Source organism: Staphylococcus sp. MSU001, assembly GCF_052976705.1.
On record NZ_JBRIKK010000007.1, the window covers coordinates 1 to 57,671 of the forward strand.

Sequence of the window (57,671 nt, forward strand, 5' to 3'; positions counted from 1 at the left end):
TTTAACACTTACAATACACTATTGTAACAAATAGAATTTATTAAGTCAAGAATTAATTTATATTTTATTCCTTGTCGATTCTTAATTAATTCAACAAATAACATTTTATAATGTATTGATTTTAATTTCAATAGTCAAAATTACACTTTGTTAACTAAATTTTAAAGTTCTTAACTTTTTCTTTTCAATTAATTAAACTGCTTTTGACGACTTTTATATAGTATCAAGATATAAACGTAACGTCAATATTTATTGTTGATTTTTTAAGTTAAAATTTACTTAATGAGTGAATATATATCTACATATAGTACATTATAATTATATAGTGTAAATACTTTCGTTTTGTACATATGCAATACGAAGTCTTATGTAAAAAAAAGAGGCTGTACAAATTATTACAGCCCCTACTACTTATATACGATTAATTATATGAAATTGCTAAACAGTCATACTATTTCATCATTATTTTATCTCAATAAAACTTCACAAAAGTATCAATAATGACTAAATTTTTATTTTGCTTCTATGAACTTACTTTCATCAATTTTCTTCTTCTTTGCAATCTTTACATACTCCATATATTTCCATCCGATGATGAGTAACATCAAAATCTGTTACATGTTGAGCTAATTGCTCTACTTCATCCAATTGTGGATAATGGAAGTCAACGATTTTACCACATTTTTCACATATAATGTGGTAGTGATTATGTGTATTAAAATCAAACCTACTAGATGAATCACCATATGTTAACTCTTTGACTATACCAATATCTTTAAATACTCTTAGATTATTATAGATAGTAGCAACACTTATATTAGGAAATTTAGGTGAAAGTGCTTGATATATTTCATCTGCTGTTGGATGTGAATGTGAAGATATAAGATAGCGCATAATTGCTTGTCTTTGGGGTGTAATACGAACGCCCGCTTGTCTTAATGACGCAATGGACTCTTCAAGTTCATGATCAATAGATTCAAGTTCCGCACTCACTTTTTTCACCATCTTTCTAAATAATAATTATTATTACTTAATATTAATATAACTGTTGCTATAAATAAATGTCAATAAATACTTGCTATTTTCAATTAGTAACCATAATCTAAGTCTACTTTATTCTCAATTACATCATAATTATTGAGAAAATGCTCAAGATTCTTTTTGAAAATATCCGTAGCTTCTCTATTATTATTAGAATCATTACCTGTAATATGAGCAGTTATAGTCACATTGTCTAAATCATATAAAGGATTATCCTTACTAAGTGGTTCTTTTTCAAAAACATCCAAATAAGCATGTCTGATTAATCGATCCTTGAGTACATTGATGAGCATTTCCTCATCAACAATTGTTCCCCTTCCTACATTTATAAATAAAACATTATTGTTGATTTGTATGAAATGTTTTCTTTTTAATAAGTGAATTGTTTCTTCAGTTTCAGGTAATGCATTAACAATAATATTCGCCTTTTCAATAACATTATCTAACTCTTCAATTGTATATACTTCATCAAATTGTTCAACATTTTTTCCTGACTTACTAACCCCTATCACTTTCATTCCAAAAGCTTTGGCTAAATAAGCAGCCCTTTGTGCAATCGCACCTGTTCCCAATAACAATAAAGTCTCTTCGTTTAATCTTTTACCAGTAATTCTGGAGTCATAATTTTTTTCAATTTGATTTCTATAGGAAGTTTTCATTTTTTTATAATCATCCAAAATGAATGTCATTATATATTCAGAAACTTGTTTAGCTTGTATACCTTTACCATTTGTTAGAATGATATCTCGCTCTTTAATATAATTTAACGGTAAATTATTTACACCTGTTGCAAACCATGCAATCCATTTAAGGTTGATACAATGTTCGATAAAGTGACGATCTATTTTGCCATCATAACCTATTAAAATGTCCATAGTTTTTCTATCATTGATTGGGATATTTATAGCTTTGTCATAAAATTTAAATTCTTCGTTTGGAAATTGTTTTCTTAATTCGTTTTCTATTTCATTTAATCTATTTAAGCTAACAATTTTCAAAATTAACCCTCCAGAATATTTTTTATTGTTTCAATTTGCGTTTTTACCTTTACATTTTCAATCACATCAATAATGTTACCATTTTCATCGAGAATAAATGTTGTTCTTACAATCCCCATATTCTCCTTGCCAAATGATTTTTTCAATTGGTAAACCCCTACTTTATTAGCAAGTAGATAATCTTTATCTACAAGTAAGTCAAAATTCAATTGATGTTTTTTTATAAAATTTTGATGTTTCTTTTTAGAGTCTGCACTTATTCCATATATATCTACATCAAGTTGATTAAAATCTTCAATGTGATCTCTAAATTCACAAGCTTCAGTAGTACACGTTGGTGTATTATCTCTTGGATAAAAATAAAGAATTGTTTTACGACCTTTAATTGTTTCATTTGAAATAAAATTACCATCTTGATTTTCTAAAGAAAAAGAAGGAAATTGTTCACCTTTACTAATCATATACTCACCTATTTCTTAATTGTGTTGATTTTATGATACGATATTAATTGAAAATATTAAATAAAAAGAGGTTGATAGATATGAAATTTACTGAAAGCGAACGTCTTCAGCAACTTTCTAATGAATATATTTTAGGAGGTGTGAATTCACCTTCACGGTCATATAAAGCAGTAGGTGGTGGGGCACCAGTAGTAATGAAAGAAGGTCATGGTGCTTACCTATATGATGTAGATGGTAATAAATATATCGACTATCTACAAGCTTATGGACCAATAATAACTGGTCATGCACATCCACATATCACCGAAGCTATCCAAGATCAAGCAGCAAAAGGTGTACTTTATGGTACACCTACTGAATTAGAAATAAAATTCTCAAAAAAACTTAGAGAAGCAGTTCCTTCTTTAGAAAAGATCCGTTTCGTAAACTCTGGTACTGAAGCAGTTATGACAACAATTAGAGTTGCTCGTGCTTATACTAAAAGAAACAAAATTATTAAGTTTGCAGGTTCTTATCATGGTCATTCTGATTTAGTTTTAGTGGCAGCTGGAAGTGGACCTTCTCAACTTGGTTCTCCGGATTCTGCTGGTGTCCCCCAAAGTGTTGCACAAGAGGTTATTACAGTACCGTTTAATGATATAGAATCATATAGAGAAGCTATTGATTATTGGAAAGACGATATTGCAGCAGTATTAGTAGAGCCGATTGTGGGTAATTTTGGGATGGTTATGCCACAACCAGGCTTCTTAGAAGAAGTAAATAAAATTTCTCATGACAATGGAACATTAGTTATCTATGATGAAGTTATCACTGCTTTTCGTTTCCATTATGGTGCAGCTCAAGATTTGTTAAATGTTAAACCAGATCTCACAGCTTTTGGTAAGATTGTTGGCGGTGGTTTACCAATTGGAGGCTATGGTGGTCGACAAGATATTATGGAGCACGTTGCACCACTAGGTCCAGCCTATCAAGCGGGAACAATGGCCGGTAACCCGTTATCAATGAGAGCAGGTATTGCTTTATTAGAGGTACTTGAACAAGAAGGTGTTTATGATAAACTTAATCAATTAGGACGTCGTCTTGAAGAAGGGTTACAAAAATTAATAGATAAGCATCAAATTACAGCAACAATAAATAGAATCTATGGCTCACTGACATTGTATTTCACAAATGAAAAAGTTACGCATTATGAACAAGTTGAAAACTCTGATGGAGATGCATTCGCTCAATTCTTTAAATTAATGTTGAACCAAGGCATTAATCTCGCACCTTCTAAATTTGAAGCATGGTTCTTAACTACAGAACATACTGAAGAAGATATCGATCGCACACTAGAAGCAGCTGATTATGCATTTAGTAAAATGAAATAACCTACAGTATGAGAACTTGACACTTTAAGTATGTGTTCAAGTTCTTTTTATGTTCAATTATGGATTAACTGTTGAAAATTTAATTGAAATTTACGTTTTCACTTTTCCTGAGCAAAATTTATGATAGTTCATAAAATTTAATAGTTTTTAAAGTACAAAATAAAACTATTGGCTTAATTTCTTAACTTTTTGCATCTAAAAACCAAATTGCATATAGATAAACTTGATTATTTAAGTTCAGGGGTGTATAACAATAATGAATAAGAGTATTATTTTTACTCAAAATAATTAAAAGGAGCATTTAATTTGAGACTTGGAGCTCGGATTTTCAAAACTGGTATAGCCATTATCTTAGCTATGTCTATCGCTTCTTTACTTCCTGATAATATTGGTCTAAAAACGTTAGCGGGTGTCAGTGCAGTAGTTGCCATGCAACCGAGTGTTTATCGCTCAATCAAAACTGTTTCTGAACAAGCTATTGGTAATGTGATTGGTGCACTACTTGCAGTAACAATGGTAACGATATTCAGTAATAATTTCATTATCATGGGTGTTACCGTTATTTTACTCATTGCAATTTTGTTCCAATTTAATCTAGCTCATGTAGCAACACTTGCAAGCGTAACTGCTCTTATAATTATGGGGCAACATACTGGTTCTTTCTATGTTGTTGCATTTTTTAGATTTGTACTAGTGATGATTGGTGTATTGAGTTCTTCTATTGTCAATCTAATTTTTTTACCTCCTAAGTTTGAAACAAAAATTTATTATAATTCAATGAATATTTCTTCTGATATATTTGTGTGGTTTAAACTTGTACTCAATGACACATCAGAATTTCATAATATTAAACAGGATGGTGATCAACTAAACTCACGCATCAATAAATTAGAAAAGATTTTCGACTATTACAATGAAGAAAGACCATTAACAAAAAAACATATTTATCAACAAAATAGAAAAAAAATACTATTTAGAGAAGTAGTTAGAACGACTAGACAAGCATATGAAGTGCTAAAACGAATGTCACGATATCAAAATGATTTATATCAACTAAATAATCAATTACTTTTACAAATCAAATTAGAACTTGATTCATTAGTTACTTTACATGAACAAATATTTAAGAGTTTATCAAAAAAAGCTAGATATGATGTCACTCAACTAGATTATGAAGTTGACAATCCTCAGAAGAAAAACTTGATGGATGCTTTTCAGCAAGAATTAATTAAAAACCCACATCAGACGCAATATTCTTATAGTAATATGATGCAAATTATTGCTGAAATTGAAGAATACAGATATCAACTTGAACACTTAGATCGCATCCGTTTAAGTTTCTTTACCTATCACCGTTCTGATACTGATATAGACATTTCAGAGGAGGACTTTGACTTATAATAAAAAGGTAACTCAGAATTTTATTGTATTAATCAGTGAAATTCTTCTAGCTAGCAGTTTTGACTATAGGTAAAATAGTTCTTATTTTTAATAACTGCCAACAGTACAAAAATGCCTGAGACAACAACAGTCTCAGGCATTTTCAATGTTTTATAAATTTTGAATACTATAAAGATGCTCATATGCACCGCGTTTATTAATTAATTGTTGGTGTGTGCCAGTCTCAACAATTCGTCCATTTTCCATTACAACTATCCTATCTGCATGAGTAATTGTCGATAAACGATGTGCAACAATTAATGTTGTTCTATCCTTACTTAAAACATCAAGTGCTTCTTGAATAATTGCTTCACTCTCTAAATCCAATGCACTTGTTGCTTCATCTAATATTAAAACAGGAGGATTATTTAAAAAGATACGTGCAATTGACAACCTTTGTTTTTGTCCACCTGATAATTTAACTCCACGTTCCCCTACTTCAGTATCATATCCATTCGGTAAGTTTGAAATAAAATCATGGGCATTCGCCATTTTTGCAGCTTCTACGACTTCATCATCAGTCGCATCAGGCCTACCCAACAAAATATTCTCCTTAACAGTATCAGAAAAAAGAATATTATCCTGTTGTACTAAGCCTATTTGATTCCTCAAACTACCAGTTAGGAACTCTTTAACATTATGATGATCGATAAGTATTTCACCTTGAGTCACATCATAAAATCTTGGTATAAGATTAATCAAAGTAGATTTTCCACCACCACTCATACCTACAAAAGCTACAGTTTCACCTTTGTTAATTGTTAAATTAATATCGTGTAATACTTCTTTTTCATTTTCATTATATTTGAAACTCACATGTTTTAAATCAATTTGACCCTCACTGATTTTAATTGGCTGTGCTCCAATGCCATTTTTGATGTCGTAATCCTCATCCATTAATTGAAATACTCTGTCCATAGATGCAAAACTTTGTGTAAGTGTAGTAAATGAAGATACTAGTCTTCTAAGTGGTCCAAATAATTGTTCTAGATAACCGACAAATGCTGCTAGAGTTCCGACAGTAATCGACCCGGTAATTGCTAAATATGAACCCACGCCAATCACAATTATTGGACCTAAATCTGTAACAGTATTAATAGCAGCAAAAGAATACGCGTTCCATCTTGTATGTTGGAAGGCTCGTTGTAAAAAGTTTTTGTTATGGTTATCAAAATTTTTCGCTTCATTGTCTTCAATAGCAAAACTTTTAATAACAGACATTCCTTGAACCCGCTCATGTAAGAAGCCTTGTACTTCTGCTAGAGCTTGTGAGCGCACACGTGTAAGTTTACGTAATCTTCCAAAGAAAAAATAAACAGTTAAAATATAAAATGGAAAAATAAAAATAGCAGCAAACGTCAATTTTACATCAAGGAAGAACATAATAGAAAGTGCAATAATAATCGTTATACAGTCAAGCCAGATATTCATCAATCCAGTAAGAATGAAGTCTTTTGTTTGTTCGACGTCATTAATCACTCTTGAAATGACTTGACCGACTTGATTATTTGCATAAAAGCGAGCACTTAGTGCTTGCAAATGATTATACAATTGTTTACGAATATCATATAGTATTTTATTACTTGTCCATTGAGCTAAATATTGTCTAATAAACTCAATCGGCGGACGAACAATTAAGAATATAAATAATGCAATTCCTATTGCTACACCAAGGTGACTAAATTTTTCTTGATTTGTAAGCGAATGATTATTAATCACGCCATCTATAGCATATTTAATCAATAAAGGTATGAGCATGGGAATACCGAATTTAATAATTCCTACTATAATTGTTGCAATAATACGATATCTATAAGGTTTTACAAACTTTAAATATCGTTTTATCATGCGCCTTCCCTCCTAATAATTTGAAAATGAAGAGAGGTTGGCACATTGCATTTGTATACACTTTAAAAATAAAAGATACAAATGTTAATGTCTCAACCTCTAATACACGAAGACACTCTATCAGATATTAAGTTAGAAAGATGAACTAACAAATTATCATTGTTGTTACACTTCATTTATGAATTTTTATAGATTACTTTTACAATATAAATTATTTTAATCTTATTTACATCTATTTTGCTTAATAATCTCTAATTTTTTTATAACGTTCTTTCCATACTTTTATAAAGTCAGGAGCAAAAGGTCCCTTTTTTTGTTCTATCCATTGTTGTAAAATATCAACATTTCTTCTTAAAATAATATCGATATCATGAGGGTAATTCATTTGGTTCATATGTTGCTCGTACTCATCTTCATCAAGTAAATGATATTTTCCGTTCGGATAAACTTTGATATCTAAATCATAGTCAATATATTTTAAAGCTTCTTCGTCACATGCAAAAGGCGAAGATAAATTACAATAATAATAAATACCATCTTCTCTAAACATACAAATAACATTAAACCAATATTCAGAATGAAAGTATACAATTGCTGGTTCTCGAGTAATCCATGTACGCCCGTCACTTTCAGTTACTAAAGTGTGATCATTACCACCAATAATCACATGTTCTGTTCCCTTTAAAATTGTGGTTTCTGACCAGACACGATGAATATTACCATCATGTTTATAACTTTGAATCTTAATATTTTCTCCTTCTTTAGGTATGGATTCCTTTACCATACTCCACACCACCTTTATCGTATTTAACCATTTAGATTATATCATATTTTAATATGCTTGATTAACCTATCATTTATAAGTGGCATATGAGATTGATGTTTATAAATTAACCTTCAATAAACTTATATATTTTATCCATTGGTACGGGAAATGTATACTGATCCCTATCATCTAAATTAAACCACGTCATTTGTTGAGGTAAATCATTCTCCTGTATATTAAGAGGTGCTGTAACATTGTATACTTCAATATCCCATGTAAGATGGGTAAATTGATGTTTTAATTTAAATACTGGTTCGTTAATTGTTTCGATTCTTTTTCCTAAATCATCAGATATCACATCGTTTGCATTTGTTTGTTCTCTCATTGGAAATTGCCACATACCGTTAAGAAGTTTTTCTTTACGCTTTTCAAGTAAATATTGACCATTATCATTACGAATCAGAAAAACTTTTTGCTCAACGTTTTTTTTATTTAAACTTTTAGTTTTCACTGGTAATTCTTGTGCAGTCCCCATATGAAATGCCTCACAGTGTTCTTGAATAGGACAAAACAAACACAATGGTGATTTTGGAGTACATACTAACGCCCCTAGCTCCATCATCGCTTGATTAAATGTTCCCGCATCCTTCAACACATATGGGTGTAATTCTTGTTCGAATGCTTTTCGAGTAGACTGTAACTTTATATCACGATAGTCATTGTTTAATCGTGACCATACTCTAAAAACATTACCATCGACAGTTGCTAAAGGATGGTTGAAAGCTATACTCATGACCGCCGCCTGAGTATATGGACCCACACCTTTTAACTTTTTAAATGTTTCAGGATCGTATGGTACCTCACCATCATAATTATTATTAACTTCTTTTACGGCAGTATGGAAATTACGCGCTCTGCTATAATAGCCTAAACCTTCCCAATACTTCAACACTTCATCTTCACTAGCTTCGCTCAACGACTGAATTGTAGGGAACCTATGTATAAATCTATAGTAGTAATCTATAACAGTGTTTACTTGCGTCTGTTGTAACATCACTTCACTTAGCCAAATATAATAAGGATTAGTCGTTTCTCTCCAAGGCATATCTCTTTGATTTTTATGAAACCAATCTTCAATATCTTTTTTAAAAGAATTTTCTAGATACATAAAACCTTCCCTCTCTATTAGTTTCATAAGAATGTATTATTAAAAGCATTCTTATGTTAACTTTAACATGACTCTATATTACATTACTTAGTATATGTTTATTTAAAGTAAGTTAATTTTGTTATTTCAACTTTTAGATTATAATATATATTAAACAAAGAAGAAAAGAGTGAGCAATTATGGACACAGCCACACATATCGTTATGGGTGTGGGTCTTACAGCTTTAGCAACGCAAGATCCAGTTATGGCAGGATCATTTGCTGCTACTGCGACGACTTTAATCGCAGGTTCTTTAATACCAGACGGTGACACCGTACTGAAACTAAAGGATAATGCGACATATATTTCACATCACAGAGGAATTACACATTCATTACCTTTTACAATATTATGGCCTATATTAATTACATTTTTTATATTTGTAATATTTAGTCACACGAACCCCTTACATGTATGGTTGTGGGCACAACTAGCAGTGTTTTTACATGTCTTTGTAGATATTTTTAATTCTTATGGTACTCAAGCATTGCGTCCCATAACTAACAAATGGATTCAATTAAGCGTGATTAATACCTTTGATCCGATAATATTTATTATTTTAAGTATCGGTGTCTTATTGTGGATATTAGGTATTCATCCATATATTGTTTTCTTTCCAATCATATTAATTCTCATAGGCTATTATATTGTAAGATTTAAGATGCAAGCAGCAATTAGAAAACAAGCACTTCAAAAAATTGAGCAATCGCATACACCAGTAAAAGTATTCGTAGCTCCAACAATGAAATTTCATGTATGGCGGGTCGCAATACAAACAGATAAGCATGATTATGTCGGTGTTTCCAAATGGAAAAATGTAGTTTTCACTGATAAAGTTAAACGCCAGTCTATGACTCCTGATTCGATATTATGGAAAGTTAAAGGTAATAAAGATATTTATACATTTTTAAACTTTTCTTCAATTTATCGTTGGCAAACTACGCCATTAGATGATGGCACAACGGAAATTCGACTTATGGATTTAAGATACTTAAATAAAGGTCGTTATTCTTTTGTAGCTATTGCACATTTAACACATGAAAATGAAATTGATCACTCTTATATTGGGTGGGTATTTAGCGAAGATAAATTACAACGTAAATTATTTTCATAATATATTTGAGTGTTACAAAATTCGTATTAACTACGATGCTAATATTGAAGAAAACTTGATATGAAAGAATTTCAATTTAGCCATCGACTGCCTATAAATTAAGAATGCCTCAGACTTTAATTGATGTCTGAGGCATTCTTAATTTAATAAAATATCGTACACTTTATTGAACTATTTATTTATCTAAATTTACGTTTCAACGTTCCTTTTCTTTATTCTTTTTCTCTTTTGAATAACTCTTTTGGTTAGATTGGCTTTGATATTTATCAAATGCTATGTGACGCACAAGCGCATAATTAATCACACACATGATTCCAATTAAAATAATAATATATAAATGATAAGGTAAATTGCTCATACTGACTGTACCAAATACTATTGCTTGCGAACTACCATTTACGAAATAATACAGAGGATTTAACATCATAATATGATTAATCACATTTAAATTTGTCTTAGGGATGTATGTAATTGGAACCATAAAGAAACTGATAGCACTTACTATAATAAATATCAGTTTTACATGTTTAATTGCATAATTCAGTAAGCCCAACATTATCGAAGTCACACTGATAAAAATGGCTATAATTACTAAATAATATAAAAATGAAAGTATTGATGCTTCAAAATTCACAGGCTTAAGGATAATAATAACTATACCCAGAATAAGTATTGTTATTAAACCTAACATCGCTATAACTATAGTAGGTGTGACAGCAGATATATGAAATGACTTCATGACAACGAAATCTCTGATATAGTACTTATAAGCTATATAAATAGATTGTATAATTATGCTGAATATGATGAGTGATGAAATTCTGAATAACCAACGCACTTGAACAATATCAGTAGTATGGTTAAAATTAAAAAATCCTTCTAATGCTAGAATAATTACTAGTCCTATAATTAGGCTAATTGCAAACCACTTCCATGTTTGCTTAAGCCTTTGAGTACAAAAACTAAAAAGATGTGGTAAGTTTTTAATATATACAATTAAATTATCTATCATTTTCACACCTACAATTCAATATAAATCCATTTTTCTTCTTTCATGTCAGCGATAAAATAACCGCTTCCATTTTTTGTAATCCATACATCCTTCGTGATATTAAATGTTTTTTTCAATTCCGTTTTATTTGTCATTGGAATAACAAATCCAGACAGTTTATCATTATCACCAAATATCATTTTTATAGGTTGTTGCGTGATCGGTACAACATACTGTTTATCTTTATCAGGTCTAAGCGTTTCTGTTACTTTATCATGTTTTTGATGTAAGTGACTGTTAAAGTACTCTACGTAAGTACTATAATTTGATTTTATATAAGGTGATAATTTCTTAAAAGTATGAGATTCGTATAACCCAGCTGGATTGAAATAAAACACTTGATTTTTACTAATACTATATGTCCTTTGATTCAATTCGACGCGGTACCTTTTGTTATTTTCACCCGTAATTGTAATTAAACTATACTTAGGTACTTTTAAATTTTTAGACCCGTTTAAAGTAACTGATCCATCTAATGCTAATCCATATGCAAGTTTTTCTTCGTAAGTATCTTTATTCTGATTCTGTATGGATGCTTGAGTATTAATATTCCCTAGTTTGACCATACCTAAGTTATTAAAGAAAAGTACAGTCATTAAAACAAGCCCCATCAAAAAGCTGACAAATAATGTCCAAAATCTCACTAGAAATTTTGGTGGCTTAGCATGATTATAACGTTCTATTCTTTTGAAATTATAAGTCATTTCAGGAATCCGAGATCGATTCTTCTTCCAATCATAATCAAAGTTCTCAATTTCCATTTCTGATTTTAAACTATTACGATCTTTTTCATGTTCTCTAAAAGTTGGTAACACCTGATTTAGAGAACCTTCCTTGCGTATCTGGCCATGTGATATCCATGTTATGTAGTTGCTTGTTTTACTTATCTTTTCTATATCATTATCGATTAAGACTAGAGTTTTATTTGCTTCAATATAATCTGTTGATAAAATGGAAGCTCTTTCTATAAATGTTTCATCTAAATGTGATAAAACGTGATTTAAGATGATAATATCGTTTTTTGAAGAACGTGCAATACTAAGTAAAAGTTGTGCGTATGATTTTTCGCTTAAATTAGAAACCTTTTCCTCTATGTGATCACCTAAATGTGCCCAATGAATAATTTGTTCAACTTTATGCTCAGTTACTTCATAAGGAAAAAGTTGTACGAGTTCGCTCACATATTGGCTCACAGTTAAATTATTAATCTTTCGATCATCAATATCACCGAAATACAAGTTTTTAGTTCGAACAACCTTACCTTTATCAGGTTTCACTGAACCACTTAAAATTCGACCAATCAAAGTTTTAGAAGATCCAGGTTCACCGATTATACCTAATGCTTCACCTTGATAAATGTGCAAAGAAATATTATTTAGGTTGATGTCCTCGGCATCATAACCCAATGGTCGATACCATTTTTTTGAACTATGATTTCTATAGTAATGTGTTACCTTGAGTAATTTTAAAACTATTGAGCTTCCCATCAATTATACATCCTTCTAAAATTTTAATAATGCTAATGGTAGACCTTCCTCAGGTTCACTACTGTTTATTCTAAACCCCCATGCAAATACACCCTTGAGTCGTTCTACTTTAAAGTACTGTTTACTACCATCATTGAGTTTATAGATTTTTCCAGGTTCAATTTTATTGCGATCCACTAGATAGCTTTCTGCTATAATCACTTTACTTTGATAAACATCATATTCATTCATAATGCCATTCATCTCTGCTTTACGCATTTTTTCTTTAAATAATTGTATTTCATGTCTAAGTTCTTGCTCGGACATTTCACTCATTTTCTTTTTATTCATACGATATACCACTTTCTTCTAATTTAGATTTAATTTTATCATAATTATAGCCTTTTCTCATAAGTGCCTCTATGGTTTTAATAACACTTTTATCACTGTCATATTTTTTACAATTTTTATTATAGACTTTCTCTAAATCACGTTGCAATAAATGGTCTAATGTTTCTTCGTCTTGAGAAAAATCTATTTCATTCATAACTAGTTGAATCGTTTCAAGATTATATCCTTTTTGGAGAAGTGACTGTGTTACTTTTTGCTTTACCTTTGCTTCAGGGCCTTTTTTAGACTTCATCACTTTTTTACCAACTTTAATAACGTCATCTAATGGTTGTTGTTGTTCATATGCTTTGACATATTTTTCAATAATCGTAACTTCAATACCTAATTGGTAGAGTTTTTGTCTATATATTTCTGGCCCTTTATCTGTAGTATGTATCATGGTATTTTTTAAACTTTCTGCGTAATCTTCATGATCAATAAACTTTTCCTTATAGCAATAGTCAATGACATCTTGAATAGCATTACTTTGAATATCGTTTTTTTCTAAATACTGTATAACTTCTCTTTCAGTACGTTTCTTATAAGACAAGTATTGAATTGCGAGATTAACACCTCGACGGTAGTGATCATATTCTTGAATGTTCTGCATATCTGACGGTTCAAGTATTTGATCTTTTTTTAAGTTAAATTTAACTAGTGTATCAATATCTATTCCCATTTCAAATTCTCCATCTAAAAAGAGATTAAAGCGTTCTTTATTCTTTTTTTGTACTTCTATTTTAGTTACCTTTGGCATTTTACTATCCCTACTTCTATATTCAAACGTTTTTTCTTACATATATTATTACACATCATTAGATGTTTCATAAAAGACTTTGAATTTTATATATTTACTTTATGCAATAAAAAAGAAGTAAAACAGATTTCATCCTGTCCTACTCCTTCAAATTTATTTAGCTATCGACTCAAAATGTTTTAAAAGATTGACACAACATCATCATTAAATAGTTAATAAAAGTATTGCTTCTATAAACTAATACCAATATATTTATATCATCTTTATTTGTTTGTCGTTTAATTTCCAAGTTGAGACATAGCTTCTTGATATTGTGATTCACTAATAAAATTTTGTTGTTTCATTTTCTCTAAATTGGTTTTAACTCTATTGATGTAATTATTCGACATATCATTTACGTCATACACACTTGGCGCATTTACTTTGCTTGCTAATATGGCACTTTGTAACACACTAATCTGACTCATATTTGAATTGTTTTTATCTACCGTTACACCAAAATAATGATTTGCAGCACCTTCTACAGTATATTGATTATCACCATAATAAATATTATTCATATAAAAACTTAAAATTTGATTTTTACTGTATTGCTTTTCAACTTTACGCGCTACAAACAATTCTTTGATTTTTCTTGTAAAGGATCGTTCATTATCGTAATAATAATTCTTTACAACTTGTTGCGTAATTGTACTTCCACCTTGCACATCTCTATCGCTAATAGTTGAAAACAATGCCCTTGTCGTTCCTTTTATATCAAAGCCATGATGTTTATAGAAACGCTCATCCTCTATTGAAATAAATGCGCCTTTTACATAGTTAGGCATATTTTCGGTAGCAACAAAATCACTTTTATTTTCTATTGATTTTAAATCATCTACATTTGCTCTTGAAGAAATAAAGTACATGACACCAAAAAATATAATCAATAAAATTAATATAGTGATAATTGCTTTTAAGAAAATTTTTTTACTTTTTTTCTTTTTCGGTGGTTTCCCTATTGGTTGATAATACGTATTGTAATGAGGTCGTTGAGACTCATAACGTTGTTCAATATAATCAGCCGTATATTTATCGCTTCTTTTCATGGGTTTTCTCCTTTTCTCAAACTCACCCTTTTAAAGTGAGTTTACCAATTGTTTAACCGTTTAGCTATAGTTAAGTTAAAAAATCAGTCCCAAGGTGTAGCAATAGTTCTAAGACTTAAGTAAAGTCAAAAGTATAATTTATTCATTTATACTCAAGTTGACATTTCCAAGATATCATTTAGCTGTCAAAATTCAGTTTTTAATCATATATTTAATGCCATAAAAAAGAGACTGTTGAGAAAGTCAAAGACTTTAACAACAGTCTTAATCAATAATTTAAAATCAAAATAATGAGTGCAGATTAGCTCATTATAAATTACGATTTATGCTTCTAATTTTTTTACAATTTCTCTATTGAAGTCATCTAAATCATCAGGTACACGACTTGTTACAATGTTGTTGTCTACCACTACTGATTCATCTACAACATTCGCACCAGCATTTGATAAATCTTTGCGTACGTTAATAACACCCGTAATTGTACGTCCTTTTAAATCGTCAGTATCAACTAATACTAATGGACCGTGACAAATTGCAAATGTTGGAACATCATTTTTAGTGAAATACTTAGCAAAAGTACCATAGCGACCTTCTTCATCACCACGTAAGTGGTCAGGTGAAAATCCACCAGGAATTAATAATGCATCATAGTCTTCTGGTTTGGCATCAGCAATGCTAACATCAACAGTGACTTTCTCACCGTGCTTACCAACAACTTCATGGTTAGCTGTATCACCAATCACTTCTGTTTCAAATCCAGCATTTTCTAATGCTTCTTTAGGACTTGTTAATTCTATATCTTCAAATTCATCTGCTAGAATAATTGCTACTTTTTTTGTCATAATTTGACATCACCTTTCATTTATCTGTTTTTCAATCTAAATATAGTATAGACAAAAAAATAGGGTGTTAAACATCTATTGCTAAATTTTCCAAATTAAAAAAGAGCTAAACTTATTAGTATTATTACATTGTCATTCTCCAACCCCAACTTGCTTTGCTTGTTGAATTTCTCTCTGAAATTCTCTTTGTTGGGACCCCAATACTAAATTATATGGAAAACTTTTATGTTTTAATTATTCAGTGGTTATACGTTAAGAAAGTCTAGGATTGTGATTGATGTCCTAGACTTCCTAAATAATTATTTTGAAACTTGTTTCACTTTTTCTTCCAACTGATCAAGTAAACCAATCCACTCATCAATATCTTCTACACGTACCTCATCCGGATTTACGTGATCAATGTCTTCAATAAATTTGTTTAATCGTGTTTTAATTTGATCAATCGTTTGCTGTTCACTCATTAAATATTGGAACTCCTTTTTACTTGTATTTACTACGATAATATTATCCTAACAGAATTTGACAAAAAGCGATATAATCATAATAATATTCATTGTACATTTTGCACATAATCAAAACAAAGTAGATGGAAATTTTTTAATTTTAGGAGTAATAAATTATGATAATATCAAACAAATCCCCTATTTCTATCAACAATGACCCATGGGAAGCATACAATGATATTTTAGAACATAACCAATTAACATTGAGTAATATAGAATTTACAACTACAAATTTATGTAATATGCGTTGCAGTCATTGTGCAGTTGGTTACACTTTACAAACTAAAGATCCTGATCCTCTTCCAATGGATATCATCTATCGACGTTTGGACGAGATACCTAACTTAAGAACATTGTCTATTACAGGTGGAGAACCCATGTTTTCCAAAAAATCAATCAAAAACGTCGTTAAGCCTCTACTTAAGTATGCCAAACATCGTGGTATTTATGTTCAAATGAATTCAAATTTAACTTTACCTCAAGACCGGTATTTAGATATTGCAGAATACATAGATGTTATGCACATTTCACATAATTGGGGAACCATTCAAGAGTTTACTGATGTTGGCTTTGGTGCAATGAGAAAACAACCTCCTCTAAAAGCCAAGTTGAAATTATATGAGCAAATGCTTGAAAATTCCAGCACTTTATCAGACCAAGGCATGTTCGTTTCGGCAGAAACAATGCTTAATCAAAGCACAGTCCCTTATCTAAATAAAATACATAACGAAGTGGTAAATGACATGAAATGTAGCCGTCATGAGATTCACCCAATGTATCCATCTGATTTTGCCAGTCAATTAAATGTATTATCTCTTAAAGAAATGAAAGAAGCTATTCATCATTTATTAGATATACGTGATGAAAACACATGGATGTTGTTTGGTACTCTACCTATCTATCCTTGTTTAAATGATGAATATGATCAACATTTATTGCAACGTTTAAGAAAATCAAAGAATGTTACAATGAGAAATGACCCTGATGGTCGTAGCCGTTTGAATGTTAATGTATTTACTGGCGATGTTATTGTGACTGACTTTGGTGATGAAAATGGTACAATATCTAATATACAAAAGGATAAATTGACAGATGTATTCAACCAGTGGTTAAACACTGATCTTGCACAATCTTTAAATTGTCATTGTGCAGAATATCACTGTCTTGGTCCAAATGTTTTAGTTAAAAATATGTATTACCCAAATACTGATTTCAAGAAAAAAGAACAAAAAATGCATCAATATCAAATATTTTCGTAACAAATTTTGGTATAAACAAACAGTAACCACTCTATGTTGTTTTTAACAATCATAGGGTGGTTACTGTTTTATTAAAAAAGAAAACTTTATTGTTAAACTTATATTATCTTATCATTTAAATTAATTACTAAATTCTTACTTTTCGATATGTCTAACTCTAGATAAATATTCAATTGTATCTATACTTTCTTTACGACGTTCTTTACGTCTAGCAACACGTTGTGGTGCAGTTTCATGGAACCATTTTTCTACAGATGTTTCAGGTTCAACATCAGGTACTGATGTTGGCTTTCCATCACTATCTAATGCTACAAAAGTTAAAAAACTTAAAGCAGCCAAATGGCGCTCGTTCTTATAAACATCATCAATAACAATTTGAACACATATCTCCATCGAACTTGTTCCAGCATAAGAAACCATTGCTTCATATGATAAAATATCTCCTGTTGTAATAGGTCTTAAAAAGTCAACAGAATCTGTTGATGCAGTAACAACTGGGTTCCCAGCGTGCTTCATAGCAGTAATAGCAGCTATTTCATCTATATTTGCCATTAAAGTTCCACCGAACATTGTGTGATGATGATTGGTATCTTGTGGATATACCTGTCTTGTTTTGACGCATTTAGCATCTGACATTTTTTTGCTTTTTCTATTTGTGTTAGCCATAAATCATAATCTCCCCAATTTATAATATTTAAACAAACTCCCAATTCATTTCAATAAATTGATTGTTTATTCCACTTATACTATTTAGCCCAATTTCCATTTTTAAAAACTAATTCTTTTGTTTCATCTTGCAATATCCCATAAATTGTTAAATCAGGACTACCAATCATGAAATCTTCATGAATATTGGAATCATTAAGTCCATTTGTAATTTTTTCTTCTGTAGTCATTTCAGTACCACCTTTGATATTAAAACTATAAGCTGACCCAATAGCTAGGTGGCATGATGCATTTTCATCAAAAAGAGTGTTATAGAATATTGTGCGTCGGTTTGATATTGGTGAATCGTCGGGCACTAGTGCTACTTCCCCTAATCTACATGCACCTTCATCAGTTGCAATCAAATCTTTAAGTAATTTCTCACCTTTTTCTGCTTTGACATCAACTATCACACCATCTTTAAAAGTCAATGTAAACCCGTCTATAATGTTACCATTAAGATTTAAAGGTAATTTGTTTGTTACATATCCATTAACATTGTTTCTATCTGGAGCTGTAAAAACTTCTTCTGTAGGGATATTAGCAATAAAAGGTTGACCGTCCCCATTTACATAACTTGTTGCATCTTCCCATATGTGTCCTTCAGGTAACCCTACTATTAAATCCGTGCCTTCTGATATGTAATGTAAAGCTTGATAGTTTTTCTCTTGTAATCGTTTAGCGTGAACACTTAAATCTTTAACATGTTTTTCCCAATTTTCAATTGGATTTTGTCCATCTACACGAACAATATCAAATACTTCATCAATGAATTTAATATATGCCGATTCAACATCCAACTCAGGATAGACACGATGTGCCCAATCTCGCGTAGGAAAAGCAGCCACTACCCATGGAAACTGGTTTTTTTGACTTGCTTCCATATATGGTTTAAATCCTTTTGAGTATACAGTTTGATACGCTTTTAACTTATGCGCGTCTATTCCACTTAATAGCTCTGGATCTTCAGCAATGAGTGCCAAGTTCGCTGCACCACGATTAACATAATCAAGACGCTCTTCAATATCATATTGTTTGAGTTCTTGGTTTTCAAAGTGTTCAACTGATTCGTTTTCAAATTTTAATCTTTTTAATCTCGGGTCTGTGTAACTCACTCGAACATCTTCTGCCCCTGCTTTATATGCTTCCTCGACGATTAAATGAGTTAATTCTAAAGCTTCGACAGATGAACGTATAAATACTGGTTGATGTGGCTGTACATTCATTCCCACTCTTACTAATAATTCTGCATATTGTTTTAACTTATTATGATAACTCGTCATATTAATCCTCCATATCTTGTCTAAGTTGTCCTAAATGGTCCGCAATGGCCGTAACCTCACTAGGCGAGAATGAATCTTTAGACATTACGAATTCATATATTTCGCTTATGTCTTGATGAGGTGTTGATTTAAATTTTTCCGGATTAAGTAATGCTTGATTTACAATATTTAATTTTTGTCTAATATTAGAAATCATTTCTTCATTAGATAATGACATTTAATTCACCTCTTTAGTTCAATATTCTATCAAAATATCATATTTTGTTAAACTTTGATAGAATTTGAGGTTAAGTACTTTCTTATTGTTTAGATAGTATATAAAATGGGCATATAAATACATAGTTTGGAGTGAATACTTATGATACATGTAGCATTTGTATGTCTAGGTAATATATGTCGTTCTCCAATGGCTGAAGCTATCATGAGGCAAAGACTACAAGAAAGAGGCATTTCAGATATAAAAGTTCATTCTAGAGGTACAGGACGTTGGAATTTAGGCGAACCTCCACATAATGGAACACAAAAAATTCTACAGAAGTACCATATTCCTTATGATGGTATGGTGAGCGAACTTTTCGAACCTGATGATGATTTTGACTATATTATTGCTATGGACCAAAGTAACGTAGACAATATCAAACAAATCAATCCAAATTTACAAGGACAATTGTTCAAATTGCTAGAATTTAGTAACATGGAAGAGAGTGATGTACCAGATCCATACTACACTAATAATTTTGAAGGTGTTTTCGAGATGGTGCAATCATCTTGTGATAATTTAATTGACTACATCGTAAAAGATGCAAATTTGAAAGAGAGGTAATTCAACTATGGAAAATAAATTAGTACCTGGTATTTTAATTGGTGCCGTAATTGGTGGCGCGGCTGCTCTTGCTGATAAATCTACACGTCATTCTTTAAAACAATCATTCAAAGACATCAAAGAAGGAAATCGTACACGTAAACCTTCAAAAATAAGTAGCATCAAAGATGAAGTAATGTATTGGAAGGATACATTAGAAGAAATACGTCGCAATAATCCTGAATTAGAACGTTCAATTAAAGATGCTAAAGAAACTTTTGTAAATCGTAAAAATCAACGCTTAGGTAAATAAACTTTTAAATACGTAGCATTTTCTGAGAAAGTAGGACTTCAATTGGAAAATGTAGGCATATAAGTTTATGATATTCAATGACTATGAAGTGGAACGGAATTCATTCTAGATGAATTTTGCTCCACTCTTTTTATCTTTGTTGATTATAAACTCTACATTGATTGTTAAACTTTGACTCGCCCTTGTTTAATACTTTAACTCGTGTTTAAAACTATAAATCAATATTCAAAAACTATTGCCTTTCTATTTAATTTAGGCCAAAATAATCATTGAGTGTTAAAAATACATTACTTTTTAAAGGGTATTGGATTTATCATATATAAATAAAACCATTTTTGTTTTACTATACCGCAAATATGGGAATACAAGTTTAAATGTAAAACTTAAAAAGCGAAGGAGATTGTTATGTCAAAAAAAGAGAAAACAACTTCTAAATATCTTAATTCAATAGAAGATAAAGAGTATAAAAAGAATAAAAAAATAGAAGTTGACCGTACATATATAGAACCGCAAGAATTCCAATCGAAGAAACCTAAAAAAAAGAATCAAGTATTTTTTGTTTCTCGGCTGAATAAACCAGCAAAATACACCGAAAACTCTAATTTCTTTTCCTACCTTATTTATAGGATAGGTAAAGATGACGCTGCAGGTTTAGCAGCACAGATGACGTATCATTTTGTATTAGCACTTTTCCCAATGCTAATTTTTTTACTTACGCTACTTGGTCAATTCATCACGATTGATGCTAATCAGATTAATCAAAAAGTAAGTCAATATGTCCCTGATCAAGAAACAGCTAGTATCGTTGGCGGAATTGTTAAAGATATTTCTGACACTGCCAGTGGAGGTATTTTGTCAGTTGGGTTAATTTTAGCTATTTGGTCAGCATCAAATGGAATGTCCGCTATCATTAACTCATTTAATGTTGCTTATGACGTTGAAGATTCTCGAAACGGTATAGTAGTTAAATTATTAAGTATACTATACACACTTGTTTTAGGTGCAGTATTTGTTGTTGCTGTTGTACTTATTACACTAGGTCCAGTCATTAATAAATTTTTATTTGGACCACTAGGTATTGATAATCAAATTGAATGGATTTTTAATTTAGTACGAATTGTTATTCCATTGATTATTATTTTCATCATATTTACTGTACTTTATTCAGTTGCACCTAATGTTAAAACAAAATTACGTTCCGTTATTCCTGGCGCTATTTTCACTTCCATTATTTGGTTACTAGGGTCGTTTGCATTCGGTTACTATATTTCAAACTTTAGTAACTATTCGAAAACATACGGAAGTTTAGCTGGTATTATCATTTTATTCTTATGGTTGTATATCACAAGCTTTATTATTATTATCGGTGCTGAAATCAATGCAATTATTCACCAAAGAAAAGTCATAGCTGGTCACACACCTGAAGAAGCCGCTATTAAACATGATGATAACAATGAAAATCATTATAACGAAAATACGACTTATGAATACTACAAAGATAATAAAGATGTAGATATTTCTAATGAAGATGATACTTATAATATCAATCATCAATCTAAAGAAGAACATCACACAACCGACTGATAATATCGAAAGGCGAAAGTATCGGTAGATGCACCGTTACTTTCGCCTTTAATAATTTATTGAATTAAATTATGCTGAAACGCATAGATTACTGCTTGTGTTCGATCTTGTACTTCTAATTTACTCAGTATGTTACTTACATGAGTTTTTACTGTTTTGATGGTGATATGAGAGGCGCTTGCAATCTCTTGGTTAGAGTATCCTTTAGCTATAAGTAATAAGATCTCCATTTCTCTTTCTGTTAACATTTCATAAAGCTCGGCACGTTTTTTCATACGGTTGCGCATTTTTACTAACACTTCTGGTTCAAATACTGATTCACCTTCATACGTTTTACGCACAGCGTCAGCTATATCACTTGCACTTGTTGTCTTTAAAATATAACTATCTACTCCAGAATCAAGTGCACGATAAACTTCTTTATCTTCTATAAAGCTTGTTAACATGACTACTTTAATTTGAGGTAAATCTTTTTTTATTTCAGTAGTAGCTTCTACACCATCCATATCGTCCATAAGTAAATCCATTAATATTAAATCTGGTTTTAGCTCATGCGCTTTAGTGATAGCCTCCTTACCAGAAGCACCCTCACCTACTACTTCTATATCTTCTTGTGTTGAAAGATAGCTTGAAATACCGATTCTTACCATTTCATGATCATCAACAAATAAAACTTTAATCGCCACTTGAATTCTCCTCCTTATTCAATGGTGCCTTAACTTCAATTCGTGTACCTGAATCAGGTAAAGATACAATATGAAACGTCGCACCAATTTCTAACGCTCGTTCTCGCATATTTTTTAAACCATAACTTTGTTCAAATTTTTCATCTACATTAAATCCTTTTCCATTATCTTGAATTCTTAGTAAAAGATAATCCTCTTGATTAAATAATTCCACAGTTACTTTCGTACCATTTGAATGTCTCAATGTATTTGAAATAGCTTCTTGTGTAATTCTGAACAAATGATCTTCAATACCTTTTGGCACTTCAAAATCTTGAATTTCATGCAAAACTTTCATTGGTACTTTCTTTTGTAAATCGATGACTAAATCTTTAATACCTTCACCTAGAGACTTATCTTTTAAACCTATCGGTCTTAAATGTAACAACAAAGCTCTCATTTCAAGTTGTGAGTCTTGAACCATTTTTTCAAGAATTGGTATCTGTTGATTTAAAGGTGGTTCTAATTTCGACTCTTTTATTGCCGATAGCATCATGCTCGCAGCAAATAATTGTTGGCTAACAGAATCATGCAATTCCCTAGCAAGTCGCTGTCGCTCATCTTCGATAATCTTTTTGACTTTTACATCATTAATATTGTAGTTTTCATTAGTTAAATTCTGAGTCTTCATTCTAAGTCGATGTAATTCTTGATTTAATGGAACTAGTGTATGATAAATATCTATCGTTTCTGTATATAATTCGATATTTTGATCATTGATACCCACTGTTTGTCCTTCTATTGATCTTTCTATTTGGGAAATAATCCAATCATTTTGTTGATTAATTTTATAAGCTAAAACAGATCCAACTATAATACATAAAAAAACTATTAATAAATTTAAAAATAGAAAAACAGGTATTCCAAATATTTGTGTATAAAACATCCCTTGAAAAAAGATAATATTTACAAACACTTTATCAATAAATAAAAAAGCAATAAGCATACTATATACTAATATAAGCATTGAGCCTATAGCTCTTATGTAGTGATTCATCTGTAAATCACCTCTACGTCTCCAATGAATGATGAAACGTAAACATTAACAGTATAATTATCATCTTTCGTTTTTTCTTCAATTTGAACATGGTTATTCTCAATCTTATAAGATTTATCATTCACATAAGCAGTACCGTAGAAGAGAGTCGCATGTAAATTTATATTATAATTAAGAGGTACAACTACTTGTACTTTACCTAAAATATGACGCACAACTATGGTATTTGTTTCCTTAATATTTGCTGCTTTTGTCATGTCAATGTGTATGTCTCCTATACCGTGTTGAATTTGTACGTCTTCCCATTTATATACATACACTGGTGTATGTTGTTCACCAAACCATTTTTGTTTAATGAAAATGGGTGATGTGATGTCTTCATCTGTAGCAATCACTTTTAAAGGTCTAAACTTATAAACCAAGTAACGTATGATGACTACAATTAAAAAGACAAATAGAATAATAATCGTATACTTATTAGACAAAAGTGTAAAAGCAATTAATAAAGTTCCTATCCAAAAAGATAATAGACCTCTAACTTTATGAAAATACACATATCCTACATATACAAGTACACATCCTAATAGGAGTACTAGTAAAAAACCAATTTTCTCAAAAAATATATAATAAAAATTGGCAATAATCATTAAAGCAGTAAAAATAATCAACATTTCAGTTGATATATATTTGCGTGTCATATTTCGCCACCTTTCTATGCTACAGCACTCATATGATATATAAAGTGGAATGCTTCTTCAGTAGTTATTTTCATTCTAGATTGTAAATTTATATCCGCTTCAATTCTCGCATAATAAGACTCAGCATCATTTAATTGTGATTTAATCATATCAATATCATTATCATGTATTTCTTCAGCACAATAGATTGCTTGATTGTTTACTAAATCTATATATTTATTTTCTAATGAGAGCGTGAGGGTGTCAATTAACTTCTTTAGTTGTAATCTTTTTTCTCTTAAATAATTAATATAAGTATCAATATTTTTAATTTGCTTATCTAATGACATTTTATAGTCATTGATATTTTTTTTAGTAATACGTTTTATAAATTGTTGTAAATATGAATCTAAAATATTCAATGATATCACCTCGTCACTGATTAAGCTTTATTATAAAACAATTCCGAAACCTAATGAAATAGGCTTCGGAACCATATACGCTTCATACTTTAGTCTGACGAGATATGAAAAAAGTAAATCATAATCTTAAATTCTAATTTGAATTACTAATATTTAATTAATCATCAATCTTAGTTGTAAGTAACGGACCATCTTTAGTTACTATAACCGTGTGTTCAATTTGGGCGACATAACTTTTATCCTTAGTTTCAAATGCCCATTCATTTTTACCTTCAGTTACAAATGTAGCATGTGTTGATATGAATGGTTCTACTGCAATGACTTGCCCTTCTTTTAATAATGTTTTATCTTTAGGATCAAAATAATTCATGACATGATTAGGTGCCTCATGAAGTGATTGTCCAACACCATGTCCAGTTAAATTCTTAATCACAGTCAAGTCATTTTGTCGTGCCGTTGCATGAACAGCTTTTCCAATATTACTCAATTTTGTACCTGGTTTCACCTTTTTCATAGCATTTTCAAAAGCCATTGTGGCTACGTCACAGACCTTTTGCTTAAGAGGTTGATCTGATTTCCCTACAACAAATGAAATACCAGTATCAGCATAGTACCCATTTTTTAAAGCTGATACGTCAATATTAACTAGGTCACCTTCACGAATTACTCGTTTACCAGGGATTCCATGTGCGACCTCTTCGTTAACACTAATGCAAGTTTGACCTGGGAAGTTTTCATCATGAATAGGCGCTGAAATCGCTCCATGCTCTTCAAATAAATCTTTGGCAATGTGATCTAATTCACGGGTAGTCACTCCAGGTTGAGTAGCTTCTTTCATAGTATCTCTGACTTTTGCACAAATGTAACCTATTTCTTTTAACGCTTGTAATTCTTCATCAGTTTTAACAATCATTTTATCCCGTTCCTTTATAAATTATATTACATCTTATTATAGCAAAAATTTTTTGATATACTAAATATGAATGTATAACGATTCGTAATAGTTAAATTAATTTTCAAAGAAAGAAAATTTGTCTAAAGTAAAGTCTTTTCGAATTTCCTTTTCTTAAGAGGAGTCAGTATGATATGAATGATAAATGGTATAGACATATAATTGGAGCGCGAACTATTAAAACTGGTTTGGCTACTTTTTTTACGTCTTTATTTTGTATGTTGTTAAACCTCACTCCAATTTTTGCCATACTTACTGCAATTGTTACAATTGAACCTACTGCTAAAGCATCATTAAAAAAGGGGTATAAAAGGCTACCAGCAACAGTTATCGGTGCGTTATTTGCTGTTGTCTTTACATATGTCTTCGGTGATCAATCGCCGTTAAGTTATGCTTTAAGTGCTACATTTACCATTTTGATTTGCACTAAACTTAATTTACAGGTAGGAACAACTGTTGCAGTATTAACTTCCGTTGCGATGATTCCAGGTATACATGAAGCATATGTATTCAATTTCTTTTCACGGTTACTTACAGCTCTTATAGGGCTTGTTACGGCTGGATTAGTCAATTTTATCATCTTACCACCTAAGTATTATCATCAACTTGAAGAGCAATTAGCCCTTAGTGAGAAAAAAATGTATAATTTATTTTATGTACGCTGTAATGAGTTATTATTAGGAAAATTCAGCTCAGAGAAGACTAGTAAAGAATTATCAAAATTAAACATAATTGCTCAAAAAGCTGAAACATTAATGAGTTATCAAAGAGATGAACTTCATTATCATAAAAATGAAGATAATTGGAAATTATTAAATCGCCTTACAAATCGCGCTTATAACAACCGTTTATTTATTTCACATTTATCTAACATTATTTATTTACCCAAACATACGTCTATTGCTTTTGATGCTAATGAGAAGATAGCATTGATTAATATTAGTAATAGTATTAATGGCATCATTCAAAAAGGAAGCTTTACACGTCAAAAAGAATCTATTGCAACATTAAAGTCTTCTGTTAAACAGATGGATGAGTTTGACCAAAATCAAATGAAAAGTACACTCATATATGAAATTCTACTCATATACAAAATTTTAGATTCACGTTATGCAAAATAATATGACGTTAAAAATAATTACTTTATTACCTATTCAAAAAATAATTAAATATGATACAAAGCCGTAGAACAAAGTTTATCTACGGCTTTCTTGATACATATAAATATACGCATAAATCTCGTTAACGCTTTAAATTTGAATGTTTGGCAAACTATTCGTCTACACCTTCACCTATCGTCACGCTCGTAACAAATCCTTGTGTCACTTTGTATTGTAATTTAATCATTTTACCATGATAGACATATATACCGTCTTCTGGATATTGTGAATCACTGCTTGTATGTGGAATATGATTCAATCTCTCTTTTGGGTATGCATCTTTCATACTTTCAAATGATAGTGATTGATTATTAATACTGAAACGTACACTTATCGCTGTATGATTGCTTGTAGCTCTGATTTCTTGATCATAAATCTTTTTGTATTCAATATCATTAGTATCATCTTGTTGAATCTGATAACCATTAATATTTAAATGACCATTATCTAGAGAAGTAATAAATTGAGGTTGAGTTAAAAATGTTGGATTTTTACCAGCCTCACCTTCTAAAGAAAAGCTATGAGATTGTTTGGTTTCGTTTGTTTGATGATGCTTTTCTAAGTAAGTATGTGCTTGTGCGACATGTGAAAACGGAAAGGCTAACGTTAAAGCAGCTAGAGTCAATGACGTCAATTTAAAAATCTTCATATTTTCACTCCTATATTTATTGTATGGTTCAATTACAGTTTAACAACAATTATATGTTTCAAAGTGTTTTTTTCGTAGATAATAGAAATTAGCACTTGAGTGTCTATGTTTCAAGGTCAATGAACATTAACGTTTCCTAAATGTTTATCAAAAGGTGCTACGTATTCATATAGAAGAAATTGTTTTTTTTCATCTCAACACATCCCACTTTCCACATTTTCTTTAGTGTTTTAGAAGGAAATGCTCATCACTTCGTTCCTGACCTTTTGTTAATTAACATCGTCATAAGTTATTTACAATTCAGTCATTGGCTTCTAGTACGTTAAAATGCCTCTAGAACATGCATTGATGTTCTAGAGGCATTAATATGATAAGTCTTTATACTAATAATCAATTATCGTCATGATTAACAATCATTATTAAAAATTAAGTTGTATTGAGTTATTTTTTATTTTCTTTTGCACGTTTAATCAGAACTTGCTTAGCAGCTTCTTCCTCGGTGTTATCAATCTTTTTAGGCTCAAATAGTATCCCTTTTCTTTCACATGCTTTCTCAAGTAGATAATCAGTTATTTCATGATTTTTTGGTAAAATTGGGCCGTGAAGATAAGAACCTAATAGATTTTTATAGTGTATACCTTCTTTTCGATCGTTATCATTATTACCATAACCATACGTTACTCGACCTAATGTTCCATACGAATGATATGTTCTACCACCATGATTTTCAAATCCAACAATCGTGCCAAAAGTATCACTCTCTATAATGATATCTCCAGTTAAGCGTTCTTTTTTAGACTCGGTATAGAAATCAAGAACACCCAATCCTTCTAACTCGGTACCATCAGGAGTAATATACTTATGACCTAAAAATTGATAACCACCGCATATAGTTAACCCAGGCATACCATCTTCAATTGCATTTTTTAACGACGTTTTAATCTTACTTAATTCCTTTGTGGCAAGCGCTTGTTCCCTATCACTCCCACCACCAATGAAGAAAATATCGCAATCATCAAATGTGACTCCTTCAGTCTCATTGATTTCTTTAACATTTATCTTAATATTTCTTTTTTTAGCTCTTTGTTTTAATGCCATGATATTACCAATATCACTGTATAAATTAAGCTTATCTGACATGAAATGATAAACCGTTAGTTCATTCATCTTACGATTGCCCTCCTTCAAATGAGCGATTAAGTTGTTCAAGCATTGGTGTTAATGATGTATAGTTTGGAATTGCTACCGTAAATGAACTGTATTTCATAGTTAATGCAGTCGCTTTGTAGATATCCTTTTCAACCTTAATAGGCACTTCAACTTCAGCAAGTTTGAGACGTAATTGTAGTTCCTCAGCACGTGTACCGCTTACAATGATAGCTTCGATATCTTGGGTAGCCAGCTTTTCAAAGTCAGCATCGTATATCCATGAAATATCTCGACCATCTGCCGCGTTGTCATTAAGACTAATAACATAAACTTTTTTTTCATCAATTTGTTCGCCTACTGATAGGCTTGCATTCATTCCAGCTGGATTTTTTGCTAGATTAATCATAGCTTCCTTCTTATTTTTTGAAAAATACTGCATTCGACCATTATCAGACGTATATGTTTCAAAACCTTTGCGTATTGCATCATCATTTAATCCCAATTCTCTTAATACGGTATAAGCTGCTATTGCATTATAAGAATTAAAATCTCCTGCAATTTTCATATTAAACTCACTTTGGTTTATTATCATTTTTAAGAATGGTGAAGCTTCAAATGATGAGACTTCATATGTAGGTACTTCTCGTTTAAATCCACACTCACAGTGATAATGTCCAATTTGATTATAATGTATATAGTCATATTGCAATAATCGTCCACAATTAGGACAATATTTACTTTCATTCATTGTACTTTGTTCAAATTCATGTGCAAATTTTTTCATTCCGTAATACACAATGGAATGACTTGCAATTTTCAAACGACTCACAAACGGATCATCTGCATTTAATAATAATTTTATCCCTTTGTTACTTATTGATTTTGCAATATTATCAACCATAATATCGATTTCACCAAATCGATCCATTTGATCTCTAAAGAAATTTGTAAACACCATCATAGAGGGTGTAATTTCGTTTAAAACACGTGGTATAGATCCTTCATCTATTTCAATTATCGCAATATTAGTATCCTTAGAGCTTTGCATAATGAAAGCAGAAGTTATCCCTGCTGCCATATTTGCCCCTTCATTATTGTGAATAATGTTTATTTGATTTTTCTTTAAAGTATGTCCAATTAAGTTAGATGTAGTCGTTTTACCATTAGTCCCACTAATAAAAACAATGTCATCTACTTGTTTAGCTAATTTTCTTAAAATATTATGATCCACACGTCTTGCAATCTGTCCCGGCAAGTCTGTACCCTTTTTACCTACAGCTATACTTGCTTTCCTTGCTAACTTAGCCATGTGGGTTGCAGTCCATTGTCTCATGCGTTTCCTCCTCCAATTTGCACTCGAGTAATTATAACACGTAAAGGGTATAACAAAAAAGATTCTCATCTAAGATGTGCTATTCATTTCACAAATTAGAATAATTATTAATAAGAACGATAATCACTACTTCTAGATTATAATAATTATTATTTGCTATTGAGAAAAGTTTTGTTATAATATACAAGAATCTTATTTTTATTTATACGGGGTGATTGAAGATGTTAAGTAAAGAACTATTAGCAGCTTTAAATGAACAGATGAATCAAGAATATTTTGCAGCGCACGCATATATGGCAATGGCGGCATACTGTGACAAAGAATCTTATGACGGATTTGCAAATTTTTATATAGAACAAGCTAAAGAGGAACGTTTCCACGGTAAAAAAATCTATGACTATATCAATGATCGTGGCGAACATGCTATTTTTGATACAATTAAAGCTCCTAAAGTAGAATTTTCTTCTATTTTAGAAACATTTAAAGATAGTTTAGCTCAAGAACGTGATGTTACTCAACGTTTCTATAATCTATCAGAATTAGCTCGGAATGATAAAGATTATGCTACAATTTCATTTTTAAACTGGTTCTTAGATGAACAAGTTGAAGAAGAATCTACATTTGAAACTCATATAGATTACCTTACTCGTATTGGTGACGATTGTAATACACTTTACTTATATGAAAAAGAATTAGCAGCGCGTTCATTCAACGAGTAATAATTACAATAACTTATTCCTAAATATTGTGTTATTTACCCTTAAATCTCCTCAAAGATAAATGATTTAAGGGTTTTTTTAATGCATAAATCATTTGTTTTAACCCGTTTTACTATCTATAAAATTGTTATTGTAATAAAATATTGACATTAAATACTCACATAACCAAAAATAATTGAAAGGAATGAAATAATGGCACAAAATGCATTTGTTGCACTGGACTTTGAAACTGCTAACGGTAAACGAACAAGCATATGCTCTGTAGGAATGGTTAAAGTTATTGATAATCAAATAACAGAGTCATTTCATACCCTTGTGAATCCTTTTGACTACTTTACTGAAACAAATATTAATGTACACGGCATCCACCCCGAAGATGTGCAAGATGCTCCTGGATTCAAGCATGTCTATCCATATATGCTACAATTTATTGATCAACTTCCTGTTTTTGCCCATAATGCTGCTTTTGATATGAATGTGTTACATCAAAGTTTAAAAAGTCTTAATATAGATACTCCTTCTTTGACATACTTTTGTTCATATCAATTAGCTAAACGAACAATAAATGCATATCGTTATGGACTAAAACATTTAATGAATCATTACCATTTAGATTTTCACGGTCATCATGATGCGTTAAATGATGCTAAAGCTTGTGCAATGATTACCTACCGCTTATTGAAACATTATGATGATCTTCAAAGCATGTTAAATATATATGGAAAAAATCTTAAAGATAAAGGCTGATTGTCCACTTAACCTGTGTTCATCAGCCATTTAAATAAAATCATATATTGTTAAATTTTTAAAATCAGATTGCACTAAACTCCCAACCGTTACACCTATTAATCGAATCGGAATCTCTGGATCTTTTAAGTCGTTATATAAAGTATATGCAATATTATAAATATCAGTTTCAGTACGAATAGGATCTCTCAAACTTTTTTGTTTTGAGATTGTTTCATATTGATAAGTCTTTATCTTTACAGTGACTGTTTTTCCTGATTTTTGAATTTTATTTAAACGCTCTGCTGTTTTTCCTGAAAGTTCTCTTATTTTTCTTAAAATAACATCATCATCGTTAACATCTGTAGAAAATGTCCTTTCAGTCCCAACAGATTTACGAACTCTACTCGCCTTTACTTCATTATGGTCTATACCTCGAGCTTTATTATACAAACCTCGTCCTCTTTTACCGAACAAGCGTATTAATTCAAATTCATCTTTATTATATAAATCTTGACCTGTATATATATGATGTTGATGCATTTTTTTCTTCGACGCTTTGCCTACCCCTGGAAAATCTCCAATATCTAATTGCATTAATATTTCATGTACATTATTGTAATCAATAACTGTCAAACCATTTGGCTTGTTCATACCACTCGCTAACTTAGCTAAAAACTTATTATAAGACACGCCAGCTGACGCAGTTAAACGTGTTACTTCGTATATATCTCTGCGAATATAATTTGCAATAGTTGATGCTGATAAATCCGGTCTCACTAAATGTGTAATATCTAAATAAGCTTCATCTAAAGACATAGGTTCTACTAATTCTGTATAACTTCTGAATATTTCCATGATTTGACCAGATACCTCTCTATAAGCATCAAAACGGCTTGTTACATAATAGCCATTGGGGCACAGCTTATGTGCTTGAGTCATAGGCATAGCAGAGTGAACACCATAAGCTCTTGCTTCGTATGATGCCGTAGAAACAACGCCTCGATGACTCGCTTTACCACCAACGATGACAGGTTTTCCTTTTAATTTAGGATTATCTCTCATTTCAACTTGAGCAAAAAAATAATCCATATCTATATGAATAATTCTTCTTTCAGTCATCGACTCACCTCACTATGTCTTCCAAAAAATAGCTTTATACTATTATACGCCATCAGTTTTATCATTACATGTATTGTGCACATGATAATACTTGTATTGTTTATTTACTTAATGTAATAGCAAAAAATAGGACTACAATTTTAGAATAAATTCATAGTCCTATCCTTTCCTACATAAGTGGTTATGTGAATGTAGTTGCATATTTTAATGAGATATTTGTTTATTACGATGGAAACGAGTTGAAAAATAAGAAATGAAATTTTTAAATCAATTATCAACTTTAATATATGCGCTTGTCAGTATAATTAGTGATTATTCATAATAGGTTTGAGTGGGCTTTTGTTGATAAAGATACAAACCTTCTCCATAAGTTTGTATATATTTGAATTTGCTTTGTAATGCCAATGCTACTAAAAACACATCTATCATGCAATAACTTGTATGTATACTAAACATAAAGATTAAAGATGAGAAGGAATATATTTGAATAAGTGCTAGTAAGGTCGCACTTATGATAACAAGTGGTGCTATCATGATAATTGTAAATTGCCACCGATGAAAACAAGTCTGAGAGAACTGTACAATAATTTTGTTTTTATCATATTTTAAAGATGGTTTTTCACCTTTAGAAAATATAATGAACAAAATACGATGAATAAACTCATGCAAAATAACTAGCACTGCGAAACCTACAAAGCCCAAAATAAGATTCATGACAAAATTTTGTTCAATGATATGCGTTGTTTGATAAGCCCATTTATAAGTAAATAGTATTGTAAATAGCGCCAATACAATTTGCAACAGAACAAATCGTTGGATTTGAAATTTATTGCCTGATAAATCTATTTTATGCACATTCACCCCTCCAGTTCTCTATTTTCAAAAACAGTATACAATTTTTATTATAGCTAAAAAAGACCTTTTTCAATAAAGTAAGTTGCTTGTAATACAATCTTAACAATCACTTCAAAATAATAATGAATTGATTTCTATTAAATTCACTCTTCATCTTTGCGTACAAATAATGCTACAGTCTCAATATGTGTTGTTTGTGGGAACATATCAACTGGTGTAATTTCTACTAACTCGTATTGTTCAGCCAATATTTGCGCATCTCTTTGTTGCGTTGAAGGGTTACATGATATATAAACAATCCTTTTCGGATTTAATTTTAAAAGAGTAGTTAAGAAAGTTTCATCGCATCCTTTTCTAGGTGGATCTACCATGACTACGTCAGGTTTAATCCCTTGTGATTTCCATGTTAAGATAACATCTTCTGCTTTTCCACATTCGAAAGTCGTATTTTTTAGTTGGTTTTTAGTCGCATTGTCTTCCGCATCTTTTATGGCTTGCGGAACAACTTCTACTCCATAAACATGCTTGGCTTGTGGTGCCATATATAGCCCAATCGTTCCTATACCACAATACGTATCCAATACTATTTCTTTTCCTGTTAATTGAGCATAATTCAGAGCTTGCTGATAAAGTTTTTCAGTTTGTGATGAGTTAATTTGATAAAATGATAAATCAGAAATATGATAAATTACTTCACTTAATTGGTCTTCAATTTTGTCTTTACCATATAAAGTCATTGATTGACGCCCCATAATAACATTAGAATGGCTATTGTTTATATTCTGTTTAATACTTGTTATATTTGGAAATTCTTTTTTCAGCTTGTTTACTAACAGTTCTGATTGTTTAAATGTTGCTCCATTTGTAACAAAGATAACCATCATTTCATCGGTATGATAACCAGTCCTTACTACTAAATGACGTATTAAACCTGTTTTCGCTTTTTCGTTATATATAGATATATTTAATTCATTGAGCCAGTACTTCACTCGATTCATTACTTCTTGATGTTGTTTATCTTGTATAAGACAACTATCCATATCTATAATGTCATGGCTACGTTGTCTATAGAATCCCATTATAACTTGATTGGAGTTACCTTGACCTACAGGAATTTGAGATTTATTACGGTAACGCCAAGGATTATCCATGCCAATAGTTTCTTTTATGATGGTATTCTCAAAAGGGCCTTTTCTGTGAAAAAGATTAACTACTTGTTCTCTTTTCATATCCAATTGTGCTCTATATGTCATATGTTGTAATTGACAACCACCACACTTTGCATAATAAACACAAGGCGGTGTCACTCTATCATCACTTTCACTTATGACCTCTATCAATTTTCCTATAGCAAAATTCTTTTTCACTTTAATTAATTTAAATTTAATTTGTTCATCAATTAAAGCATTAGGAATAAAAATTGGATATCGATCAACTTTAACAACTCCATGTCCCTCATGAGTTAAATCAATAACCTTTCCCGTTTTAACATCGTTTTTCTTAAATGTTTCCAATTTTTTCCCTCCTACATACAAAAAGGTTAGGAATATAATGTGTGGCATTCCTAACCTTAAATTTGATGTCGTAATTTGTCGTAATAATTTCAATGCTTATCTGGCGTAATATCAGGTATTGTATTATTTTCTAATAGTTCTTCGTTAAATACATCTTTAGGTGTGAAAATTTCTATGTGCTGTTCTAAATTAAGGAAATTTGCAGGTAATTTCCCACCGTATTCACCATCAACATTAAGTTGCATATCAGTAAATGATGAAATATTAATAGACTTCGCTTTAGCATAAATGACTTTAGGATGCTTTGTGTGCTCACCTCGAGACGCTAATGTCATAATATGGCCCAATTCAGCAAGATTTGCTTTTTCTACAATAATTAACGTGAAATAACCGTCGTCAAGCTTCGCATCTGGAACTAATTTTTCAAAGCCAGCCATTGAATTCGTTAAACCTAGAAGGAATAGTAAAGCTTCTCCTTGGAAGATGTTATCATCATATTCGATACGTACATCTACCGCTTTCATTTGAGGTAACATTTCAAATCCTTTAATGTAATACGCGAACGGTCCTACAATTGATTTCAACTTACTTGGTGTTTCGTAAGATACTTGTGTTAGTTTCCCCCCTGCAGCTAGGTTAATGAAATAACGATTATTCATCTTTCCAATATCTACCTTGGTTGTATGACCATCAATAATTACATCAATCGCTCCCATTATATCGTTTGGTAAATGAAGCGCTCTTCCAAAGTCATTAACGGTTCCCATTGGTATTACACCTAATTTAGGACGATTGGGTTGCTCGGCGATTCCATTGACCACCTCATTTAACGTACCGTCACCTCCAGCTGCAATGAGTAAATCATATTCATTTTCTAGTGCTCTTTCAGCTTCAAAAGTAGCATCACCAATTTTTTCAGTTGCATATGCACTCGTTTCATAACCTGCTTTCTCAAGTTTAATCAGTGCATCTGGTAATACACGTTTAAAAAGTTCTTTTCCTGATGTTGGATTATATATAATTCTTGCACGTTTTCTCATAGTTAATCCCTCAAATTCATATACTCATTACTTATATTATATGATTTATACATCAGTTAAAAGTATTTATTTCCGATTTCTCTAAACTATTCGGTACAACAAAGGTGAAATATATGTAATTTTAAACATTAAGAAACTTAATACCTATACTTTTCAAAAGTAATAAAAGCTTCTAACAAAGTTCATATTCTTTGTTAGAAGCTTAAAGTATTATAATTTTCGAATTAACGGTTATCTAATTCTTGTTTTAATAGGCTATTAACTTTTTGTGGGTTAGCTTGACCTTTAGAAGCTTTCATAATTTGACCCACTAAGAATCCCATAGCTTTACCTTTACCATTTTTATAATCTTCTATTGATTGTGGATTATTATCTAAAGCATCAGTTACAAATTTAAGTAATGTTGCTTCATCAGAAATTTGTACTAAACCTTTATCTTGCATAATTTGTTTAGCATCTCCACCATTTTCAGCTAGTTCTGGAAAAACTTTTTTAGCGATTTTACTACTCATTGTTCCGTCTTCTATTAATTTAATCATACCAGCTAAATTTTCAGGAGTTAGTTGCGTATCTTTTAATTCAACTTGATTTTTATTAAGATACTCGTTAACACCACCCATTAACCAGTTGGAAGTAAGTTTAACATCTGCACCATGGTCAATTGCGCCTTCAAAGAAATCAGACATTTCTTTAGTTAAGGTTAATACATGCGCATCATATTCTGGAAGTCCAAGATCATTTACGTATTTAGCTTTACGTTCATCTGGTAATTCTGGAATTGTTTGTCTCACACGTGCTTTCCAATCTTCATCTACATACAATGGTACAATATCTGGTTCAGGGAAATATCTGTAATCATCTGAACCTTCTTTCACACGCATTAAAATTGTTTTACCAGTAGATTCATCAAATCGACGTGTTTCTTGACCAATCTCTCCACCATTTAATAATTCTTCTTCTTGACGTTTTTCTTCATATTCTAAACCTTTTTTAACGTAGTTAAATGAGTTAAGATTTTTCAATTCAGTTTTTGTACCAAATTCTTTTTGACCATATGGACGAAGTGAAATATTAGCATCACAACGTAGGGAGCCCTCTTCCATTTTACAATCAGATACACCCGTATATTGAATGATTGAACGTAGTTTTTCAAGATAAGCATATGCTTCTTTAGGTGAACGAATATCGGGTTCAGATACAATTTCAATTAATGGTGTACCTTGACGGTTTAAGTCTACTAAAGAATATCCATCTTTATGTGTTGATTTACCTGCATCTTCTTCCATATGAAGACGTGTAATACCGATACGTTTTGTTTCTCCATCAACTTCAATATCAATATAGCCGTTTTCTCCAATAGGTTGATCAAACTGAGAAATTTGGTATGCTTTTGGATTATCTGGATAGAAATAGTTTTTACGATCGAATTTAGAATTTGTAGCAATATCCATATTTAATGCCATTGAAGCTCTCATTGCCCAATCTACTGCACGTCTATTAACTACTGGTAACACACCTGGATAAGCTAAGTCGATAACATTTGTATTTGAATTTGGTTCAGCTCCAAAATGTGCTGGTGATGGAGAGAACATTTTTGAGTCCGTTTTTAACTCAACATGAACTTCAAGTCCGATTACTGTTTCAAAATGCATGATTTCCACTCCTTATAAATTTTCGTATGCGTCATGTAAGTTGTATTGTGTTTCAAATTGATAAGCGACACGATATAACGTTTTTTCATCAAAAGGTTTACCAATTAATTGCAAACCAATTGGGCGTCCGTTTGATTGTCCACAAGGAACTGAAATACCAGGTAAACCAGCAAGGTTAACTGGTGTAGTTAATAAGTCATTCGCATACATAGTTAAAGGATCATCAATTTCTTCGCCAATATTAAATGCTGTTGTAGGTGCTGTCGGTCCAACCACAACATCGTAAGATTCAAATACTTTGTCAAAATCATTTTTAATTAACGTTCTAACTTTTTGAGATTTTTTATAGTATGCATCGTAATAACCTGAGCTTAAAGCAAAAGTACCTAAGAAGATACGTCTTTTGACTTCTTCACCAAAGCCTTCCGATCTGGACATTTTATATAATTCTTCTAACGATTGTGCTTCTTTAGAATGATATCCATATCTAATACCATCAAATCGAGCTAAGTTTGCTGAAGCCTCTGATGACGCAATAACATAATATGATGGAATACCATATTTTGTATTTGGTAATGAGACTTCGTCAACTTCAGCACCAAGTGATTTTAACGTTTCAACCGCTTCTTTTACAGAAGTCTTCACTTCTTCACTTACACCCTCACCTAAATATTCTTTAGGTAATGCAATTTTAAGACCTTTAATATCTTTACCAATATCAGAAGTAAAATCTACATCATCAACAGGTGCGCTTGTAGAATCATTCGCATCAACACCGGAAATTGCCTCAAGTACTAATGCGTTATCTTTAACATTACGCGTGATTGGTCCAATTTGATCTAAAGAAGAAGCAAATGCAACTAAACCAAAACGTGATACACGGCCATAAGTCGGTTTCATACCAACTACGCCACAATAAGATGCAGGTTGTCTAATAGAACCACCAGTGTCTGACCCTAAACTAAAAGGAACTAAACCTGCTGCAACTGCTGCTGCAGAACCACCTGAAGATCCACCTGGTACTGCTGTGTGATCGAAAGGATTTAATGTTTTCTTAAAATATGAAGTCTCTGTAGAGCCACCCATTGCAAACTCATCCATGTTTAATTTACCAATTAATACCGCGTTTTCATCATGTAGTTTGTTCATTACAGTAGATTCATAAATAGGTACAAACCCTTCTAACATTTTACTTGCACACGTAGTTTCTACATCTTTTGTGATGATATTATCTTTGATTCCCATTGGAATTCCAAATAGTTTACCATCCATTTGATCTTTAGCTTGTAATTCATCTAATTCTTCGGCTTTTTTTATTGCATTTTCTTTATCTAAAGCTAAGAATGACTTGATTGTTGGATCAGTTTCTTCAATAGCTGCGTATATATCTTTTACTACATCAGAAGGTTTAATTTCTTTATTTTTGATTAATTCAGTTAATTTTTCGATAGATTCAAAACGAATACTCATCTTAAGCATCCTCCCCATTCATGATGGATGGCACTTTAAATTGACCATCTTCTGTTTCTTTCGCATTTTTCAATGCTAATTCTTGAGGAATGCCCTCGATTGCTTTATCGTCACGTAATACGTTTTGTAAATCTAATACGTGATAAGTTGGCTCAATACCTTCTGTATCGGCACTATCATTTTGTTTCGCAAAATCTAAAATACTTTCTAAAGTATTAGCCATTTCTTCTGTTTCTTCAGAAGAAATTTGAAGTCTAGCTAAATTAGCAATATGTTCAACTTCTTCACGTGTAACTTTAGTCATTAAATAAAAGCCTCCTTAATACTCATTCATCACCAAATTGTATCAAATTTCGAACCAAAAATCTAAATATTTATGAATAAGTTACTCAAAATAAACACTTGATATTTAAGGTGTTTAATAAACTTTTACATATGAATACCGCTAATTGTCATCTCTATGTCTTAAAATGATAGATGAATTAAATTTTAATTCTAATAATAATTTTGTACATATTTATGCAATAGATATTGATTAATCATAAGACGCATTTAGGGTTAAACACCTTTTATCAAAGACTTTTAATACTACCATTAAAAGTTTTACTTTTCTGAACATTTAGTTACATTGTATAATATTACATGTATCTTATATCATTATTTAATAAAGGGAGTGTTAATTATGTTTACATTAGGTACAGCTCTCAGTAATCAAATTGATGCAAATTGGCAGACTTACGTTATGATTATTGTCTATTTCTTAATCCTTCTAATTATCGGCTTCTATGGTTATCGACAAGCTACTGGAAACTTAAGTGAATTTATGTTGGGAGGGCGTAGTATCGGACCATATATCACAGCATTATCAGCTGGTGCCTCTGATATGTCTGGATGGATGATTATGGGACTTCCAGGTTCAGTTTACAGTACAGGTTTATCCGCCATTTGGATAACAATTGGATTAACCTTAGGTGCATACATTAATTATTTTGTTGTTGCTCCAAGACTACGTGTATTTACAGAGGTTGCGGGAGATGCTATTACACTCCCAGACTTTTTTAAAAATAGACTAGATGATAAGAAGAATATTATTAAAATTATTTCAGGATTGATTATTGTCGTTTTTTTCACTCTATATACGCATTCAGGTTTCGTTTCTGGCGGAAAACTCTTTGAAAGTGCATTTGGATTAAACTATCACGTAGGACTTTTGATAGTGGCTATTATAGTTATTTTTTACACTTTCTTTGGTGGCTATTTAGCTGTATCAATTACTGATTTTTTTCAAGGTGTGATTATGCTTATTGCTATGGTAATGGTACCTATCGTTGCAATGCTTAAACTCAACGGTTGGGATACATTTCATGATGTTGCTCAAATGAAACCTACAAACTTAGATTTATTTAGAGGAACCACTATTTTAGGCATTGTTTCATTATTTTCATGGGGACTCGGATATTTTGGTCAACCACATATTATAGTAAGATTTATGTCTATCAAATCACATAAATTACTACCAAAAGCCAGACGTCTGGGAATAAGTTGGATGGCAGTCGGTTTATTAGGAGCGATAGGTGTGGGATTAACAGGAATTTCATTTATATCTGAAAAGCATATTAAATTAGAAGATCCTGAAACACTATTTATTGTGATGAGTCAAATTTTATTTCATCCGCTTGTAGGTGGATTTTTATTAGCAGCCATCCTTGCTGCAATAATGAGTACTATCTCTTCACAATTACTAGTAACATCAAGTTCTTTAACTGAAGATTTCTATAAACTAATCAGAGGTTCAGATAAAGCATCATCACACCAAAAAGAGTTTGTTTTGATTGGACGATTATCAGTTTTACTTGTTGCGATAGTTGCTATTACGATTGCTTGGCATCCAAACGATACAATATTAAATTTAGTTGGTAATGCTTGGGCTGGCTTTGGAGCTGCTTTTAGTCCTTTAGTACTCTACTCTTTGTATTGGAAAGATTTAACACGTGCAGGAGCTATTAGCGGAATGGTAGCTGGTGCTGTAGTTGTTATTATTTGGATTTCTTGGATTAAACCTTTGGCTACAATCAATGCATTCTTTGGTATGTATGAAATTATACCGGGTTTCATAGTTAGCGTATTGATTACGTACATCGTAAGTAAATTAACAAAAAAACCTGATGATGTTGTTATTGAAAATCTTAATAAAGTTAAACACATCGTTAAAGAATAAATGTACAATTATCAGACTATATCAACATTATAAAATTGATTAATTAAGTAACAATTAGAAGTATAATTTAAATACTTTTCTAATATACAGTGTCAATTTCTTTCATTCACTTAAGAAAATAGCTATGAAGAAATCTATCAATATAAATTTCTTCATAGCTAATTTTTTATATTTAAATTTATTGACGGCTCGAAAAATGAGTCAAAATCATCAATAATATCAAATTGCAAATATATTCCTTTGGTGTTAGATTGACCAGTAAACTTAATTTGAATTCTATCCTATTCTTTTCTATACAATGAAATGGGTGTCATACTTCATAGGTAACTAATTATGATAAATATGAACTTGTGGTTCTTTATCGTCTTTAGTTTTACTAATGAGAGCACGTGGAGTATTTCCATCTTTGATTCTAATTTCATACTCATCTAGTTTATCAAAATACTTTTCGGCTTGTTCTGTAACATATTGTGTAATACCTATCGTTTCTGCCTGTCCGTAATAATCTATAGGCAAATCAACTGTAAGTTGTTTAGCTTTTTTATTTACGAATTTAACCTTACCAACTGCTTGTGTGAAGTTTGAAAAATACGATTGCAAATTATCATTAAACTGTTTAAAGTTATTATTCAGTGTTTCATCATAATCAGCTGCAGTTGACGAAGGAATTAAGGCTGCTTTTTCATTAATATTATCCCATGAGTTAATTTTAGTTTTACCCTCTTCAACTGTAGTACCAACTATAAATTCACCTGGTGTAATGGAATCTTGACTAGATTGTTTATAGATAGCAAAATGAATAGGAATATCTTTTAAATCACTATTCTCACGTAAACGAGAGAGCATTTCACTAGCCATCTGTTTACCTTGCTTTTCAATCTCTTTATCAGATAAATCTTTACTATATGTTTCGCCATCTTTCTCTTTTTTGTAATAATAAACACTATTCATGGCTAAACCAATTGTCATGCCTTTTATATTTTTACCTTTAGAATCACTGTTTCCATAAAAATCCTGCTCGAGTATATTTGAAAGATAGGCTGGAGAATTTTCAGCTATTTTCTCTTCATCTGTTTCACCATTGTGAGATGGATTGAGTCCAAGATTCTCATTAGCATTTTTGCTTTGCTTTTCTTTTTCGCTCATCTTGTCAATTTCTTTTTTTGTATATTTCGGATCTAAGTATGCATTAATCGTTTTTTTATCTAAATATTGTCCATCTTGATATAAATACTTATTTGTTGGAAAGATTTCTTTACTTAATTCTAGTAAACCACTTTCAAAATCTTCTCCATTATAACCATTTGCCATATTATCTTGTAATAATCCACGAGCCTGGCTTTCTTTAAAGGGCAATATAGTCCTATAGTTATCACCTTGAACTTTTTTATCAGTCGCTATTTGTTTCACTTGATTTTTATTATGGTTATCCTTATGTTCACTTTGTTCTTTATCTGATGAAGTTTGTTTATGTCCATCTCCGCAAGCCGTTAATAATAACAGTATCGACATGAGTAAAAATATTGTTCGCTTCATTCACGTACTCCTCTAATTATTAGATTCCATTTTGTTTTTCTATAAATGCTGCTTCAGTCCAAATTTCAGTACCGTACTTCTCAGCTTTGGCTAATTTAGACCCTGCATCTGCTCCAGCTATGACAATATCAGTACTTTTAGTCACGCTATTTGTAACTTTAGCACCTTGCATTTTCAACCATTCAGATGCTTCATTTCTCGTCATTTGCTCGAGTTTCCCTGTTAATACAATTGTTTTCCCACTAAAATCAGGATGACCTTCAATTTCAGTTGTTTTAATTCCTTTATAAGACATATTAACATTTTTATTACTTAATTTTTCAATTAATGAACGAATATCACTATTTTCGAGATATGTTACAACAGATTGTGCAAGTTTATCTCCAATATCTTGAATTTCAATTAATTCACTTTCTGTTACTTTAAAAAGTTGATCCATCGTTTCATATCGCTCAGCAAGTACTTGACTAGCTTTTACACCTAAATGTCTAATACCTAGTCCAAATAATAAATGCTCTAATGACTGTTCTTTAGATTTTTCTATTGCTAATAAAAGATTATCAACTTTCTTCTTTCCCATTCTCTCTAATGGTAATAAATCTTCTTCTTTTAAATAGAAAATATCTGCGACATCTTTGATTAACTGATTTTCGTATAGCTGATGTATAATTTTAGTACCTAAGCCATCTATATTCATCGCTTGTCTTGAAACGAAATGTATAAGTCCTTCAATAAGCTGTGCCTGACATTTTGGATTAATACAACGTAAAGCAACTTCTCCTTCAATACGAACTAATTCATGTCCACAACTAGGACAATGTGTTGGCATATGATAAATTTCCGATTCGTTAGGTCGTCTATCTAAAATACTTTTTACAACTTCAGGGATGATGTCCCCGGCTTTTTTAATAACAACACTATCTCCGATACGTATATCTCTTTCATGTATTAAATCTTCATTATGAAGAGAGGCTCTTGAAACTGTAGTGCCAGCTACTTTTACAGGTTCTAGAATTGCAGTTGGTGTCACAACACCCGTACGTCCAATACTTAGTTCGATATCCAATAATTTTGTAATAACTTCTTCAGCTGGAAATTTATAAGCAATCGCCCATCTTGGAGATTTTTGCGTATAACCCATTTCCTCTTGTTGAGATAAATCGTTAACTTTTATAACAATACCATCAATATCGTATGATAAAGATTCCCTTTTACTTGTCCATTTCTCTATATAATTAAGTACGCCCTCAATATCTGATACTCGTTCACGTTCTTGGTTAGTTTTAAAACCTAGTTGGTCCAATTCCTCTAGCGCTTCACTTTGTGTTGTTGCATTAAACTCGGTTAGGTCATTCACACTATATAAGAAGACACTTAATTTTCTTTTCGCAGCTAGTTTAGAGTCAAGTTGTCTTAAAGAACCAGCAGCAGCGTTTCGTGGGTTTGCAAAAGGTTGTTCACCATTTTGTTCTTTTTCATTATTCAAATGAATGAATGAACGACGTGGCATATAAGCTTCTCCACGGACCTCAAAATTGAGAGGTTCTTTAATTTTTAGTGGTATAGCATGTATAGTTCTTAGATTTTCAGTTATATCCTCACCTGTCGTACCATCACCACGTGTAAGTCCTTGGACAAAACGGCCATTTTCATATTTGAGTGAAACAGCCAAACCATCTATTTTAAGTTCACACATGTATTCGACCTGACCAATACTATCACGAATACGTTGATCAAATTTTCTTAAATCTTCTTCATTAAACGCATTACCTAAACTTAACATCGGCGTGTCGTGATTTACTTTTTCAAAAGAAGACTGGGCTTCGCCACCCACACGTACTGTTGGAGAATCTGTCGATTTGAATTCTGGATATTTTTCTTCAATTTCAATCAGCTCATGTAATAACTTATCATACTCGCTGTCAGGCACTGAGGGATTATCTTGTACATAATATTCATAGCTATATTGATTCAACAAATCATGTAATTTTTCCACACGCTTTTTAACATCTTGCATCCCCTATGAGTCCTCCTTCTTTGTTATTGGTGCGAACTGAGCTAATAATCGTTTTGGACCTTCTGATTTAAATATAATATCCAACTCTACAGATCCGTTTTTTTCATTCACGTTACTAACCATCCCTTCACCCCATGCTTTATGCATAACTTTATCTCCTACTTTCCAATCAGATGAGGAAACTTGTTTTTTAGTTGATGTCGTACGCTTACTAAACCCTCTTTTAGGTTGAGATTTAGGAGATATAGTTTGTCTTTTTTGACCGGTATGACTATCAAGTAGGTCTTCTGGGATTTCTTTTAAAAATCGAGATGGCATATTGGATTGAGAACGACCAAACAACATTCTGGTCGTTGCATTTGTGATATAAAGCAACTCTTCTGCTCGTGTAATTGCTACATAACAAATACGACGTTCCTCTTCCATTTCATGATTATCTTCACTTTTAATTGCTCTTATATGCGGGAACAACGACTCTTCCATTCCCATAATAAAAACTATAGGAAATTCAAGACCTTTTGCTGAATGCATTGTCATCAATGTAACACCATTCTGTGTATCTGCTTCGTCAATATCAGCAACTAATGATAAATCTGTTAGAAAATTAATAAGCGATTGTTCCTCTAAAGGTGTATTTTCCTCATAATCTTTAGGTACAGACATAAATTCATCTAAGTTTTCTAATCGACTTCGTGCTTCAATACTTTGTTCTCGATCAAGCATGTCTCTATAGCCTGATTTTTGTAGTACTTCATCTACGATTTCACTAATTTCGAGAAATTCTTGTTCTTTGATTAAATTTTGAATCATTTCATAAAAGCTGATACATTCTTGAGTAACCTTTTTAGAGAGACCTATAAAATCTACCTCAGCCAGTGCGTCAAACATACTTATATTATTTTGAAGTGCATAGGTTTGGATTTTTTCAACAGATGAAGGTCCAATACCACGTTTAGGCACGTTAATAATACGTTGCAAACTAATATCATCATTGCTATTAGCAATAACCCTTAAATAACTAAGTAAATCTTTAATTTCTTTACGGTCGTAGAATTTTTGACCTCCAACCATTGTATAAGGAATATTTGATTTCATAAATGTTTCCTCAAGTACACGTGATTGGGCATTTGTTCTATATAATATAGCCATTTCACTATATTTTTTACCACCGCGTTGATGCTTCATTATTTCTTTAACAACGTATTCTGCTTCATCTCTTTCAGTCATAGCTTCATAATACTGAATTTTGTCTCCTCCAGAATTTGCAGTCCATAGACCTTTAGGTTTTCGTTCAGAATTATGTTTTATAACTTCATTTGCAGCATTTAAAATATTCTTAGTTGAACGATAGTTCTGTTCGAGGAAAATTGTCTTTGCTTCAGGATAGTCCTCTTCAAAAGATAAAATATTTTGTATATCAGCTCCTCTCCAACCATAAATAGATTGGTCAGAATCACCAACAACACATAAATTTTTAAATTTGTTTGCTAATAGTTTTACTAAAGTATATTGTGCTTTATTAGTATCTTGATACTCATCTACATGTATATATTGAAATTTATTTTGATAGTATTCTAGAGTTTCGGGTACTCGTTCAAATAAATTAATAGTTGTCATAATTAAATCATCAAAGTCGAGTGCTTCATTACGTGATAACTGTCTTTGATAACCTTTGTATACCGTTGCAACCATTTGAGAGTGAAAATCATTCGCCTCTTTTTGAGCATCCTCAGGTGTTTTTAATTCATTTTTTAAATTGCTAATTGCACCAATAAACATACGCGGCTCAAATCGTTTACTGTCAATATTTTCACTTTTCAATACATCTTTAATCACTGATTTTTGATCTGTAGGATCAATGATAGTGAAATTTCTTTCAATGCCAATACGATCAGCATCTCTTCTCAGAATTCTTACACACATGGAGTGAAAAGTGGACATCCAAATCACTTGCGCTTCTTCTCCCACAAGATGTTCTACACGTGCCTTCATTTCTTTAGCTGCTTTATTTGTAAACGTAATAGCTAAAATATTATAAGGTGATACATCTTTTTCATCTAATAAATACGCAATGCGATGTGTTAACACACGTGTCTTTCCTGATCCAGCACCTGCCATAATAAGTAATGGCCCTTCTGTTGTTCTAACCGCTTCACTTTGCTCTGAATTCATATTTTTTACTAGCGCATTCATTTATTAGACTCCTTTATCTTTACAGTTTTTAATGCTTTTTTAATATCGTTATATATAATATCGCCAACAACAATGGTATCCGCAATGTTAGACATTTCTTTAGCTTTGTCAATGTTTGTTATACCACCGCCATAAAATAATTGCGTATGTTGAAGCATATTTGCAATCGCTCTAACCTTATCAACATCTCCATATGTGCCACTATATTCTACATACATAATTGGAAATCGATATAATTCTTCTGCCATTTGTGCATATGCTTCGACGTCTTCTATATCTAATTGAGTATAAGCTTTGGTAATTTTTGCAACTTTACTATTCGCGTTTAGAACGACATATCCCTCGAAAAAAACTTCATCAAAATTAATCACATGTCCATATTTTTTAAGGGCTTCTAGCAAAATTTCGTTATGATATTTTGTATCCTTACTATTCATGACTGTTGGAATAAAATAGAAATCAAAACCAGGCATCACACTTTCTACATTCGAAACTTCTAAGACAAGTGGTAAAGGATAACGTCTTACTCTACTCATTAAATGAATAACATTATCTTCTGTTACATCATCTGTCCCACCAATAATTATTGCATCAGTGTTAGACATACACAGTGCCTCTAAATCTTCATCCGAAATTGATTTAGCCGGATCTAATTTAAACATATGTTTCCACTTGGTTATGTCGTACATTTTATGAAACTCCTTTATTTAACATACCCTAAATTATAGCATTTTTAAGTTTTAAGTTCTAAAGACTAAATAAGTTAATCATATATGATTTTAAGTCATATTTAATTTAACATATGCTTTAAGCAAAAATGAGTATCTTGCTATTGAATTCAATAACTAGATACAGTGTAGATTCGTTATAATAGTTCACACAGAATGCTTAAATTAATTATCTTTAAAAATTTAGCTTCATTAAAAAATAGCTTTGAAAGATTTCAATAAATCTTTCAAAGCTATTAATGTATTAAATGAAACAGTGAAATCAGACGAAAATATATGCATTCTTATGCCTTTGTTTCAATATTTAGTCTATTCAAAATCATTGTATAAGCATCATTACCCCATTGTAACGAACGCTTTACTCTAGAAATCGTTGCAGTTGATGCACCAGACTCTTCTTCAATAGTTGCATAAGTATAACCTTGTTTAATCATTTTAGCAACTTGAAGTCTCTGAGATAATGACTGTATTTCATTTACAGTACATAAATCATCGAAAAACTGATAACATTCTTCTCTGTTTTCTAGTGCTAAGATCGCATCAAATAATTCATCTAATGACTGACCTCTTAATTTTTCAATTTGCATCTCGAACAACCCCTATACAAATATTCTCTCATTATTTTAACTTACTAATTCGTTAAAGTGTAGTAGTTTCATGAAAAATGTATAGGAAATTAGAATCATTTGTCTTGTATTAAATTTGATTTAATTAAGATAAACCTGCACGTGCGAATATAGTGTCGACCTGATTAAGATGATGTTTAGGATCGAAGCAATCATCTAATTCTTCAGTTGATAGAACATCAGTTATAGATGAATCTTGTTCAATTAGCTCTCTAAATGGTGTTTTTGTTTCCCAAGATTCCATTGCTTTAGGTTGAACTTTATCATAAGCTTCTTCACGTACCATGCCTTTATTAATTAATGCTAGTAGTACACGTTGTGAGAAGATTAAACCATACGTTTTATCAATATTATTTCTCATATTATCTTCATAAACTGTAAGTCGATCAACAATATTCGTAAATCGATTAAGTGCATAATCTAGAGCAATTGTCACATCAGGTAACATGATACGTTCTGCAGAAGAATGAGAGATATCTCTTTCATGCCATAAAGGAATATTCTCGTATGCAGTAGTAATATATCCTCGAATCACACGAGATATACCTGTAATATTTTCAGAACCAATTGGATTTCTTTTATGTGGCATAGCTGATGATCCTTTTTGTCCTTTTGCAAATGCCTCTTCGACTTCTCTAGTTTCAGTTTTTTGCAAATTACGAATTTCTACTGCAAATTTTTCCATTGATGTAGCAATCAGTGCTAATGTAGCAATGTAATAAGCATGACGATCTCTTTGTAATGTTTGTGTAGAAACAGCTGCAGTGTCTATTCCTAAATGTTCACATACGTAAGCCTCAATTTCAGGTGGAATATTGGCAAATGTTCCTACTGCTCCACTCATTTTCCCTACTTCTATTTCTTTACGCACTTCTTTAAAACGCTTAAGATTACGTTTCATTTCAGTATACCAAAGTGCCATTTTCACGCCAAAAGTTGTAGGCTCAGCATGAACACCATGTGTACGCCCCATCATCAATGTATACTGATATTTTTTAGCTTTGGCAGCTAATACATCTATAAATCTTTCTAAATCTTTTTCAAGGATTTCATTTGCCTGTTTAATTACATAGCTTAAGGCAGTGTCAACTACATCAGTGGAAGTTAATCCATAATGTACCCACTTACGTTCATCACCTAAAGTTTCAGAAACTTGGCGAGTAAATGCAACTACATCGTGTCGTGTTTCTTGCTCAATTTCTTTAGCGCGTTCAACATTTACCTTGGCATTTTCACGAATTTTTTTTACATCTTCTTTAGGAATATAACCTAACTCACTCCATGCTTCACACGCTAGAATTTCTACTTCTAACCATGCTTCATAGCGATTTTGGTCTGTCCAAATACTAGACATTTCATCTCTTGAATAACGTTCTATCATTCTTTGTAAACTCCTATCGTATGTATTATAGCTCCTACAAAAACTGTACATTATCACATTTTTTATAAGAAAAGTTCGTTTCTAAGCTTTCATCTATAGTTTAACAGAACTTGATTAAAATGTATAAGTGTTTATCTAGTTATTACTATTTTATTTGAATCAATCTAGAAACACAATCTAGTAAAAACTATAATAAGATGTAAAATAATTCTTTATTTAATTCTTAGTGTAAAATTTCTAGAGCAACACTTTTCAGTTAAATCACCAAGTGTCTAAAAGCAATTGATATAAGACTAGCATTACTATTAATATCAGTAATCAATGCATAAAAATACCTAGGACAATAGTGGATGTCCTAGGCTTTATTATTCTATAGTTAATCATATTTATTGGATTAACGCACCTACAAATATAATATCCTGTTTTAAAATCTCTATACTGCCATCTTTGTTCTCTTTATAAACTGGTTTCTCAATACGACGTATTGGCATAAATCCTTCTTTTTTCATTCTGTCGAGACAATCTGCAATTGTTTCTTGATCTTCAACTCTAAACTTTTTGCTCATTTGAGCTACCACCTACTATTTCTTCGTGATCTACTACAACTTCCAGTTGCTCTGGTTCATAAGCTTTCAGTTTACGTTTACGTACACCCTTAACCCAGAATCCTCCGTGAATATTTCTTGGTTCATACGCTATAATAAATGCCTTAGGATCTAAGTTCTTTACAGTATCCATTAACTTTAATTCATATTTTCTTGGTGTTAATATTTGCATTACCATTCGACTTCCATCTCTACCAAATGCTTCGTAGTGGGTGACACCATATCCTAAATTTCTTAATTCATTTGGTAAATCTAACTCATATTCCGATGAAGTAACATTGACAACTGTATAACCCAACGCAAGTTTTTCCTCGATTTTCATTCCTACTATAATACCGACGGAGAACCCTAATGCATAAGCAAAAATATTTTGAATTTGGTCTAGGCTAGACATTACTAACCCTAAACCAACGACATAAACTAAGACCTCCATAAAACTAACTACTGCTGCAACATAACGATAACCTTTCAAAGTCAATATCGTTCTCATTGTTAAAAATGTGACATAACATACATTAATTATAAAAATTGCTAAGACCATTAACCATGGATTTTGAGCAATTGCTGACATATTATTCCTCTTTTCTTACTTTTAAATCCAGATTATTTTATCAGTCGCCAATCATTTTGTCACTTATAAAATTTTCAATTGTTATTTTTAGGCCATGAGTATCGTGTATAAGCAAGTTCACGCTTATGTGCATTTCTAACATAATGTTTTTCGATTGTTTCACGAGCAGTTGCAGGAATTTCTTTACCTTCTAAATAATCATCAATATCATGATAAGATACGCCTAGTGCCTCCTCGTCTGGTAACTGAGGTTTATCATCTTCTAAATCAGCTGTTGGCACTTTTTCATAAAGGTGTTTAGGTGCTCCTAGATAAGCTAGTAATTGCTTACCTTGTCTTTTATTTAACCCAAAAATAGGTGCAATGTCCGCAGCACCATCTCCATATTTAGTGTAAAATCCAGTAATATTTTCGGCAGAGTGATCAGTTCCTAAAACTATACCTTGAGTATTAGAAGCAATTGAAAACTGAACTTTCATTCGTTCACGTGCTTTTTCATTACCTTTTTGAAAATCAGTAAGTTTGATGCCTGCTTCACTAAGTGATTGAACACTCTGATCAACTGCTGGTTTAATATTAACTGTATACGTTATGTCAGGATTAATAAACTCAAGTGCATCTTCTACTTCATGAGCGTCTTGTTGCACACCATAAGGTAATTTCACTGCTATAAATTTACAGTTACGTCCCTCTTCCTTCAATTCATTTACTGCTAATTGTGCTAACTTACCTGTTAGAGTGGAGTCTTGACCACCTGATATTCCAAGAACAAGAGTTTGTATAAATGAATGTGATTTTACATACGCTTTAATAAATTGCTTAATTTCTTGGATTTCCTTTACACTGTCAATTTGTTTTTTTACTTTCATTTCATTAACTACAACATCTTGCAATTTACTCATTTTCATCCTCCATCTCTTTAACGTGTTCAGCAACTTCAAAAATACGCTTATGCTTATTTTCCCAACATTTAGTGCTTAAATCTACTGGATAATCTTGTGGGTTAAGATATCGTTTATTTTCTTCCCATAAAATAGTTAAATTATTTTTAAGATAGTCCTGAGCTTCATATTCATCTGGAAGATGGTATACAAGTTTGCCATTTTCAAATATAGATTGATGTAGATTAACCGCTTTAAATGATTTAATAAACTTCATTTTATAAGTGTGAACAGGATGGAACATTTTCAATGGAGATTCGTCATTAGGATTTTCACCTTCAAGCGTGATATAGTCGCCCTCAGCCTTGCCTGTTTTATTATTAATGATACGATAAACATTTTTTTTGCCTGGTGTAGTGACTTTCTCAGCATTATTTGATAATTTAATACGATCACTCATTGTGCCATCGTCTGTTTCAATAGAAACCAATTTATAAACTGCACCTAAAGCTGGTTGATCATATCCTGTAATCAGTTTTGTACCTACTCCCCATGCGTCAACTTTAGCGCCTTGTGCTTTTAAACTTGTAATAGTCTGCTCATCCAAATCATTTGATGCGATAATTTTAGCTTCTGTAAAACCTGCCTCATCTAACATTCTACGAGCTTCTTTAGATAGATACGCAATATCACCAGAATCTAATCTGATACCTATAAAATTAATAGTATCTCCCAACTCTTTCGCAACCTTAATTGCGGTTGGTACTCCTGATTTTAAAGTATGGAAAGTATCAACTAAGAACACACAATTTTTATGTCGCTCAGCATACTTTTTGAATGCTATGTACTCATCACCATATGTTTGTACTAGTGCGTGTGCATGTGTGCCAGATACAGGTATATTAAAAAGTTTTCCTGCTCTAACATTACTTGTCGAATCAAACCCTCCAATAAAGGCTGCTCTAGCGCCCCACAGTGCAGCATCAATCTCTTGAGCTCTTCTTGTACCAAATTCCATCAAAGTGTCATGAGTTGCTATTTGACGAATTCGACTGGCTTTAGTTGCAATTAATGTTTGGAAATTAATGATATTTAACAAAATAGTTTCAATAAGTTGTGCTTGGATTAAAGGGGCTTCAACTCTTAATAATGGCTCGTTGCCAAAACAAATTTCACCTTCTTGCATAGATTTAATATTCCCAGTAAATTTCAAATCTTTTAGGTAGCTTAGAAAATCTTCTTTATAACCTATCGATTTTAAATATGTGATATCTTCATTTGTAAACCCAAAGTTTTCGATGAAATTCACAACGCGTTTCAATCCGTTAAATACCGCATATCCACTATTAAATGGCATTTTTCTAAAATACAAATCAAACACTGCTATTCTTTCATGGATACCATCATTCCAGTAGCTTTCAGCCATATTAATTTGATATAAATCATTGTGTAACATTAAGCTATCGTCGTTATATTGGTACACATTAACCTCTCCAATCGACCTAAATATTTACAATTAGTTTATCATAATTCATATATAGTAGGTACTTGCATGTTTGATTTACATTTATTTCTTAATAAATTCTAATTTAGTGTCGACAAATTTATGACAATTCCCTATATTATTCAAGAAACAGTATATGCTCACGTATAATGACGATTGAGGTGTTTTAAATGCTAATAGATAAAGCAAAATCATTTATTCAGACCATGTATAGCGAGTTAAAATATAATGCTAATGAAATTGAAAATAGAATGAAAGAGATTGAGCAAGAAATTAACTTGACTGGTAGTTACACACATACTTATGAAGAATTATCTTACGGTGCAAAAATGGCATGGAGAAACTCAAATCGTTGTATTGGTAGATTGTTTTGGGATTCTTTAAATGTTGAAGATGCCCGAGATGTATGTGACGAAAAAGAATTTATAAAATTTATACATACACATATTAAAGAAGCTACAAATGGTGGAAAAATCAAACCATATATTACAATTTTTAGTCCTGAAGATACACCTAAAATTTATAATAATCAATTGATCCGTTATGCTGGTTATGAAAATGCTGGCGATCCATCTGAAAAAGAGGTTACTCGTTTGGCTGAACATCTTGGTTGGAAAGGTAAAGGTTCAAATTTTGATATTTTACCTCTGATTTATCAATTGCCAAACGACACTATAAAAATACACGAACTTCCACATGATATTGTAAAAGAAGTTTCTATACATCATGAAAACTATCCCAAGCTTTCAAAATTAGGTTTAAAATGGTATGCAGTACCTATTATTTCAAATATGGATTTAAAAATCGGTGGTATTACTTACCCTACAGCACCTTTTAATGGATGGTATATGGTAACCGAAATTGCTGTACGTAATTTCACAGACACCTATCGTTATAATCTTTTAGAAAAAGTTGCAGAAGCTTTTGAATTTGATACACTTAAAAATAATTCATTTAATAAAGATCGAGCACTTGTAGAGTTAAATCATGCTGTGTATCATTCATTTAAAGCTGATGGTGTTTCTATTGTTGACCACTTAACTGCAGCGAAGCAATTTGAAATGTTTGAACGAAATGAACATCAACAAAACAGAGATGTTACTGGTAAGTGGTCTTGGCTGGCACCTCCACTTTCACCAACTTTAACTTCTAACTATCATCATGGATATGATAATACAATGCATCATACGAATTTCTTCTATAAAAAAGAAGAACCTATGAAGTGCCCTTTCCATTAATTTAAACGAGGTGGCATAATGCATTTATATTATCTAGGACCTAAAGGAACTTTTTCATATCTAGCGGCTAAGCAATTTGAATCACACGAACAGTATGACTTCATTCCATTATCTAACTTGCATGAAGTCATTCAATCCGTATCTAAAGATAAACAGGCTGTAGGAATTGTCCCTATTGAAAACTCTATTGAAGGTACTATCAACATCGTGGCAGATTCATTAGCACATCATGATGTATACGCACATGGTGAAATTCAACTAGATATAGATTTTTCACTTTACGGTCATCATTCAAATTCACTTGATGATATTCATAAAGTATATTCAATTGCTCCAGCAATCAGTCAAACAATAAACTACATTCATCGTCAACAGTTTAACTATGATTATGTAGATAGCACTATTCAAAGCCTTAACATGATAAAAGATGGTATTGGAGCAATAGCTCCTCTTGGGAGTGGGGAGACTTATGGTTACCATACTTTAGATCAACATATACAAGATTATCCTCATAATGTAACTAGATTTTTAGTAGTAAAAAATCATACTCATTTTATTGAACATCCAAACACTACTATCTTTCTTATCACGCCTAAGTATGATAAGCCAGGACTTTTAGCCAGTGTTTTAAATACTTTTACTTTATTCAACATAAATTTATCGTGGATTGAATCTAGACCACTTAAAACTCAATTAGGAATGTATCATTTTTATGTTCAAGCCGATACTGCTATAAATAATGATGTGAATAAAATTGTTTCAATTTTAGAGACTTTGGATTTTCAAGTTAAAATCATAGGCGCTTTTAACAAGAAAAACTAACTTTACATGAATTGTAAAAATTCTTGAAAACACTATATTTTTTTACAATTCCATAAAGTTAAAAGGCTAGGACATAATTCCTAGCAAAATAACCCGTAAATGAGTTTTTTATAAATTCATTTACGGGCTTCTTTATTTACAATACTTCGTATAGTTGGATTGCTTTCTTAGGGGGACAGCTTCATCCTGTAGTCTTCAGATTGTCCTGTTCCCTCAAGAATCTCTCCAAAATACTTTATGTTTATATGCCATTTTACATTGAAATACTTAAAAAATAAGGCCCTTTCGTATAATTTAATAAATACCACTAAACTAAATTAACAAGGTGCCTAATGTATAAAGAATATAATGCGGCTCAACTTACTTTACCAAAGGAAACTTCAGTCCTTATCGCCACAAATGATATTTTAGAAACAATTCCTAAGACTGAATTCGATGAATTCAGTCATCATCGTGGTGCAACATCTTTTCTTGTCACATTTTCTATACTAATCGTGTGAATATGTGCTGGTCACCAAGTTCTATCAAAATTTCGTTAATCATTTTACCAATTAACGATTGTACTCTTATATTTTTACTAAATCATTCAATGATTAATATATTTCTGAATCTTTAATTACTGATATTTTTCACATCAATACTCTTGATTTTGATTTTAGTTTGTTCCTGATTTAAAGTAAGTCCATTAATATTTTCTAAATGTATTGATTGTGAAGCATCTTCAAATTGATTTGCCGCTATAAAAACGTGTTGATGTCGGACGTTATGATAACTTCTAATATGAATCGCATCTCTTTTCATCTTCCCAATAAAAGTATTACCTATCACATTGAAATTCTCGCCAGCTTGAGTTTCCATCACTTGTCCTGTAATAGGATCGGCAGCATTTTTACCATCCTTCACTCCAAGAAATCTTATTCCACCATTACAATTTATAAATTTATTTTTTGTAATAAATGTGTCTTTTGACTTTAGAGGAGTTAAAGCATACTCATTTAAATTATCAAAGATGTTTTGATTGATATGAATGTTTTCATAATAGCAGTTATATCTACTGGCATGAGAGCCAATAGCTCTATTCCACGCTTTCATTTTAGGATGATCTGAACGACCAAAATAGCATTTTTCAATGACAACATTTTTCGTAATCGTTCCATCTGTAGTTCCAAATTTAGGAAAAGCGCCAGGTACTTGTATATCCAATTGTACTGCTTCAGAGAAAGAACGATCTCCATCAATATCAAGAAATCCTTTAAAATCACATTCTGATATGTGTAAACCATTGATTCCACATGCGTCGAGTGCATGCCCCCCAACAATATTTTTGAATGTTACACCTAAAATTTGAATGTCTTCTGCATGTCCCATGCACATGGCTGTATTATTATATGGATATTCGCCTCCATTCATATCAAAAGTTCCTCCTTTAATATAAATGTGACTATTTCCATTATAGCCGTGATATAGCTTTAAACGTCTACCATTTTTTAATAGTGCGTCTTTCCCTTGTCTTAAAAGTATTGCACCTTCATCCAATAACAATGTTGTAGAATCATAAATAACTAAAGCTTTTCTGATATAATAAGTTCCTTTAGGTATATAAACAGTGTGTCTGCCTTTTTTTGCGTAATTTAATGCTTTTTGAATCGCTCTTGTATCCTTATATTTATTTTTTCCTTTTAATCCGAAATCTTTTGCATTGATAAACATGTTATAACTCCTCATATATTTTAAATAATGATTGTGTGCTTAAAGTAAAGTCTATATACTATAATTACATTTCGTTTTAATTATGGTATATATTTTTATGCCAATTTAATTTAAACGATTACAAAAGTCTTAGCTTTATATAAATATACCAATCTAACGCTTTTCAAACACATATTGGGAGGATGTTCTA

56 protein-coding genes are annotated in these 57,671 nt (G+C 31.4%); 14 read left to right on the forward strand and 42 right to left on the reverse strand.

Annotated elements, in window-relative coordinates:
- Window positions 1-540 precede the first annotated feature (540 nt).
- From perR to bcp, 3 genes are all read right to left on the reverse strand, one after another.
- Complete coding sequence (gene perR, locus ACVBFA_RS04405) at window positions 541-993, reverse strand: peroxide-responsive transcriptional repressor PerR (RefSeq protein WP_002458536.1); 453 nt, start codon at window positions 991-993, stop codon at window positions 541-543.
- A gap of 95 nt (window positions 994-1,088) precedes the next feature.
- Window positions 1,089-2,039 (reverse strand): phosphoglycerate dehydrogenase, encoded by a 951-nt coding sequence (locus ACVBFA_RS04410; protein WP_447158788.1) that lies wholly within the window; start codon window positions 2,037-2,039, stop codon window positions 1,089-1,091.
- 2 nt (window positions 2,040-2,041) lie between these two features.
- Window positions 2,042-2,500 carry a thioredoxin-dependent thiol peroxidase gene (gene bcp / locus ACVBFA_RS04415; protein ID WP_002447424.1) on the reverse strand — a complete coding sequence of 153 codons (459 nt, stop codon included), beginning with the start codon at window positions 2,498-2,500 and terminating at the stop codon, window positions 2,042-2,044.
- Window positions 2,501-2,580: 80 nt separating this feature from the next.
- On the opposite strand from bcp, the gene ACVBFA_RS04420 reads away from it, so the two are divergent.
- The gene (locus tag ACVBFA_RS04420; protein ID WP_002490301.1) at window positions 2,581-3,870 is read left to right on the forward strand and encodes a glutamate-1-semialdehyde 2,1-aminomutase; all 1,290 of its coding nucleotides are present in this window, start codon (window positions 2,581-2,583) and stop codon (window positions 3,868-3,870) included.
- A gap of 306 nt (window positions 3,871-4,176) precedes the next feature.
- The gene (locus ACVBFA_RS04425) at window positions 4,177-5,271 is read left to right on the forward strand and encodes an FUSC family protein (protein WP_002487302.1); all 1,095 of its coding nucleotides are present in this window, start codon (window positions 4,177-4,179) and stop codon (window positions 5,269-5,271) included.
- A gap of 150 nt (window positions 5,272-5,421) precedes the next feature.
- Here ACVBFA_RS04425 and ACVBFA_RS04430 read toward each other — a convergent pair whose 3' ends face one another.
- The 3 genes from ACVBFA_RS04430 to mutY all read right to left on the reverse strand — a co-directional run bounded on the left by ACVBFA_RS04430 (window position 5,422) and on the right by mutY (window position 9,092).
- Window positions 5,422-7,158 carry an ABC transporter ATP-binding protein gene (locus tag ACVBFA_RS04430; RefSeq protein WP_002447427.1) on the reverse strand — a complete coding sequence of 579 codons (1,737 nt, stop codon included), beginning with the start codon at window positions 7,156-7,158 and terminating at the stop codon, window positions 5,422-5,424.
- 241 nt (window positions 7,159-7,399) lie between these two features.
- Entirely contained in the window at window positions 7,400-7,942 is a 543-nt protein-coding gene (ntdP, locus tag ACVBFA_RS04435) for a nucleoside tri-diphosphate phosphatase (RefSeq protein WP_001830384.1), read from the reverse strand.
- 106 nt (window positions 7,943-8,048) lie between these two features.
- Window positions 8,049-9,092: an A/G-specific adenine glycosylase gene (gene mutY, locus ACVBFA_RS04440; protein ID WP_002487334.1), complete on the reverse strand. Its 1,044-nt coding sequence runs from the start codon at window positions 9,090-9,092 to the stop codon at window positions 8,049-8,051.
- A gap of 179 nt (window positions 9,093-9,271) precedes the next feature.
- On the opposite strand from mutY, the gene ACVBFA_RS04445 reads away from it, so the two are divergent.
- Window positions 9,272-10,246 (forward strand): metal-dependent hydrolase, encoded by a 975-nt coding sequence (locus ACVBFA_RS04445; RefSeq protein ID WP_002447429.1) that lies wholly within the window; start codon window positions 9,272-9,274, stop codon window positions 10,244-10,246.
- 196 nt (window positions 10,247-10,442) lie between these two features.
- Here the strand turns inward: ACVBFA_RS04445 and ACVBFA_RS04450 are convergent, their stop codons facing one another.
- From ACVBFA_RS04450 to ACVBFA_RS04480, 7 genes are all read right to left on the reverse strand, one after another.
- The gene (locus tag ACVBFA_RS04450; RefSeq protein ID WP_002458541.1) at window positions 10,443-11,258 is read right to left on the reverse strand and encodes a hypothetical protein; all 816 of its coding nucleotides are present in this window, start codon (window positions 11,256-11,258) and stop codon (window positions 10,443-10,445) included.
- Between the two features lie 8 nt (window positions 11,259-11,266).
- A complete protein-coding gene (locus tag ACVBFA_RS04455; protein WP_126122246.1) occupies window positions 11,267-12,784 on the reverse strand; it encodes an ATP-binding cassette domain-containing protein in 1,518 nt (505 codons plus the stop codon).
- Window positions 12,785-12,799: 15 nt separating this feature from the next.
- Complete coding sequence (locus tag ACVBFA_RS04460) at window positions 12,800-13,114, reverse strand: YfhH family protein (RefSeq protein WP_001830430.1); 315 nt, start codon at window positions 13,112-13,114, stop codon at window positions 12,800-12,802.
- Window positions 13,107-13,910 (reverse strand): recombination regulator RecX, encoded by an 804-nt coding sequence (gene recX / locus ACVBFA_RS04465; protein ID WP_002487342.1) that lies wholly within the window; start codon window positions 13,908-13,910, stop codon window positions 13,107-13,109. The genes ACVBFA_RS04460 and recX overlap by 8 nt, the downstream gene beginning before the upstream one ends.
- A gap of 278 nt (window positions 13,911-14,188) precedes the next feature.
- Complete coding sequence (sgtB, locus tag ACVBFA_RS04470) at window positions 14,189-14,998, reverse strand: monofunctional peptidoglycan glycosyltransferase SgtB (RefSeq protein ID WP_126122245.1); 810 nt, start codon at window positions 14,996-14,998, stop codon at window positions 14,189-14,191.
- 323 nt (window positions 14,999-15,321) lie between these two features.
- Window positions 15,322-15,840, reverse strand: a complete 519-nt coding sequence (locus ACVBFA_RS04475) for a type 1 glutamine amidotransferase domain-containing protein (protein WP_002447434.1) — start codon at window positions 15,838-15,840, stop codon at window positions 15,322-15,324.
- A gap of 299 nt (window positions 15,841-16,139) precedes the next feature.
- Window positions 16,140-16,301 (reverse strand): SE1561 family protein, encoded by a 162-nt coding sequence (locus ACVBFA_RS04480; RefSeq protein WP_001830395.1) that lies wholly within the window; start codon window positions 16,299-16,301, stop codon window positions 16,140-16,142.
- 158 nt (window positions 16,302-16,459) lie between these two features.
- On the opposite strand from ACVBFA_RS04480, the gene yfkAB reads away from it, so the two are divergent.
- Window positions 16,460-17,602, forward strand: a complete 1,143-nt coding sequence (yfkAB, locus tag ACVBFA_RS04485) for a radical SAM/CxCxxxxC motif protein YfkAB (protein ID WP_002499517.1) — start codon at window positions 16,460-16,462, stop codon at window positions 17,600-17,602.
- Between the two features lie 135 nt (window positions 17,603-17,737).
- Here the strand turns inward: yfkAB and ACVBFA_RS04490 are convergent, their stop codons facing one another.
- The 3 genes from ACVBFA_RS04490 to ACVBFA_RS04500 form a co-directional block, all read right to left on the reverse strand.
- Window positions 17,738-18,268, reverse strand: a complete 531-nt coding sequence (locus ACVBFA_RS04490; protein ID WP_002447436.1) for an acyl-CoA thioesterase — start codon at window positions 18,266-18,268, stop codon at window positions 17,738-17,740.
- 80 nt (window positions 18,269-18,348) lie between these two features.
- Window positions 18,349-19,590, reverse strand: a complete 1,242-nt coding sequence (locus ACVBFA_RS04495; RefSeq protein WP_002458545.1) for an aminopeptidase — start codon at window positions 19,588-19,590, stop codon at window positions 18,349-18,351.
- A 1-nt stretch (window position 19,591) separates the two neighbouring features.
- Window positions 19,592-19,807 carry a DUF1128 domain-containing protein gene (locus ACVBFA_RS04500; protein ID WP_001830421.1) on the reverse strand — a complete coding sequence of 72 codons (216 nt, stop codon included), beginning with the start codon at window positions 19,805-19,807 and terminating at the stop codon, window positions 19,592-19,594.
- 141 nt (window positions 19,808-19,948) lie between these two features.
- Between ACVBFA_RS04500 and ACVBFA_RS04505 the strand changes: the two genes are divergently transcribed.
- The 3 genes from ACVBFA_RS04505 (at window position 19,949) to ACVBFA_RS04515 (ending at window position 22,289) form a co-directional block, all read left to right on the forward strand.
- A complete protein-coding gene (locus ACVBFA_RS04505; RefSeq protein WP_001830437.1) occupies window positions 19,949-20,413 on the forward strand; it encodes a low molecular weight protein-tyrosine-phosphatase in 465 nt (154 codons plus the stop codon).
- A 7-nt stretch (window positions 20,414-20,420) separates the two neighbouring features.
- Window positions 20,421-20,705 carry a YtxH domain-containing protein gene (locus tag ACVBFA_RS04510; RefSeq protein WP_002447438.1) on the forward strand — a complete coding sequence of 95 codons (285 nt, stop codon included), beginning with the start codon at window positions 20,421-20,423 and terminating at the stop codon, window positions 20,703-20,705.
- 405 nt (window positions 20,706-21,110) lie between these two features.
- Complete coding sequence (locus ACVBFA_RS04515; protein WP_237627255.1) at window positions 21,111-22,289, forward strand: YihY/virulence factor BrkB family protein; 1,179 nt, start codon at window positions 21,111-21,113, stop codon at window positions 22,287-22,289.
- A 56-nt stretch (window positions 22,290-22,345) separates the two neighbouring features.
- Here ACVBFA_RS04515 and vraR read toward each other — a convergent pair whose 3' ends face one another.
- From vraR to map, 5 genes are all read right to left on the reverse strand, one after another.
- Entirely contained in the window at window positions 22,346-22,975 is a 630-nt protein-coding gene (vraR, locus tag ACVBFA_RS04520; protein WP_002473914.1) for a response regulator transcription factor VraR, read from the reverse strand.
- Window positions 22,965-24,011 carry a sensor histidine kinase VraS gene (gene vraS, locus ACVBFA_RS04525; protein ID WP_002447441.1) on the reverse strand — a complete coding sequence of 349 codons (1,047 nt, stop codon included), beginning with the start codon at window positions 24,009-24,011 and terminating at the stop codon, window positions 22,965-22,967. Before vraS ends, vraR begins: the two co-directional genes overlap by 11 nt.
- On the reverse strand, window positions 24,008-24,709 hold the full coding sequence (vraT, locus tag ACVBFA_RS04530) for a cell wall-active antibiotics response protein VraT (RefSeq protein ID WP_002447442.1): 702 nt from the start codon (window positions 24,707-24,709) through the stop codon (window positions 24,008-24,010). Before vraT ends, vraS begins: the two co-directional genes overlap by 4 nt.
- Window positions 24,710-24,723: 14 nt before the next feature.
- A complete protein-coding gene (locus ACVBFA_RS04535) occupies window positions 24,724-25,110 on the reverse strand; it encodes a hypothetical protein (RefSeq protein ID WP_002490302.1) in 387 nt (128 codons plus the stop codon).
- 157 nt (window positions 25,111-25,267) lie between these two features.
- Window positions 25,268-26,023 carry a type I methionyl aminopeptidase gene (map, locus tag ACVBFA_RS04540; protein WP_002447444.1) on the reverse strand — a complete coding sequence of 252 codons (756 nt, stop codon included), beginning with the start codon at window positions 26,021-26,023 and terminating at the stop codon, window positions 25,268-25,270.
- 173 nt (window positions 26,024-26,196) lie between these two features.
- Between map and ACVBFA_RS04545 the strand changes: the two genes are divergently transcribed.
- Window positions 26,197-27,183 (forward strand): FUSC family protein, encoded by a 987-nt coding sequence (locus tag ACVBFA_RS04545; RefSeq protein WP_002447445.1) that lies wholly within the window; start codon window positions 26,197-26,199, stop codon window positions 27,181-27,183.
- A gap of 151 nt (window positions 27,184-27,334) precedes the next feature.
- Here ACVBFA_RS04545 and isaB read toward each other — a convergent pair whose 3' ends face one another.
- The 3 genes from isaB to ACVBFA_RS04560 all read right to left on the reverse strand — a co-directional run bounded on the left by isaB (window position 27,335) and on the right by ACVBFA_RS04560 (window position 30,353).
- Window positions 27,335-27,871, reverse strand: coding sequence for an immunodominant staphylococcal antigen IsaB family protein (gene isaB / locus ACVBFA_RS04550; RefSeq protein ID WP_126122242.1), 537 nt, complete (start codon window positions 27,869-27,871; stop codon window positions 27,335-27,337).
- Window positions 27,872-28,312: 441 nt separating this feature from the next.
- A complete protein-coding gene (locus ACVBFA_RS04555; RefSeq protein WP_002497008.1) occupies window positions 28,313-29,038 on the reverse strand; it encodes a lipid II isoglutaminyl synthase subunit GatD in 726 nt (241 codons plus the stop codon).
- A 1-nt stretch (window position 29,039) separates the two neighbouring features.
- Window positions 29,040-30,353 carry a lipid II isoglutaminyl synthase subunit MurT gene (locus ACVBFA_RS04560; RefSeq protein ID WP_126122241.1) on the reverse strand — a complete coding sequence of 438 codons (1,314 nt, stop codon included), beginning with the start codon at window positions 30,351-30,353 and terminating at the stop codon, window positions 29,040-29,042.
- 221 nt (window positions 30,354-30,574) lie between these two features.
- Here ACVBFA_RS04560 and ftnA point away from each other — a divergent pair, with 221 nt between their 5' ends.
- Together ftnA and ACVBFA_RS04570 are read left to right on the forward strand one after the other, a co-directional pair.
- Window positions 30,575-31,072 (forward strand): H-type ferritin FtnA, encoded by a 498-nt coding sequence (gene ftnA / locus ACVBFA_RS04565; protein ID WP_002447449.1) that lies wholly within the window; start codon window positions 30,575-30,577, stop codon window positions 31,070-31,072.
- A 192-nt stretch (window positions 31,073-31,264) separates the two neighbouring features.
- Window positions 31,265-31,819, forward strand: a complete 555-nt coding sequence (locus tag ACVBFA_RS04570; RefSeq protein WP_447158789.1) for a 3'-5' exonuclease — start codon at window positions 31,265-31,267, stop codon at window positions 31,817-31,819.
- A gap of 30 nt (window positions 31,820-31,849) precedes the next feature.
- On the opposite strand, the gene dinB is transcribed toward ACVBFA_RS04570, so the two are convergent.
- The 7 genes from dinB to gatC all read right to left on the reverse strand — a co-directional run bounded on the left by dinB (window position 31,850) and on the right by gatC (window position 39,755).
- Window positions 31,850-32,920, reverse strand: a complete 1,071-nt coding sequence (gene dinB / locus ACVBFA_RS04575; protein ID WP_002458550.1) for a DNA polymerase IV — start codon at window positions 32,918-32,920, stop codon at window positions 31,850-31,852.
- A 312-nt stretch (window positions 32,921-33,232) separates the two neighbouring features.
- The gene (locus ACVBFA_RS04580) at window positions 33,233-33,775 is read right to left on the reverse strand and encodes a DUF3267 domain-containing protein (RefSeq protein ID WP_002487348.1); all 543 of its coding nucleotides are present in this window, start codon (window positions 33,773-33,775) and stop codon (window positions 33,233-33,235) included.
- Window positions 33,776-33,918: 143 nt separating this feature from the next.
- Window positions 33,919-35,289: a 23S rRNA (uracil(1939)-C(5))-methyltransferase RlmD gene (gene rlmD, locus ACVBFA_RS04585; RefSeq protein ID WP_164539683.1), complete on the reverse strand. Its 1,371-nt coding sequence runs from the start codon at window positions 35,287-35,289 to the stop codon at window positions 33,919-33,921.
- Between the two features lie 89 nt (window positions 35,290-35,378).
- Window positions 35,379-36,329, reverse strand: coding sequence for a diacylglycerol kinase (locus ACVBFA_RS04590; protein ID WP_046044400.1), 951 nt, complete (start codon window positions 36,327-36,329; stop codon window positions 35,379-35,381).
- Between the two features lie 224 nt (window positions 36,330-36,553).
- Window positions 36,554-37,981 carry an Asp-tRNA(Asn)/Glu-tRNA(Gln) amidotransferase subunit GatB gene (gene gatB, locus ACVBFA_RS04595; protein ID WP_126122240.1) on the reverse strand — a complete coding sequence of 476 codons (1,428 nt, stop codon included), beginning with the start codon at window positions 37,979-37,981 and terminating at the stop codon, window positions 36,554-36,556.
- A 12-nt stretch (window positions 37,982-37,993) separates the two neighbouring features.
- A complete protein-coding gene (gene gatA, locus ACVBFA_RS04600) occupies window positions 37,994-39,451 on the reverse strand; it encodes an Asp-tRNA(Asn)/Glu-tRNA(Gln) amidotransferase subunit GatA (protein WP_002458553.1) in 1,458 nt (485 codons plus the stop codon).
- A 1-nt stretch (window position 39,452) separates the two neighbouring features.
- Window positions 39,453-39,755, reverse strand: a complete 303-nt coding sequence (gene gatC / locus ACVBFA_RS04605) for an Asp-tRNA(Asn)/Glu-tRNA(Gln) amidotransferase subunit GatC (RefSeq protein ID WP_001830435.1) — start codon at window positions 39,753-39,755, stop codon at window positions 39,453-39,455.
- A gap of 378 nt (window positions 39,756-40,133) precedes the next feature.
- On the opposite strand from gatC, the gene putP reads away from it, so the two are divergent.
- Complete coding sequence (gene putP / locus ACVBFA_RS04610) at window positions 40,134-41,669, forward strand: sodium/proline symporter PutP (RefSeq protein WP_046044401.1); 1,536 nt, start codon at window positions 40,134-40,136, stop codon at window positions 41,667-41,669.
- A gap of 327 nt (window positions 41,670-41,996) precedes the next feature.
- Here the strand turns inward: putP and ACVBFA_RS04615 are convergent, their stop codons facing one another.
- The 10 genes from ACVBFA_RS04615 to ACVBFA_RS04660 all read right to left on the reverse strand — a co-directional run bounded on the left by ACVBFA_RS04615 (window position 41,997) and on the right by ACVBFA_RS04660 (window position 53,690).
- On the reverse strand, window positions 41,997-43,205 hold the full coding sequence (locus ACVBFA_RS04615; protein WP_002491486.1) for a CamS family sex pheromone protein: 1,209 nt from the start codon (window positions 43,203-43,205) through the stop codon (window positions 41,997-41,999).
- A 19-nt stretch (window positions 43,206-43,224) separates the two neighbouring features.
- On the reverse strand, window positions 43,225-45,222 hold the full coding sequence (gene ligA, locus ACVBFA_RS04620) for an NAD-dependent DNA ligase LigA (RefSeq protein WP_126122239.1): 1,998 nt from the start codon (window positions 45,220-45,222) through the stop codon (window positions 43,225-43,227).
- Window positions 45,223-45,225: 3 nt separating this feature from the next.
- Window positions 45,226-47,415 carry a DNA helicase PcrA gene (gene pcrA, locus ACVBFA_RS04625; RefSeq protein ID WP_126122238.1) on the reverse strand — a complete coding sequence of 730 codons (2,190 nt, stop codon included), beginning with the start codon at window positions 47,413-47,415 and terminating at the stop codon, window positions 45,226-45,228.
- Window positions 47,412-48,104, reverse strand: a complete 693-nt coding sequence (locus tag ACVBFA_RS04630) for a heptaprenylglyceryl phosphate synthase (protein ID WP_002447864.1) — start codon at window positions 48,102-48,104, stop codon at window positions 47,412-47,414. Before ACVBFA_RS04630 ends, pcrA begins: the two co-directional genes overlap by 4 nt.
- A gap of 323 nt (window positions 48,105-48,427) precedes the next feature.
- Complete coding sequence (locus ACVBFA_RS04635; protein WP_002458557.1) at window positions 48,428-48,730, reverse strand: YerC/YecD family TrpR-related protein; 303 nt, start codon at window positions 48,728-48,730, stop codon at window positions 48,428-48,430.
- Between the two features lie 124 nt (window positions 48,731-48,854).
- Window positions 48,855-50,150 carry an adenylosuccinate lyase gene (gene purB, locus ACVBFA_RS04640; RefSeq protein WP_002458558.1) on the reverse strand — a complete coding sequence of 432 codons (1,296 nt, stop codon included), beginning with the start codon at window positions 50,148-50,150 and terminating at the stop codon, window positions 48,855-48,857.
- Between the two features lie 386 nt (window positions 50,151-50,536).
- Window positions 50,537-50,716, reverse strand: coding sequence for an NETI motif-containing protein (locus tag ACVBFA_RS04645; RefSeq protein WP_002447465.1), 180 nt, complete (start codon window positions 50,714-50,716; stop codon window positions 50,537-50,539).
- Complete coding sequence (locus ACVBFA_RS04650; RefSeq protein WP_001830398.1) at window positions 50,700-51,326, reverse strand: DUF2179 domain-containing protein; 627 nt, start codon at window positions 51,324-51,326, stop codon at window positions 50,700-50,702. Before ACVBFA_RS04650 ends, ACVBFA_RS04645 begins: the two co-directional genes overlap by 17 nt.
- A 74-nt stretch (window positions 51,327-51,400) precedes the next feature.
- Window positions 51,401-52,228, reverse strand: coding sequence for an ammonia-dependent NAD(+) synthetase (gene nadE, locus ACVBFA_RS04655; RefSeq protein ID WP_002487354.1), 828 nt, complete (start codon window positions 52,226-52,228; stop codon window positions 51,401-51,403).
- Window positions 52,221-53,690 carry a nicotinate phosphoribosyltransferase gene (locus ACVBFA_RS04660; protein WP_126122237.1) on the reverse strand — a complete coding sequence of 490 codons (1,470 nt, stop codon included), beginning with the start codon at window positions 53,688-53,690 and terminating at the stop codon, window positions 52,221-52,223. Before ACVBFA_RS04660 ends, nadE begins: the two co-directional genes overlap by 8 nt.
- Before the next feature lie 191 nt (window positions 53,691-53,881).
- On the opposite strand from ACVBFA_RS04660, the gene ACVBFA_RS04665 reads away from it, so the two are divergent.
- The 3 genes from ACVBFA_RS04665 (at window position 53,882) to ACVBFA_RS04675 (ending at window position 56,271) form a co-directional block, all read left to right on the forward strand.
- Entirely contained in the window at window positions 53,882-54,949 is a 1,068-nt protein-coding gene (locus ACVBFA_RS04665; RefSeq protein WP_002487309.1) for a nitric oxide synthase oxygenase, read from the forward strand.
- Between the two features lie 18 nt (window positions 54,950-54,967).
- Window positions 54,968-55,771, forward strand: a complete 804-nt coding sequence (locus tag ACVBFA_RS04670) for a prephenate dehydratase (RefSeq protein WP_126122236.1) — start codon at window positions 54,968-54,970, stop codon at window positions 55,769-55,771.
- A 332-nt stretch (window positions 55,772-56,103) separates the two neighbouring features.
- Window positions 56,104-56,271, forward strand: a complete 168-nt coding sequence (locus ACVBFA_RS04675; protein ID WP_157977668.1) for a hypothetical protein — start codon at window positions 56,104-56,106, stop codon at window positions 56,269-56,271.
- A 112-nt stretch (window positions 56,272-56,383) separates the two neighbouring features.
- Here ACVBFA_RS04675 and ACVBFA_RS04680 read toward each other — a convergent pair whose 3' ends face one another.
- Window positions 56,384-57,481 (reverse strand): glycosyl hydrolase family 28-related protein, encoded by a 1,098-nt coding sequence (locus ACVBFA_RS04680; RefSeq protein WP_447158790.1) that lies wholly within the window; start codon window positions 57,479-57,481, stop codon window positions 56,384-56,386.
- Between the last annotated feature and the right edge of the window lie 190 nt (window positions 57,482-57,671).

Excerpts from the sequence above, each read along its gene's own strand:
- bcp (WP_002447424.1), bottom strand. The coding sequence starts at position 2,500 with ATGATTAGTAAAGGTGAACAATTTCCTTCTTTTTCTTTAGAAAATCAA.
- ACVBFA_RS04420 (WP_002490301.1), top strand. The coding sequence starts at position 2,581 with ATGAAATTTACTGAAAGCGAACGTCTTCAGCAACTTTCTAATGAATAT.
- ACVBFA_RS04430 (WP_002447427.1), bottom strand. The coding sequence starts at position 7,158 with ATGATAAAACGATATTTAAAGTTTGTAAAACCTTATAGATATCGTATT.
- ntdP (WP_001830384.1), bottom strand. The coding sequence starts at position 7,942 with ATGGTAAAGGAATCCATACCTAAAGAAGGAGAAAATATTAAGATTCAA.
- mutY (WP_002487334.1), bottom strand. The coding sequence starts at position 9,092 with ATGTATCTAGAAAATTCTTTTAAAAAAGATATTGAAGATTGGTTTCAT.
- ACVBFA_RS04445 (WP_002447429.1), top strand. The coding sequence starts at position 9,272 with ATGGACACAGCCACACATATCGTTATGGGTGTGGGTCTTACAGCTTTA.
- ACVBFA_RS04450 (WP_002458541.1), bottom strand. The coding sequence starts at position 11,258 with ATGATAGATAATTTAATTGTATATATTAAAAACTTACCACATCTTTTT.
- ACVBFA_RS04455 (WP_126122246.1), bottom strand. The coding sequence starts at position 12,784 with ATGGGAAGCTCAATAGTTTTAAAATTACTCAAGGTAACACATTACTAT.
- ACVBFA_RS04460 (WP_001830430.1), bottom strand. The coding sequence starts at position 13,114 with ATGAATAAAAAGAAAATGAGTGAAATGTCCGAGCAAGAACTTAGACAT.
- recX (WP_002487342.1), bottom strand. The coding sequence starts at position 13,910 with ATGCCAAAGGTAACTAAAATAGAAGTACAAAAAAAGAATAAAGAACGC.
- sgtB (WP_126122245.1), bottom strand. The coding sequence starts at position 14,998 with ATGAAAAGAAGCGATAAATATACGGCTGATTATATTGAACAACGTTAT.
- ACVBFA_RS04475 (WP_002447434.1), bottom strand. The coding sequence starts at position 15,840 with ATGACAAAAAAAGTAGCAATTATTCTAGCAGATGAATTTGAAGATATA.
- ACVBFA_RS04480 (WP_001830395.1), bottom strand. The coding sequence starts at position 16,301 with ATGAGTGAACAGCAAACGATTGATCAAATTAAAACACGATTAAACAAA.
- yfkAB (WP_002499517.1), top strand. The coding sequence starts at position 16,460 with ATGATAATATCAAACAAATCCCCTATTTCTATCAACAATGACCCATGG.
- ACVBFA_RS04490 (WP_002447436.1), bottom strand. The coding sequence starts at position 18,268 with ATGGCTAACACAAATAGAAAAAGCAAAAAAATGTCAGATGCTAAATGC.
- ACVBFA_RS04495 (WP_002458545.1), bottom strand. The coding sequence starts at position 19,590 with ATGACGAGTTATCATAATAAGTTAAAACAATATGCAGAATTATTAGTA.
- ACVBFA_RS04500 (WP_001830421.1), bottom strand. The coding sequence starts at position 19,807 with ATGTCATTATCTAATGAAGAAATGATTTCTAATATTAGACAAAAATTA.
- ACVBFA_RS04505 (WP_001830437.1), top strand. The coding sequence starts at position 19,949 with ATGATACATGTAGCATTTGTATGTCTAGGTAATATATGTCGTTCTCCA.
- ACVBFA_RS04510 (WP_002447438.1), top strand. The coding sequence starts at position 20,421 with ATGGAAAATAAATTAGTACCTGGTATTTTAATTGGTGCCGTAATTGGT.
- ACVBFA_RS04515 (WP_237627255.1), top strand. The coding sequence starts at position 21,111 with ATGTCAAAAAAAGAGAAAACAACTTCTAAATATCTTAATTCAATAGAA.
- vraS (WP_002447441.1), bottom strand. The coding sequence starts at position 24,011 with ATGAATCACTACATAAGAGCTATAGGCTCAATGCTTATATTAGTATAT.
- vraT (WP_002447442.1), bottom strand. The coding sequence starts at position 24,709 with ATGACACGCAAATATATATCAACTGAAATGTTGATTATTTTTACTGCT.
- map (WP_002447444.1), bottom strand. The coding sequence starts at position 26,023 with ATGATTGTTAAAACTGATGAAGAATTACAAGCGTTAAAAGAAATAGGT.
- ACVBFA_RS04545 (WP_002447445.1), top strand. The coding sequence starts at position 26,197 with ATGAATGATAAATGGTATAGACATATAATTGGAGCGCGAACTATTAAA.
- isaB (WP_126122242.1), bottom strand. The coding sequence starts at position 27,871 with ATGAAGATTTTTAAATTGACGTCATTGACTCTAGCTGCTTTAACGTTA.
- ACVBFA_RS04555 (WP_002497008.1), bottom strand. The coding sequence starts at position 29,038 with ATGAATGAACTAACGGTTTATCATTTCATGTCAGATAAGCTTAATTTA.
- ACVBFA_RS04560 (WP_126122241.1), bottom strand. The coding sequence starts at position 30,353 with ATGAGACAATGGACTGCAACCCACATGGCTAAGTTAGCAAGGAAAGCA.
- ftnA (WP_002447449.1), top strand. The coding sequence starts at position 30,575 with ATGTTAAGTAAAGAACTATTAGCAGCTTTAAATGAACAGATGAATCAA.
- ACVBFA_RS04570 (WP_447158789.1), top strand. The coding sequence starts at position 31,265 with ATGGCACAAAATGCATTTGTTGCACTGGACTTTGAAACTGCTAACGGT.
- dinB (WP_002458550.1), bottom strand. The coding sequence starts at position 32,920 with ATGACTGAAAGAAGAATTATTCATATAGATATGGATTATTTTTTTGCT.
- ACVBFA_RS04590 (WP_046044400.1), bottom strand. The coding sequence starts at position 36,329 with ATGAGAAAACGTGCAAGAATTATATATAATCCAACATCAGGAAAAGAA.
- gatB (WP_126122240.1), bottom strand. The coding sequence starts at position 37,981 with ATGCATTTTGAAACAGTAATCGGACTTGAAGTTCATGTTGAGTTAAAA.
- gatA (WP_002458553.1), bottom strand. The coding sequence starts at position 39,451 with ATGAGTATTCGTTTTGAATCTATCGAAAAATTAACTGAATTAATCAAA.
- gatC (WP_001830435.1), bottom strand. The coding sequence starts at position 39,755 with ATGACTAAAGTTACACGTGAAGAAGTTGAACATATTGCTAATTTAGCT.
- putP (WP_046044401.1), top strand. The coding sequence starts at position 40,134 with ATGTTTACATTAGGTACAGCTCTCAGTAATCAAATTGATGCAAATTGG.
- ACVBFA_RS04615 (WP_002491486.1), bottom strand. The coding sequence starts at position 43,205 with ATGAAGCGAACAATATTTTTACTCATGTCGATACTGTTATTATTAACG.
- ligA (WP_126122239.1), bottom strand. The coding sequence starts at position 45,222 with ATGCAAGATGTTAAAAAGCGTGTGGAAAAATTACATGATTTGTTGAAT.
- pcrA (WP_126122238.1), bottom strand. The coding sequence starts at position 47,415 with ATGAATGCGCTAGTAAAAAATATGAATTCAGAGCAAAGTGAAGCGGTT.
- ACVBFA_RS04630 (WP_002447864.1), bottom strand. The coding sequence starts at position 48,104 with ATGTACGACATAACCAAGTGGAAACATATGTTTAAATTAGATCCGGCT.
- ACVBFA_RS04635 (WP_002458557.1), bottom strand. The coding sequence starts at position 48,730 with ATGCAAATTGAAAAATTAAGAGGTCAGTCATTAGATGAATTATTTGAT.
- purB (WP_002458558.1), bottom strand. The coding sequence starts at position 50,150 with ATGATAGAACGTTATTCAAGAGATGAAATGTCTAGTATTTGGACAGAC.
- ACVBFA_RS04645 (WP_002447465.1), bottom strand. The coding sequence starts at position 50,716 with ATGAGCAAAAAGTTTAGAGTTGAAGATCAAGAAACAATTGCAGATTGT.
- ACVBFA_RS04650 (WP_001830398.1), bottom strand. The coding sequence starts at position 51,326 with ATGTCAGCAATTGCTCAAAATCCATGGTTAATGGTCTTAGCAATTTTT.
- nadE (WP_002487354.1), bottom strand. The coding sequence starts at position 52,228 with ATGAGTAAATTGCAAGATGTTGTAGTTAATGAAATGAAAGTAAAAAAA.
- ACVBFA_RS04665 (WP_002487309.1), top strand. The coding sequence starts at position 53,882 with ATGCTAATAGATAAAGCAAAATCATTTATTCAGACCATGTATAGCGAG.
- ACVBFA_RS04670 (WP_126122236.1), top strand. The coding sequence starts at position 54,968 with ATGCATTTATATTATCTAGGACCTAAAGGAACTTTTTCATATCTAGCG.
- ACVBFA_RS04675 (WP_157977668.1), top strand. The coding sequence starts at position 56,104 with ATGTATAAAGAATATAATGCGGCTCAACTTACTTTACCAAAGGAAACT.
- ACVBFA_RS04680 (WP_447158790.1), bottom strand. The coding sequence starts at position 57,481 with ATGTTTATCAATGCAAAAGATTTCGGATTAAAAGGAAAAAATAAATAT.